46 protein-coding genes are annotated in these 47760 nt (G+C 59.4%); 29 read left to right on the top strand and 17 right to left on the bottom strand.

Annotated elements, in window-relative coordinates:
• Positions 1-226: 226 nt before the first annotated feature.
• Positions 227-1957 carry a LysM peptidoglycan-binding domain-containing protein gene (locus G449_RS0113455; protein WP_051135457.1) on the bottom strand — a complete coding sequence of 577 codons (1731 nt, stop codon included), beginning with the start codon at positions 1955-1957 and terminating at the stop codon, positions 227-229.
• A gap of 238 nt (positions 1958-2195) precedes the next feature.
• Here G449_RS0113455 and G449_RS0113450 point away from each other — a divergent pair, with 238 nt between their 5' ends.
• Positions 2196-3008, top strand: coding sequence for a TrmH family RNA methyltransferase (locus G449_RS0113450; protein ID WP_022659841.1), 813 nt, complete (start codon positions 2196-2198; stop codon positions 3006-3008).
• A 407-nt stretch (positions 3009-3415) separates the two neighbouring features.
• On the opposite strand, the gene fliQ is transcribed toward G449_RS0113450, so the two are convergent.
• The 7 genes from fliQ to era form a co-directional block, all read right to left on the bottom strand.
• Positions 3416-3685 carry a flagellar biosynthesis protein FliQ gene (gene fliQ / locus G449_RS0113445; RefSeq protein WP_022659840.1) on the bottom strand — a complete coding sequence of 90 codons (270 nt, stop codon included), beginning with the start codon at positions 3683-3685 and terminating at the stop codon, positions 3416-3418.
• Between the two features lie 83 nt (positions 3686-3768).
• On the bottom strand, positions 3769-4482 hold the full coding sequence (gene fliP, locus G449_RS0113440) for a flagellar type III secretion system pore protein FliP (RefSeq protein WP_022659839.1): 714 nt from the start codon (positions 4480-4482) through the stop codon (positions 3769-3771).
• Between the two features lie 16 nt (positions 4483-4498).
• Entirely contained in the window at positions 4499-5092 is a 594-nt protein-coding gene (fliO, locus tag G449_RS17890) for a flagellar biosynthetic protein FliO (RefSeq protein WP_022659838.1), read from the bottom strand.
• Positions 5085-5726: a flagellar motor switch protein FliN gene (gene fliN, locus G449_RS0113430; RefSeq protein ID WP_022659837.1), complete on the bottom strand. Its 642-nt coding sequence runs from the start codon at positions 5724-5726 to the stop codon at positions 5085-5087. Before fliN ends, fliO begins: the two co-directional genes overlap by 8 nt.
• A 160-nt stretch (positions 5727-5886) precedes the next feature.
• A complete protein-coding gene (locus tag G449_RS0113425) occupies positions 5887-6546 on the bottom strand; it encodes a flagellar basal body-associated FliL family protein (RefSeq protein WP_022659836.1) in 660 nt (219 codons plus the stop codon).
• 92 nt (positions 6547-6638) lie between these two features.
• Positions 6639-7367 carry a YggS family pyridoxal phosphate-dependent enzyme gene (locus G449_RS0113420; RefSeq protein ID WP_022659835.1) on the bottom strand — a complete coding sequence of 243 codons (729 nt, stop codon included), beginning with the start codon at positions 7365-7367 and terminating at the stop codon, positions 6639-6641.
• Between the two features lie 2 nt (positions 7368-7369).
• Positions 7370-8293 (bottom strand): GTPase Era, encoded by a 924-nt coding sequence (era, locus tag G449_RS0113415; protein WP_022659834.1) that lies wholly within the window; start codon positions 8291-8293, stop codon positions 7370-7372.
• A 462-nt stretch (positions 8294-8755) separates the two neighbouring features.
• Between era and G449_RS0113410 the strand changes: the two genes are divergently transcribed.
• Both G449_RS0113410 and G449_RS0113405 read left to right on the top strand, forming a co-directional pair.
• On the top strand, positions 8756-9274 hold the full coding sequence (locus G449_RS0113410; protein ID WP_022659833.1) for a VUT family protein: 519 nt from the start codon (positions 8756-8758) through the stop codon (positions 9272-9274).
• Positions 9275-9389: 115 nt separating this feature from the next.
• Positions 9390-9668, top strand: a complete 279-nt coding sequence (locus G449_RS0113405) for a DUF5665 domain-containing protein (RefSeq protein WP_022659832.1) — start codon at positions 9390-9392, stop codon at positions 9666-9668.
• Between the two features lie 82 nt (positions 9669-9750).
• On the opposite strand, the gene tgt is transcribed toward G449_RS0113405, so the two are convergent.
• The gene (gene tgt, locus G449_RS0113400; RefSeq protein ID WP_027181006.1) at positions 9751-10890 is read right to left on the bottom strand and encodes a tRNA guanosine(34) transglycosylase Tgt; all 1140 of its coding nucleotides are present in this window, start codon (positions 10888-10890) and stop codon (positions 9751-9753) included.
• 316 nt (positions 10891-11206) lie between these two features.
• Between tgt and alr the strand changes: the two genes are divergently transcribed.
• From alr to G449_RS0113300, 19 genes are all read left to right on the top strand, one after another.
• Positions 11207-12343: an alanine racemase gene (alr, locus tag G449_RS0113395; RefSeq protein WP_051135460.1), complete on the top strand. Its 1137-nt coding sequence runs from the start codon at positions 11207-11209 to the stop codon at positions 12341-12343.
• 140 nt (positions 12344-12483) lie between these two features.
• Positions 12484-12792, top strand: a complete 309-nt coding sequence (rpsF, locus tag G449_RS0113390) for a 30S ribosomal protein S6 (RefSeq protein ID WP_022659829.1) — start codon at positions 12484-12486, stop codon at positions 12790-12792.
• A gap of 1 nt (position 12793) precedes the next feature.
• Positions 12794-13057 carry a 30S ribosomal protein S18 gene (rpsR, locus tag G449_RS0113385; RefSeq protein WP_022659828.1) on the top strand — a complete coding sequence of 88 codons (264 nt, stop codon included), beginning with the start codon at positions 12794-12796 and terminating at the stop codon, positions 13055-13057.
• Positions 13058-13067: 10 nt separating this feature from the next.
• Positions 13068-13574 carry a 50S ribosomal protein L9 gene (gene rplI / locus G449_RS0113380; protein WP_022659827.1) on the top strand — a complete coding sequence of 169 codons (507 nt, stop codon included), beginning with the start codon at positions 13068-13070 and terminating at the stop codon, positions 13572-13574.
• 8 nt (positions 13575-13582) lie between these two features.
• Entirely contained in the window at positions 13583-15076 is a 1494-nt protein-coding gene (dnaB, locus tag G449_RS0113375; protein WP_022659826.1) for a replicative DNA helicase, read from the top strand.
• Between the two features lie 467 nt (positions 15077-15543).
• Complete coding sequence (locus G449_RS0113370) at positions 15544-15810, top strand: RNA recognition motif domain-containing protein (protein ID WP_022659825.1); 267 nt, start codon at positions 15544-15546, stop codon at positions 15808-15810.
• 1037 nt (positions 15811-16847) lie between these two features.
• The gene (locus G449_RS0113365; protein WP_022659824.1) at positions 16848-18662 is read left to right on the top strand and encodes a putative nucleotidyltransferase substrate binding domain-containing protein; all 1815 of its coding nucleotides are present in this window, start codon (positions 16848-16850) and stop codon (positions 18660-18662) included.
• Position 18663: 1 nt separating this feature from the next.
• Complete coding sequence (locus G449_RS0113360; RefSeq protein ID WP_022659823.1) at positions 18664-19296, top strand: 3'-5' exonuclease; 633 nt, start codon at positions 18664-18666, stop codon at positions 19294-19296.
• Positions 19297-19350: 54 nt separating this feature from the next.
• Positions 19351-19665, top strand: coding sequence for a DUF485 domain-containing protein (locus tag G449_RS0113355; RefSeq protein WP_022659822.1), 315 nt, complete (start codon positions 19351-19353; stop codon positions 19663-19665).
• Complete coding sequence (locus tag G449_RS0113350; protein ID WP_022659821.1) at positions 19662-21386, top strand: cation acetate symporter; 1725 nt, start codon at positions 19662-19664, stop codon at positions 21384-21386. Before G449_RS0113355 ends, G449_RS0113350 begins: the two co-directional genes overlap by 4 nt.
• Positions 21387-21725: 339 nt before the next feature.
• Positions 21726-22280, top strand: a complete 555-nt coding sequence (locus tag G449_RS0113345; protein ID WP_022659820.1) for a hypothetical protein — start codon at positions 21726-21728, stop codon at positions 22278-22280.
• Positions 22281-22434: 154 nt separating this feature from the next.
• Positions 22435-22914, top strand: a complete 480-nt coding sequence (ahbB, locus tag G449_RS0113340) for a siroheme decarboxylase subunit beta (protein ID WP_022659819.1) — start codon at positions 22435-22437, stop codon at positions 22912-22914.
• 15 nt (positions 22915-22929) lie between these two features.
• The gene (gene hemL, locus G449_RS0113335; RefSeq protein WP_022659818.1) at positions 22930-24201 is read left to right on the top strand and encodes a glutamate-1-semialdehyde 2,1-aminomutase; all 1272 of its coding nucleotides are present in this window, start codon (positions 22930-22932) and stop codon (positions 24199-24201) included.
• Between the two features lie 27 nt (positions 24202-24228).
• The gene (locus G449_RS0113330) at positions 24229-25545 is read left to right on the top strand and encodes a cobalt-precorrin 5A hydrolase (protein WP_022659817.1); all 1317 of its coding nucleotides are present in this window, start codon (positions 24229-24231) and stop codon (positions 25543-25545) included.
• Positions 25542-26321: a precorrin-3B C(17)-methyltransferase gene (gene cobJ, locus G449_RS0113325; protein WP_022659816.1), complete on the top strand. Its 780-nt coding sequence runs from the start codon at positions 25542-25544 to the stop codon at positions 26319-26321. The genes G449_RS0113330 and cobJ overlap by 4 nt, the downstream gene beginning before the upstream one ends.
• Positions 26322-26418: 97 nt before the next feature.
• A complete protein-coding gene (locus G449_RS0113320; protein WP_022659815.1) occupies positions 26419-26805 on the top strand; it encodes a cytochrome c3 family protein in 387 nt (128 codons plus the stop codon).
• 291 nt (positions 26806-27096) lie between these two features.
• Positions 27097-29595 carry a hypothetical protein gene (locus tag G449_RS17885; RefSeq protein WP_022659814.1) on the top strand — a complete coding sequence of 833 codons (2499 nt, stop codon included), beginning with the start codon at positions 27097-27099 and terminating at the stop codon, positions 29593-29595.
• Positions 29596-30054: 459 nt separating this feature from the next.
• Complete coding sequence (locus G449_RS18555; protein WP_022659812.1) at positions 30055-30225, top strand: hypothetical protein; 171 nt, start codon at positions 30055-30057, stop codon at positions 30223-30225.
• 1 nt (position 30226) lies between these two features.
• On the top strand, positions 30227-30967 hold the full coding sequence (locus tag G449_RS0113300; RefSeq protein ID WP_022659811.1) for a ubiquinone/menaquinone biosynthesis methyltransferase: 741 nt from the start codon (positions 30227-30229) through the stop codon (positions 30965-30967).
• A gap of 108 nt (positions 30968-31075) precedes the next feature.
• On the opposite strand, the gene G449_RS0113295 is transcribed toward G449_RS0113300, so the two are convergent.
• Positions 31076-31273: a DUF2065 domain-containing protein gene (locus tag G449_RS0113295; protein WP_022659810.1), complete on the bottom strand. Its 198-nt coding sequence runs from the start codon at positions 31271-31273 to the stop codon at positions 31076-31078.
• Between the two features lie 160 nt (positions 31274-31433).
• Here G449_RS0113295 and mqnB point away from each other — a divergent pair, with 160 nt between their 5' ends.
• From mqnB to G449_RS0113260, 5 genes are all read left to right on the top strand, one after another.
• A complete protein-coding gene (gene mqnB / locus G449_RS0113285) occupies positions 31434-32195 on the top strand; it encodes a futalosine hydrolase (protein ID WP_022659808.1) in 762 nt (253 codons plus the stop codon).
• Between the two features lie 7 nt (positions 32196-32202).
• Entirely contained in the window at positions 32203-33168 is a 966-nt protein-coding gene (locus tag G449_RS0113280; RefSeq protein ID WP_022659807.1) for a polyprenyl synthetase family protein, read from the top strand.
• Positions 33169-33195: 27 nt separating this feature from the next.
• Complete coding sequence (locus G449_RS0113275) at positions 33196-36195, top strand: AIR synthase-related protein (protein WP_022659806.1); 3000 nt, start codon at positions 33196-33198, stop codon at positions 36193-36195.
• Positions 36196-36629: 434 nt separating this feature from the next.
• Positions 36630-37448 carry a septal ring lytic transglycosylase RlpA family protein gene (locus G449_RS0113265; RefSeq protein ID WP_022659804.1) on the top strand — a complete coding sequence of 273 codons (819 nt, stop codon included), beginning with the start codon at positions 36630-36632 and terminating at the stop codon, positions 37446-37448.
• Between the two features lie 144 nt (positions 37449-37592).
• The gene (locus G449_RS0113260) at positions 37593-38486 is read left to right on the top strand and encodes a DMT family transporter (protein ID WP_027181001.1); all 894 of its coding nucleotides are present in this window, start codon (positions 37593-37595) and stop codon (positions 38484-38486) included.
• A gap of 54 nt (positions 38487-38540) precedes the next feature.
• Here G449_RS0113260 and G449_RS0113255 read toward each other — a convergent pair whose 3' ends face one another.
• The 7 genes from G449_RS0113255 to G449_RS0113225 all read right to left on the bottom strand — a co-directional run bounded on the left by G449_RS0113255 (position 38541) and on the right by G449_RS0113225 (position 45923).
• Positions 38541-39398 (bottom strand): heterodisulfide reductase-related iron-sulfur binding cluster, encoded by an 858-nt coding sequence (locus G449_RS0113255; RefSeq protein WP_022659803.1) that lies wholly within the window; start codon positions 39396-39398, stop codon positions 38541-38543.
• Between the two features lie 101 nt (positions 39399-39499).
• Positions 39500-40573, bottom strand: coding sequence for a 3-isopropylmalate dehydrogenase (leuB, locus tag G449_RS0113250; protein WP_022659802.1), 1074 nt, complete (start codon positions 40571-40573; stop codon positions 39500-39502).
• Between the two features lie 194 nt (positions 40574-40767).
• The gene (locus tag G449_RS0113245; protein WP_022659801.1) at positions 40768-41259 is read right to left on the bottom strand and encodes a 3-isopropylmalate dehydratase small subunit; all 492 of its coding nucleotides are present in this window, start codon (positions 41257-41259) and stop codon (positions 40768-40770) included.
• A 69-nt stretch (positions 41260-41328) separates the two neighbouring features.
• Positions 41329-42591 carry a 3-isopropylmalate dehydratase large subunit gene (locus G449_RS0113240; RefSeq protein WP_022659800.1) on the bottom strand — a complete coding sequence of 421 codons (1263 nt, stop codon included), beginning with the start codon at positions 42589-42591 and terminating at the stop codon, positions 41329-41331.
• A gap of 201 nt (positions 42592-42792) precedes the next feature.
• Entirely contained in the window at positions 42793-44340 is a 1548-nt protein-coding gene (locus G449_RS0113235) for a 2-isopropylmalate synthase (RefSeq protein ID WP_022659799.1), read from the bottom strand.
• A 115-nt stretch (positions 44341-44455) separates the two neighbouring features.
• Positions 44456-45220, bottom strand: a complete 765-nt coding sequence (gene pssA / locus G449_RS0113230) for a CDP-diacylglycerol--serine O-phosphatidyltransferase (RefSeq protein WP_022659798.1) — start codon at positions 45218-45220, stop codon at positions 44456-44458.
• A gap of 61 nt (positions 45221-45281) precedes the next feature.
• Entirely contained in the window at positions 45282-45923 is a 642-nt protein-coding gene (locus tag G449_RS0113225; protein ID WP_022659797.1) for a phosphatidylserine decarboxylase family protein, read from the bottom strand.
• Positions 45924-46208: 285 nt separating this feature from the next.
• Here G449_RS0113225 and G449_RS0113220 point away from each other — a divergent pair, with 285 nt between their 5' ends.
• Together G449_RS0113220 and G449_RS0113215 are read left to right on the top strand one after the other, a co-directional pair.
• The gene (locus G449_RS0113220) at positions 46209-46547 is read left to right on the top strand and encodes a chemotaxis protein (protein ID WP_081640573.1); all 339 of its coding nucleotides are present in this window, start codon (positions 46209-46211) and stop codon (positions 46545-46547) included.
• Positions 46548-46550: 3 nt separating this feature from the next.
• Positions 46551-47759, top strand: coding sequence for a metal-dependent hydrolase (locus G449_RS0113215; protein WP_022659795.1), 1209 nt, complete (start codon positions 46551-46553; stop codon positions 47757-47759).
• Position 47760 lies beyond the last annotated feature (1 nt).

Here is a 47760-nt window from a genome sequence, read left to right as displayed (position 1 = left end):
TTTTCTTCAATCGCGAGGAGCGTTTATGCTCCCCTTCGCTTCAGGAGTCAACCGTTTTTTTCGTTTCCGCGAAAGTTCTTTTCGCTTGCGTTTCCGTGAACCGTTTCCCCTTGTCGCGAAGGGGGAAATTGCCTTAAAGGCCCCCGCAAGTCAAGCAACAAATGCAAATTCTTACAAAACAATTCATCCATATCTGCGCAAACGGGCCAGCAGCAAGGATTTCAGCTTATTGCTCCACGACCAGCCGCACTCCTGTGCGAAGGTTCTTTTCGTCCACGCTGTTCCAGCGCTTCAGATCATCCACGCTCACATTGTAGGTGCGGGCGATCTTCCACAAGGTATCATTGGCCTGCACAGTATAGGTGGTTTTGCTGGTTTTGGCTGCTTTGGCTGGCTTGTCCTTGTCTCGATCCTTGCCGAGACGCCCATCAGGCCCGGCAGCCACAGGCCGCCCAACCGCGGCCACAGCCTGACCACGACTCTGCCCCCCACTGCTTTGGCTTCCGCCCTGCGCAGGGATGCGCAGCACAGCGCCAGCATGCACCTTGTGCGGATCAGAAATACCGTTGCACTGCTGGATATCCTGCACGCTCACACCATATTTGCGGGCCACAGAACTGAGAGTTTCGTCCGCCCGCAGGGTGTGCTTTGGCCCATCATTGGCGGCAACCACCCGTGCAGAGGATTCCTGCGGTTCCCGGCTGGCAGCCGCGTTGCCGGGCTTGCCCGCCTTGACCTGTCCCTTGGCCGGTTTAGCATCCAGAGCCGCCACGGCCTGGGCAGACATGTTCACCGAGCGCGGAACCAGCACCGTTTCGCCAGCTTTCAAATAGGGATTGCCCGGATTTGCCGCCCGCAGCGAAGCCACGGGCACACCGCAACGCCGGCTGATTTTGTCCCATGAATCAGCGCTGGAGGCCACCGTGCTTGGGGCCCAGCCCGCATAGGGAGCGCACTGGGATGAAGACAGAAAGGCCTGCGCCGCACGTTCGCGGCTTGCCGGTACATATATATATGTAGTGCGGCTGGTGTCGGTCATGGGACGCTTGTGGTGCCTGTTGAATGCCGAAAATTCGTCCATATCCATGCGGCAGGCACGGGCCACGCCCGCCAGATCCGTACCGGGCTTTGCGGTAAGGCGCAGCACGCCTGGTGCGTTGTCGGGATGGATGGGATCAAAGCCAAGCTGGGGAAGATTGCGCATGATCTTGGTCACAGCCAGATAGCGCGGCACATACTGCTTGGTTTCATCGCGCAGCTGCGCCTTGTCATCCAGCATATGGTTGCGCGACTTGATTTCAAAAAAGTCACGCCCGCCCGTGCCCTGCTTGGCGCGGCCAATCTTGCCTTCTCCGGCGTTATAGGCCGCGATGGCCGTGGGCCAGTCGCCAAAGTCGCCATAGAGTTTTTGCAGATAGTCTGCCGCAGCCTCGGTGGATTTGAAAGGATCAAGCCTCTCGTCCGTCCACCAATCCTGATTCAGGCCATACTTTTGCCCGGTATAGGGCATAAACTGCCATGCTCCGGCGGCTCCGGCAGGCGAGCGCACCTCACAGCGGTAACCGCTTTCCACAATGGCAAGGTAGGCCAGGTCTTCCGGCATGCCCCGCGAGCGGAACACGCGCTTGGCATAGGCAAGGAACTGCTCCGCCCTTTTTGATGATGCACTCATGGTGGGGCGGCCCTTGCGCAAAAAGTATTTGTACTGGCGCGTTACGTCCGCCATAGCGCTTTCGGGGATGTTTTTGTCCACCTGCCCTGTAGTATTGAGGGCGGCGGTTTCACTGGCAGTCAGCGGCGGGGAAGTGTCTTCTTCCGGCACAGACATCGACAGTCCACCTCCGGAATCGCTACCTTGCCGTGAGGCGCAGCCCCCGGCAAGCAGCAGACAGCAGACAACAGCCAGAAAACACAGCCTTGCCATTGCCGATCCGTTCCTGTTCGATGCTGCAACCATTGTTCCCTCCCCTTTTGCCGCCCCGGCTTGCCATCTGCCGGGAAGATGCGTACACAGCCGCCAAGGGCTGTCTGTTCCTTCCCCGTGCGCGATGCCACGGCATGGACAGTCAAAAGCCCACGCACGTGCGCAACCGCGCAGCATACCGCATAAATATTTCTAGCGGGTTCTTGCCCGCGCAATCATCTCCAATCACTCAGGCCGCACGGCGGCCAATGCACCCAGCCCGGAGGCGCATATGCATAATGAAACTGAACAAGCCCCGCTGCTGCCGGGCCTCAAGCCAGTGCTGGAACTGCTTGCCAGCGAGCCCCAGCGCATCGACTGCGTCTTCTGCAAAAAAGGCCTGCGTGGGCCCGATGCGCAAGAAGTGCTGAACCTCTGCCGTCAGCACAACGTGCGCTTCAGCCTGGTAGACCAGGTGGCCCTTGACCGTCTGTGCCGTGGCGCTGGCGGTCAAACTGCCCAGGGGCGTCAAGGCCGTGACGGTGTTTCCCATCAGGGCGTTGTGGCCCGTCTGGCCGCCACCGGCTTTACCGAACTTGCCGACCTGCTGGCTGCTGCTGCCGATGCCCCCCTGCCCCTCATTGTTGCCCTTGACCAGGTGCAAGACCCCGGCAACGTGGGCACAATCTGCCGCACCCTGTATGCTCTGGGCGGCGCGGGCATCATTTTGCCCCAGCACAACAGCGCCTACCTTGGCCCCGCAGCCCGCAGGGCCGCTGCAGGCGCACTGGAAAAACTGCCCGTGACCCGCGTCACCAATCTGGGGCACGCCCTCGACAGCGCCGAAGAAGCGGGCCTGACCATTTACGGCGCAGGCGGTGATGGCCCATCAAGCCTCAATGCCTTTGATGAACCCATGCAGTTGCCTGCCGTGCTGGTTCTGGGCAATGAGGACAAAGGCCTGCGGCCCGGCGTTGCCAAACGATGCGCGCACATGCTGCGTATTCCGCTTGCCCGCACCTTTGACTCGCTCAATGTGGCGCAAGCCGGTGCCGTACTGCTGGGCCTTGCCGCAGCACACAGGGCGAAAGATTCTGCATCGTAGGGCAATTTCTGCTCAGCAAATCCCAAAGCAAAAAGCACGCCAACACAACTGGCTCTTTTTGCGCAGTTCAGACAAGCTCTTGACAGCAATAAAAAAGGAAGTGCGGCGGCACTTCCTTTTTTATTGCAAACAAAACAACCCTAAACTTTCTCTAGATTTTTATTAGATAGATTTTATACATCATAGCAAGTGCATTATATACGCGAAGTACAGTTATACTGCTACCCGCATCAGGCTCAGAACATCTGCAACAACATAATATCAGCCTTTGCTGCACTCGCACCTGTGCCAGACAGACAAGCAAAGCCCCGCTGAACGCAAAAAACCGCCCCTAACCAGCGGGCGCGCTGTTGCGCGGCTGGCGGAGCGGGTTGTACGCGCCGATAAGGGCGACCCGTGAGGCAGTTTTACCGGATATATGTGGGGATATTGATGAACACGTCACGAGTAAAGGTAATCATGCGCTCCATGAGCCAGGGCAGGGCCAGCAGCAGGGCCAGAAACATGCACACTATCTTGGGGATGAAAGTCAGGGTCATTTCCTGAATCTGGGTTGCCGCCTGAATAACGCTGACAACCACACCCACGCCAAGACCCACCCCAAGCATGGGCAAGGACATCATCAAGCAAAGTTCAATGGCCTGCCGACCGAAGCCGATGACGAAATCTGGGGACATGGGTGACTCCTGAAAATTGACGGTGTACGAATCTTTCCAACCCTTAGGCAAAAACCGGGCCAACGTTGTGCACAACGCACCGGTCAGAGCAGAAAGCTGTTCACCAACGAGCCGACCAGCAGATTCCAGCCGTCCACCATAACAAAGAGTAGCAGCTTGAAGGGCATGGACACCATCATGGGCGGCAGCATCATCATGCCCATGGCCAGCAGCACACTAGAGATGACCATATCCAGCACCAGAAAAGGAATGTAGATGAGAAAGCCGATGGTAAAGGCGGTTTTAAGCTCGCTGATGACATAGGCGGCGGCCAGCAGCATGGTGGGCACTTCCTCCTTGCTGCGCGGCGCTTCCATCTTGCTGATGGAGTAAAAGACAGAGAGATCTTTTTCGCGCGTATGCTTGAACATAAAGGTGCGCAAAGGGGCCTGCGCCCGGTCGAGCGCCACCTTGTAATCGATCTGCTCGGCCAGATAGGGCTGCAGGGCGTTGTCATTGATCTGCTTGCCCACGGGGTACATGATGACCACCGTCATAAAAATGGCAAGGCTGGCAAGAATCTGGGTGGGGGGCAACTGCTGCACGCCCATGGCCTGCCGCAGAAAGCTGAAAACAATGATAATGCGGGTAAAGCTGGTGACCGTGAGCATGATGGCCGGGGCAACGGAAAGCACGGTGAGCAGGAAGAGAATTTCCAGCAGCACCGAGACTTTTTCCGGCGATTGCGCCCCGCCCGCCAGGGTGAGTTGCATTGTGGGCATGGCCAGATCCTGAGCCGCAAGGGCCAGAACCGGCATAAGGAGGATGAAGAGGCTAGCTGCCGCCAGCGCCGCGACGGGCTTCTTCCATGATCTGTTTGAAATCGGCGTTCTCTGGCTCATGCTGTGCCTGCTCCTCGGTCAGAAGGGTAATCTGCTGGTCGGTAACGCCCAGCAGCAACCTTCTATTCAAGAAGCGTACCACCATCAAGCCTTTGCGCGGCCCAAGCGGAAGCTGGGCCTCCATGACCAGGGCATCGCGCGGAAGCGCCCCCGGACGCGGCAGAAAATTGAACTTGCCGAAACGCCGCGCCAGCCATACGGCCAGCCACAGCACGGCCACCAGCAAAAACAGAATGCCCACGGCCTGTATGTAGCTGCCCCACGAAAAGGACGACTGCCCAAGCGTTGAAGCCGGTTCCGCCAGCGAGGCAGCGGCCTGCTCCGTAGCAATGCCCACGCTTTGCGCGGCCTGCGCGGCCATGTCCAGCCCGTGCAGCATCTGCTCGGCTGCGGCAGCCACTGTCTGTTCCAGCCCCGGCGGCACCGCTGCCGCAGACCCTTGCGAGCCAGAAGTGACTACGCCGCGCACGGCGCTGCCCGAAAGGCCGCTATCTGCGGCAGCTAGCAGCACAGGCAGGCTAGCCAAGCTGCTTCACCCTTTCAATGGGGCTGATGATGTCGGTGAGACGCACGCCGAATTTTTCGTTGATGACAACGGCTTCGCCGCGCGCCACCAGCTTGCCGTTCACAAATACTTCCAGCGGTTCGCCAGCCAGCTTGTTCAGTTCCACCACGGAACCCTGACCAAGCTGCAGCAGTTCGTTGATAAGCAGACGGGTGCGCCCAAGTTCGGCAGACACATCCAGCGGAATATCCAGAATAAAGTCCAGTTCCCGCTTGAGCTTGTTGTCCTTGGGCTGACGGGCCATTTCAGTCATGTCCTGAAAATGCGCGTCTACCGGATGACCGCCAAGCCCTGCCCCTGTGCCGCCAAACGAGGTCGGTCCCTTGTCTTCTTCATCCTGCGCCAGGGATTCTGCCCACTGGGCTGCCAGAGCTTCTTCATCCAAACCGCTGCCAGCCGCACCACCAGGCGCAGCATCAGCAGCAGCGGGTGCAGCAGGCGCAGCGGGTGCAGCAGGCGCAGCAGGCGCAGCGGGTGCAGCAGGCGCAGCAGGCGCAGCGGGTGCAGCAGGCGCAGCAGGTTCTGCCGCATTGGCTTCATCTTCCAGTTGCGCGGCCCACTGGGCCGCCAAGGCTTCCTGATCTTCCTGCGACATACGTCACCTCATTCTCTATTCCAACATGCTCACCCGAACATTCGGGCGGCATCGCGGCAACGGCTCGCCCCGCAACGGGCATGGCTGCCAAAAGCCTCTATCAGAAACCGCGTCCGCACAAAATCAGCTGCCAGGGGCCGCCAGAGGCTGAGTTCCCGCGCTATTCCACGACAAAATCGGTAAAATATACGCGTATGACCCTTTGCGCGCCCAGAATCTGGTTCAGCCGCGCGGCCACCTCCGCCTTCAAGAGAACCTTGCCGTCAGGCGTGGAGATATCGTTAAACGTCTTGCCCGCCAGCAACATGATGATGGCATCGCGGATACGCGGATTGTTGGCCTGCAATGCAGCGGCAACGTCCGCATTGACCTCGACCTCCATCCCCAGCTTGAGATACCGCCGCCCCGAGGGGTCGGAAATGTTCACGGTTATGGGCGGCAATGGCAAAACCTGACCACTGCTGCGCGGCAGATCGCCCTGCCGTTCAATACGTCCATCGCCCGCGCCGCCTGCGCCGCCAGAACCGCCTGCCCCGGCCTGACCGGATGCGCCGCCGCCTGCGCCGCCAGAACCGCCTGCGCCTGTCTGGCCCGCCGCGCCCTTGCCTGCGGCATCCGCAGATGCAGCTTCAGCAGGCGCAGAACCTGCCGAGGACGGCGTGCGGATGAAAAACCACCAATAGCCGCCAATGCCAGCACCACTCAGAGTGATAAGCAAGATCGCCAAAATAATGACGATGCGCTTGGCCTTGGAGCCCTTTTTGGGGTTTTCAGCCTGCCCTTCCGGCAGGGCCTTTGATTCTTTTTCTTTGGCCGCCATACGTACTCCACCGCTATTGTGGGGTCATGAATGCGAACCGCTCAAGTCATTCCGGTCTGTACGGCATGTAGCAGACTTTGTGCCAAAGCTGTTCACACCTTGGCAGGACGCGGCCCGAAAATATCCGTACCTATGCGCACCATGGTGGCCCCTTCGGCCACCGCGCCTTCAAAATCGCCGCTCATGCCCATGGAAAGCTCGGGTAGGGGCAGGCCAAGGCGGGTGCTCAAGGTGTCGCGCAATTCACGCAGCCTTGCAAAATAGGGCCGCGCTGCCTCGCCCGCGTCAAAAACCGGGGGCAGACACATGAGGCCCTGCACCTCAAGGTGCGGGCAATGCTCAAGAACATAATCGGCCAATTCCGGCAAATCTGCAGACATCACACCGGATTTTTGCGATTCGCCCCCAACATTCACCTCAAACAGCACGGGCTGACGCGCACCGCCCTCCGCCAGACGCCGTTCAAAGGCGTCCGCAAGCTTGCGGGAATCAAGCGTATGCACAAGATTGAAAGCCCCCGCCACCTGCGGAGCCTTGCGGCTTTGTACATGACCGATCATGTGCCAGCGTATCCCGGCGCACTGCGCTGCTGTGGCCGGGTCTGCGCTCAGGTCCTGCCTTTTTTGCAGGGCTTCCTGAACGTAATTTTCGCCAAAATCAATCTGCCCGGCGGCGGCCACCTGGGCCAGGGATTCCGCCGGATGCAGTTTTGAAACGGCAATAAGCCTCACGCTTTCGCGGGGACGGCCAGCCGATGCGCAGGCCGCGTCAATGCGGTCGAGCACCCGCGCATAGCGTTCGAGCAACAAGGTATCGCCCATGACTACTCCGCCATCAGGCCCATCTCGCGCAGGAAGGCGGCGTCTTCAGTCCAGTGTTCGCGCACCTTGACCCAAAGCTCCAGATGCACCTTGCCACCCACCAGATCCTGAATTTCCTTGCGGGCCTCAATGCCTATCTGCTTGATGGAAGCGCCCGCACGGCCAATAACCATGGCCTTGTGCATGGGCCGCCCCACGTAGATGACCGCGTGGATCACAGTCTGGCCGCGTTCTTCGTCTTCCTCCCAGCTTTCCACATCCACGGCCACGGAATAGGGCACTTCCTGACGCAGATGCAGGAACAGCTTTTCGCGCACGATTTCCGCAGTCATAAAGCGCATGGGGGCCGTGGAAATCTGGTCTTCGGGGAACTGGGCCGGAGCAACGGGCAGCTTGGAACGGATAAGTTTTGCCAGATCCGGCAGGCCGTCCCGGTTCAGGGCCGAGGTGGGGAAAATTTCCGCCTTGGGCCACATTTCGCTCAGACGGGTCAAAAGCGGCAACATACGGCTTTTGTCCGAGAACAGATCCACCTTGTTGACCACCACAACCATGGGCCGGTCATCGTTGGAAAGCGCCCTGGACAGCGGCTCAAGGTCGCGTTCCAGAAATTCCGGATGGCGGATGTACAGGTGGGCGTCAAGCACGGGCATGATGACTTCGGCCTGGGCAAGGCTCTGCCACACGGCCTGGAGCATGGTCTTGCTCAGCCGACCGCGCACCTGGGCAAGGCCCGGCGTATCCATAAAAATAACCTGGGCTTTCTCGTCCGTAAGGATGCCCACAATCTGATTGCGCGTGGTCTGCGGCTTGGGGGTGACGATGGTCACCTTCTGGCCGAGCAAGGCGTTCAGCAGGGTGGATTTGCCCGCGTTGGGCGGCCCCATAAGCGCGACCCAGCCGCAACGATAGTTCTGATCCGACATTCTTTCTCCCGGCTGGAAACATCCAGCCTCTACCGCCGTAAACTTCGACGGAAATTTTCTGGCAATTTTGCAGGGCGCGGGCGCACTGGCACGACAAAGGCCGCCCTATACGGGCTAACATCTCAAAGAAATTGCGCTTCCGCGTTCGGGCGGGCATGGATTTGCGCACCTGCCCGGCACACTCAGAGTAAACTTTACTCTAGAAACATACTATAACTGGCTTTCTGTCCCACATCCGCGCTTCGGGGTCAAGACGCAGGGCATTGCCCCACCCCCGGTACTGGCCCCAAACCGGACAGAGACGGGCACAGGAGTTGGTGCAAAAACCGGACGAAAAAAATCGATCAAATGACAGCACCTGTGCATTGTCCCTGACGCCGAACAGCCCATCATTATTAAATTTCTGTCGCTTGGCAGCCAGCGGGGCATTCCACAGCCCGCCGCTTGACTACAGGCGCGCCAATGCCTACTCTCCCGCCCATGTTCAGCCTATTTACCTATATTGCACTTATTGTGGGCGTTAACTTCGCCTTTTCAGTCACACCGCTCATCCAGTTGCCCAATGGCGATATGTGGGCTCCCCTTTCGCTCATCGTCGGCTTTATTTTTGTGGTGCGCGATTACGCGCAGCGCCGCGTTGGGCATCATGTGCTCTGGGGCATGCTGGTGGGTTGCGTGGTCAGCTGGTTCATGGCCAGCCCGCAGCTTGCTCTGGCCAGCGCCGCGGCCTTTGCCGTGGGCGAACTGGGCGACTGGGTGGTATACACCTTTACCCGCCGCCCCTTTTCGCAGCGCATTCTCATTTCAAGCCTTGTGGGCGCGCCGCTGGACAGCATCGTGTTTCTGGGCATGATCGGCATTGCCACGCCCTGGTCTGTCATTACCATGAGCCTGAGCAAGCTGGCAGGATCGCTGCTTGTTTTCTGGCTGGTACGCCGCCGCGAACAGCGCGAATGCGGGCTGGAGCACATTCAGGCATAGAGGCTGCCGCTCAACGCATAGTTTAAACCCGTGATCGCTGGATCACGGGTTTTTGTTATTTGGAGGCTTACCGTATAAACTCTGCCTCAAGCGGCACTCCGCGCAAGGGGGATCAATGGACAACAGACCTGAAGCCAGACAGACCGATGCCGAACTCCTGCTGCAACGCCTCGACAACGCAGGCCTGACGGAATACGTCCGGCTGTCGCAAAAAACCGGCAAAATACTCTGGCTCAACTTTCTGTCAGGTATTGCCAGAGGGCTGGGGTTCAGCATTGGCGCATCGTTGGTGCTGGCCGTTCTCTACAAAATAGTGGCCCGCATCATCAGCATGAATATCCCTTACCTTACAGAACTGCTGCAACAGATCATGAACATGGCCAAGGGGGGCTGACTGGCTCTCACGCCTTCTTGCCACAAAAAAAGGGAAGGAACCGTAACGCCCCTCCCCTTTGTATGACTGGCAGTCGCCCGGCCTACGAACCTGCGGCGGCGCGGGCGGCTTCATCGGGATACAGGGCGGTGATTTTCGCCAGAAAATCCATATAGCGCCCTTCCACGATGGCCTGACGCGCGTTGCGCGCCAGATCGAGAAAATAGGTGAGGTTGTGCAGGGAATTGAGCCGGAATGACAGCAATTCCTGACTGGCATACAGATGTCGCAGATAGGCCCGCGAAAAATTGCGGCAGGCGTAGCAACGGCAGTTGGGATCAAGGGGGCCGTCATCCTCGGCAAATTCACGCCGCTTGATGTTGATCTTGCCAAGCGACGTGTAGAGCGTGCCGTTACGCGCATTGCGGGTGGGCAGCACGCAGTCGAACATGTCCACCCCGGCATGAATGCCCGTGGCAATGTCCAGCGGCGTCCCCACGCCCATAAGGTAGCGCGGCTTTTCACCGGGTAGCAGGGGCGCAGTGTGGTAGAGCAGATCGTACATCTTGTCTTTCGGCTCGCCCACCGAAAGCCCGCCAATGGCAAAGCCGTCAAAATCCATGGCGCACAGTTCGTTTACCGAGCGTTCGCGCAGGTCTTTGTAAAAACCGCCCTGCGTGATGCCAAACATCAGATTATGCGCCGAACCGGGCGGATAGGCGTCCATGGCGCGCTTGGCCCAGCGCGTGGTCAGGGCCAGGGATTTTTCCGTATAGGCGTAATCCGCGCCAAAGGGCACGCATTCATCAAGCACCATCATGATGTCTGAATTCAGGTTACGCTGGATTTCCAGCACCTTTTCAGGCGTAAACAGATGCTTTGAGCCATCAAGATGCGAGCGGAACTCCACGCCTTCCTCGCGGATCTTGCGCAGCGAACTCAGGCTGAATACCTGAAAACCGCCGCTGTCCGTCAGGATGGAGCCAGGCCAGGAGGCGAACTTGTGCAGCCCCCCGCGCCTGTGCACAAGCTCGTCGCCGGGGCGCAGATAAAGGTGATAGGTATTGCCCAGAATGATAGGCGCGCCAATGGCGGCCAGATCATCCGGGGCAAGAGCCTTGACGGATCCCACGGTTCCCACGGGCATAAAGATAGGCGTGGGGATGGTGCCGTGAGCCGTGCGCAGCACCCCGGCGCGGGCCGCGCCGTCGGTGTGTTCGATGGTAAATACGGATTGGGACATGCCGCGCAGAGTAGCCGCAAGCGCCGCCCTGCGCAAGAGGGGAGCACGCCGCACCGAGAGCAGATATTCGCGGATTCCGGCTCAAAAAGCTATGGTTTGCTGCAAAAGCCGCGCGGATGCAGCACGGCTAATTGTTGTGCCTTGGGGGCAATATTGTTAAGGTTGTTGCCTTTCATTAAAGGGTGTTGCGCGCAAGGGCCGGGGCCGTTGCGCCGGGGGGCCGCAAAGGACGGCGACCCTTCGCTGCCGCCATGCGCGGTGCGCGGACAAACCGCGCAGAATGTCCTTCAGCAAAGTTCAAATGAGGGAATTCCCTGTGAGCGATTGCACGTTTTCACCATCGCTGTGCCACATTGATCTGGCCGCCATCCGCCGCAATTTTTGTCGCATGGGCAAGGCTGAAAAGCTTATGCCGGTCATCAAGTCTGACGCTTACGGCCACGGGCTTGTGCCTGTGGCGCGGGTTTTGTCTGATGCAGGCGCGCGGCGCTTTGCCGTGGGAACCGTATCAGAAGGCATGGCCCTGCGCGAGGCTGGCCTGCGGCAAACCATTGTGCCGCTTCTGGGCGCGCTCACCGATGTGGAATGGCAGGGAGCGGCCATGCAGGGCCTGACCCCGGTGGTGGGCAACTTTGACCAGCTTGAACGCGCCGCCGCCCATTGCCACGCCGGGCGCATTCTGCGCGTTGCCATAAAGTGCGAAACCGGCATGGGCCGCCTTGGCTTTTCGCAGGAAGAACTGCCCCAGGCTATCGACCGGCTGCGCAACATCCCGGGCATCTCTCCGGCTATGGTCATATCGCATTTTTCCTGCGCCGATGTGCCGGAGCAGGAAGCCTATTCACAGGACCAGATCAAGCGCTTCACCGCCATGTCTGACGCGCTGCGTACGGCATTCCCCGACATTGAGCGCTCGCTCTGCAATACGGCTGGCACCATAGGCCGGCCCGAAGCGCATTTCGAGGTATGCCGGCCCGGCATTTCGCTCTACGGCGGCAATCCCTTTACGGGGACCTCGTGGGAAGGCAAGGGCGCCGCGCTCGGCCTGGAATGGGCCATGAGCGTCAGCGCGCCCGTTATCGAGGTACGGCAGGTGGCCGACGGCCGCAGCGTATCGTATGGCCGGCTGTTCACGGCGCAGAAGCCCGCCACGGTGGCGGTTGTTGCCATTGGCTACGCCACGGCTTTCAACCGCTCGCTTTCCACGCGTGCCGCCATGCTCATCAACGGACGGCGCGCCCCCCAGGTGGGCCGGGTGTGCATGGGCATGATCATGGCCGATGTCAGCGATCTGCCGCCCGTGCGCGTGGGCGACACAGCATGGCTTGTGGGCGGCCCCGCCGAGGCGGGACAAAAAGCGGTCACACCGCAGGACATAGCGGATGTGCTGGGCACTATTTCTTACGAAGTGCTGTGCCTTTTTGGCGGCATGAACCCGCGCGTCTACGCATAGCCCGTTGCATCCCTCTGACAGCGCAGGCTTTCAGCCTTCTGAAAATTTCGGCTTGACAGGCCCATTTGCCGGAAGTATAAGACTCGTTCCTTGCTCGCGCCCCGTGTGGCGTGGGCTGCCAATCCAAAAGGAGAATACCAATGCGGAAATTTGAAACCCTGCTGCTCCTTTCCCCGGAGCTTTCCGCCGACAATCGCGAGGGCATCATCAACGCCCTTACCGCGATCATCGAGCGTGAGAAGGGCGTCATGGTGGAAGTGGACAATTGGGGCATGCGCGACCTCGCCTACCCGGTTCGCAAACTGATGCGCGGCTTTTATGTGCGTCTGGTGTACCAGGCTCCTGCTGAGCTTATCGCTGAGCTGGAACGCAACATTCGCATCACCGACGGCATCTTCAAGTTTGTGACCGTCAAGCTGGCCGATGAAGTGGCCGGGGAGGTTGCCTAACATGGCTTTTAAAAAGAAATTTGCCCCGCGCCGCAAATTCTGCCGCTTCTGCGCAGATAAAGATCTGCCCCTGGATTACAAGCGCGCCGACATCCTGCGCGACTTTATCACAGAGCGCGGCAAGATCATTGCCCGCCGCATCACCGGCACCTGCGCACATCACCAGCGCCTGCTGACCCGCGAAATCAAGCGCGCCCGCCAGATGGCCCTGCTCATCTACACCGCGACGCACGATTCCGGCGTCAAGAAAAAGAGCACCATTTAAGGAGGCGCACATGAAACTGATACTTCGCGCCGACGTTGAAAATCTCGGCAGCCTTGGCGATGTGGTTGAAGTGAAAGCTGGTTATGGCCGTAATTTCCTGCTCCCGCAGGGTCTGGCCATGGTCGCTTCACCTTCCAACCTCAAAAGCTTTGAACAGGAACGCAAAAAGCTTCAGGCCCGCATGGATGCCGTGCGCGCTGACGCCCAGTCCCTCCAGGCCCGCCTGGAAGCCCTGGAAGTCGTTATCCCCATGCACGTGGGCGACAACGACAAGCTTTACGGCTCCGTCACCACCACCATCATCGGCGATGCTCTTACCGCCCTTGGTGTGGAAGTTGACCGCCGCCGCATTCTTATGGATGCCCCCATCCGTACCCTTGGTGAACATCCCGTTCGCGTGCGCCTGCACGCCAGCGTGATCGCCCTGGTGCCGGTGAAGGTCATTTCCGACCATCAGCCCATCGAAGAAGAACCCGCACCTGCTGCGCCCGCTGAAGAAGCCGAGGCAGCCCAGTAGGGGTTTGCGTGGTTTCCCGCAACGATAGCAATTCCGCCCCCGGCCACGCGGCCGGGGGCTCGCCTTTTGGGCAGGGCCGCAACAAGGATGGCCAGTCTCGCTCTTCAGCGCACAGCGCGGAAAAAGCCGAGGCCGACATTCTGCGGCGTGTGCCCCCCCACAGTGTTGAAGCCGAACAGGCTGTGCTCGGCGGCGTTTTCATGCGCCCCCAGCTCATGCACTCCATCGCAGACCAGCTCACTGACGAAGATTTTTACCTGCCCGCACACGCCACCATCTACAAGGCGTTTCTAGAACTTTACCGCAAATCGGCCCCCCTCGACCTTATTGCCACTGCCGAGCAGCTCAAGAGCATGAACGCCCTTGAAGAAGCCGGCGGTGCGGTCTATCTGGGCGAGCTGGCGCAGGCCGTTGTTTCCGGCGCCAATGCGGAATACTACGCCACCATAGTTCGCGACAAATCCTTGCAGCGCAGCCTGATCAACGCCTGCTCTGGCATCATAGTCAACTGCTACGATGCCACGCGCGAAGTCGGCGAACTGCTGGATGAATCCGAACAGGCGGTTTTTTCCATTTCACAACGCACCTCGGGCAAGGACTTTACCCCCACGCGCGAACTGCTGGAACGGGTATTCGACAAGCTTTCCAAGCTGGCCGATGCCAAGGACGTCATTACAGGCGTCACCACCGGCTATACCCGCCTGGACAAACTGACCGCCGGTCTGCAGCCCTCTGACCTCATTATTGTGGCGGCCCGCCCCAGTATGGGCAAGACGGCTTTTTCCATGTGCATGGCCATCAACGCTGCCGTGCGCCAGAACGTGCCCGTGGCTGTTTTTTCGCTCGAAATGAGCAAGGAGCAGCTCATGCAGCGCATGCTGGCCGTGTGGGGCAAGGTGGATCTTTCCAAGCTGCGCCGTCCCTCGCTGCTGACAGACGAAGACTGGCAGCGCCTCTATGACGCGGCGGACGTTGTGGCCCGTGCGCCCATATTTATTGACGACACCCCTGCCCTCACCACGCTGGAACTGCGCGCCCGCGCCCGCCGCCTCAAGGCGGACAAAGGCCTTGGCATGGTGGTGGTGGACTACCTGCAGCTCATGCGCACCAGCCGCCGCACAGATTCGCGCGAACTGGAAATTTCGGATATTTCGCGCTCGCTCAAAGGCCTTGCCAAGGAAATGAACGTGCCCGTGGTTGCGCTTTCACAGCTTAACCGCAAGGTGGAAGAACGCAGCGACAAGCGCCCCATGCTTTCTGACCTTCGTGAATCTGGCGCTATCGAGCAGGACGCGGACGTTATCATGTTTGTGTACCGCGATGACGTGTACAAATTCCAGAAACCTGCCGACCGACCGCCCCAGGGCATTGCCGAAATCATCATCGGCAAGCAGCGCAACGGCCCCGTGGGCGTTGCCGAGCTTATGTACATGTCGCCCTACACTTCGTTTGAGGATATTGCGCCAGACTGGATGCCCCCGCCATCCGAGGGCGGATCCTAGCCAATTTCAGAGCCGTACAACTGACGCAAGAGCTGTCGTTGTACGGCTTTTTAGCATGCTAATTAGTGCAACACTAATAATTACAGCCTGAACGTATTTTACACGCAATAGCTTTCTATTTTAATGTTGGTTGAACAACCAATCCGATTGTTAGCAATGCATCTTGCCACTCTTTATCTTTTCAACGCCCGTTGTGTCCCTGCCATGTATTGAACATACGATGCCCACCGTGTTTTGAGATTCTTTGCACAATCTCCAGAAACTCATTCGTTTATTTCCACTTCCTCCTGTCCCACTGCGGGTTTGCGCCTTTTTTACTCGCGGGGATACGCAATACCAACTTTTTTTTGGCGATTCGTTGACAAGGCCGACAAAGCGTGTTTCCATGTTTTTCATGGGCCGCGTACCGGTAATACGTTTTACTGGGCGTAAGCGCGGGAAGATTGTTTTTTTTGAGAGGGTGTTTCATGTCTAAGTCCATCTATGTCGGGAACCTTCCTTGGTCTGCCACTGAAGAACAGGTCCAGGACCTTTTTGCCGAATACGGCAGCGTTCTGTCTGTGAAACTTGTTAGCGACAGGGATACCGGCCGTGCCCGCGGCTTTGGCTTTGTGGAAATGGAAGACGGCGAAGCCGACTCCGCCATTGAAGCTTTGGACAACTTCAGCTTTGGCGGTCGCACGCTGCGCGTGAACGAAGCCAAACCCAGAGCCCCGCGCCAGCCCCGCTACTAGGGCGCTGTAACGGACAAATATACGCCCCAACCGGGGCGTTTTTTGTTGCGCGCACCTCTTAGGGGTCGCCCAAGGGCGCTCCTGCACATTCTACGCGGCGGGGCTTTTCCGGTAGTCTCTGGCTGCCGAAAGCCCCGCCGCAGCATTTTTGCCTCCGACCGAAGCATCCGACAGATGTGCCTGCCCCATACCCCACAGGGGAGATGCTGGCCCTCCCTCGCGCCGCTGAACTCCCAGCCGCACTATCCGCTTGCCCCGCTCCTGATGCCGTAAAGCTCATTGTTTGAAGCAACACGCTCCGACACAGCCTGCTGTCCACTTTCCACGCATGCGCCCCCCCCGCTCCTGCACATCACCCCTGCGCCCTGCTTCCTCATGCGGCCAAGAGTTCGCACTACGCAACGCTGAGAAACGACTGCACGCTCCCGCACCAGTCCTTGATTGCCTTCTCATAAAAAAACAGACTGCATTGCTATGCAATAAGACAAGGGCATTGCAGCCCTGTCTGAATCTCTTGCCTGCAAAACTGCTGCTCAACACGCCCTCCAATTGCTTGCCGAGACGGAAGAAAGCCCACAGGGCTCAAAAGCCGCTACTATTGCATACCTCTTTTTTCCTACTGAACCTGCATGCTCCAGCTACATATATTGCACACAATCCTGATTACTGGATTGTTTATGTGTATAAAAATGATCATTTCAACAAAAAATTTTATTTATAATTTATTTTTATGAATATTAACGACTATAAAAAATAATTATTGCATGACTTAGGCTATTAATTGTAGTGTATTGATAATTTTAATAGCCAGTTTTATGTTAAATTTTGCTTTTTTAAATTGTATAAACAATCAATGAAATATTTCACATACATTGTTTACACATAATAATTTTGCTTTATTCATAAAGCACAATACGCTCATTGATTGAACAGTTTCTATCAATTGCAAACATAATTCGCACAACAGGTAAACGACGCAGGCACGGCACGGTCGGTAAAAATACAATCATACCGCAGAGACGCATTCGGGACTGACTATGCCAAACACCCGCTTTGACCTCACGCATCCCCCTTTTGATCTGCTGACTCTGGCAGAGGCATCTGCCCTGTCGGCCTCCGCCGATATCCTGTTTTTCAGCAATGATCAGGAGATTCTTGCCTCGGGAAGTGAAGTTGATGTGCTCTATCTGGTCATGAAGGGGCTTGTTCGTGAAATGTCGGGCGAGGAAATTGTGGGGGCATACCGAGAGCACGAGGCCTTTGACTGCCGCGCCCTGGCCACAGGCAGAACGCGGCACAGGTTTGTGGCGCATGAAGAAGTGCTGCTTTGCGTGTTCCCTGGGCGGGAGGTGCTGGCCCTGACGGAAAAGAACTCGCTTTTCGGCGCTTACTTTTTTGCAACCGTGTCCGACAAGCTGGGTCAGCTTGCCCAAAGCCGCGACCGCCGCGAATGGCAGAGCCTTTTTGCGGTCAAGATCAGCGATGCCGGATTTCGCCCCCCCATATTTGCCGAGGCAACGGATACCATTGCCCACGCCGCGCAGCGCATGAAGGAAAGCCGGAGGCGATCCATCTTTGTGCGCGATGGTTCCAGCACCGGAATTTTCACCACGGGCGATTTTTGCGACATCGTGGCCAACGCGGTTTCCAACCAGACTCCGCTCAAGGTCTGCGCCCAGTTTTCCCTGCTGAGCTGCGAAAAGGACGACTACCTTTTCAATGCCCTGCTCCTCATGACCCGCCACAACATCCACAGAATTGTGGTGACGGACAAGGGGCGGCCTGTGGGCGTTCTGGCCATGATCGACCTGCTTTCCTATTTCTCCAACCATTCCCTGTCGATCGCGCGGCAGCTCGAGGCGGCCACCACACTGGCCGACCTGCACAGCGCCATGCGGGACATGGAAGCCCTGATAACAACCCTCGTTACCCAGGGCATAAAAACGCCCCAGCTTGCGCGCCTTGTGCAGGTGCTCAACGCGCAGCTCATGGCCCGCCTCTGGCAGTTGACGGCCACGCCAGCCGTATTTTCCGGAAGCGCCCTGCTTACCCTTGGCTCCGAAGGCCGGGGCGAGCAGATACTGAAAACCGACCAGGACAACGCTCTGATCCTTGCGGAAGGCCTGGACGAAAAGGAGGTGGAACTCTCTGCAAACAGCTTCACGGAGCGCATGCTCAGCCTTGGCTATCCGCCCTGCCCCGGCGACATGATGGTGAACCAGCCGCTCTGGCGACACACGGTGCGAGGATGGGAACAGACCTTGCGCCAGTGGGCGGATTCCGCGCAGGGTGAGGGGCTTATGCATCTGGCAATTTTTCTGGATGCGGAAACAGTCTCCGGCCCGGCCTCATGGCTTGAGGCCTGCCGCAAGGCCTTGCGCTCGGCCCTGCACGATGATGCGGCATGGTTTGCGCGCATGGCCCTGCCCATTGAACAGTTCCCCACCCGAACAGGCGAAAGCGGCTTTTGGAGGCAGCTGCTGAACCGCGAAAAAAACGCACTGCTCGACATCAAGAAAGCGGGGATTTTCCCCATTGTGCACGGTGCCCGTATTATGGCGCTGGAGGCGGACATTGATGCCACCAACACCTTTGACCGACTGGAGGCCCTGACATCCCGGAGTATTATTGAAAAATCACAGACAGATGATCTGGCCGAATCTCTGGCCTTTCTGATGCGCCTGCGGCTGGACGCGGGCCTTGAAATGCTGCGCAAGGGGCACCCCCTGAGCAACGAGATTGATACGGCCTCCCTGTCCACCCTGGACAAAGACCTGTTGCAGGACGCCCTCCAGGTGGTCAAGCGCTTCAAGCGCATGATCAACCAGCGCTACGGGCTGGACAGGTTCTGAAATGCAAAACTCATGGATACAGGCCGTGGCGCGAAGCTGGCGCATGCGCGGCCTGCGGGAACCCCACCGTTCCCTGCTTGATCAGGATGACGGACTGCTTGTGAGCATTGATTGCGAAACAACCTCGCTCAAAGTTAAGGATGCTGAGCTGTTATCCCTTGCCGCTGTCTGCATAGACGGCCAGCGTCTTTGCACCAGAGACGCCTTTTACGCGCTGATAACGCCGCAGCATGCCCCTGACGGGCAGAATGTGCGCGTGCACGGGCTGCGCCCGTGTGATTTCAGCACGGGGCTGCCGCTTCAGGATGTGTTGTCGGCTTTTCTTCAGTTTGTCAGAGGCAGAACACTGGTGGGTTATTATCTGCAATACGACCTTGCAGTGTTGAACAAAAACTTGAGGCCACTGATGGGGGCAGCATTGCCAAACAGTCGCATAGAGGTTTCAGGCCGCTATTACGACTGGCGATTTGCGCAATATCCTGGCGCCTACATTGATCTGCGATGGGAAACGATGGTCAGAAACCTTCGCCTACCCACGCTGCCAAGGCACGATGCCATGAACGACGCCATAACAGCCGCCATGATGTATCTGGCGCTGCAATCGCGCGGATACGGCGCACACAGGCTCCCATAACGTCCAATGTCTGCGCAAAAGACATTGCGGACAAAAGTATGCGAGGAGGGAACAATGGCCTCAGAACTGACGCAACGAATCGAAAATAATGCGCAATACCAGCACCTGATCAAGACGCGCAACGCCCTTGGCTGGCGACTCACGCTTGTGGTTTTTGCCGCGTATTACGGTTTTATTCTGGTTGTCGCCTTTGACAAACAGCTCTTTGCCACGCCTCTTGCAGCCGGAATGACAACGACCTGGGGCATTCCCCTTGGCATCGGCATCATCCTGCTGACCGTTGTGCTTACGGCGGTCTACGTTCGCAAGGCCAACAGCGAATTTGACCCTGCGCTCAAGCAGATTCTTGAAAAAGAGGTGCAGTCATGAGGGGAATAAGCACTTGCACATCCTCCCATAGGCTCAGGCAACAAAAATCTGCCCCAACCATCAGCGCTGCAACATTCTGCACGGCGCTTTTTATCGCTTTGCTGCCCGGTCAGCCTCTGGCGGCGGGCGTCATAGAAGAAACGCAAAAGCAGAACACCGACTGGACAGCCATCATCATGTTCACCATTTTTGTCGGTGCATCGCTGTGGATAACCAAGTGGGCCGCCAAGCGCACCCGCTCCGCTGCGGATTTTTACACGGCAGGCGGCGGCATCACGGGCTTTCAGAACGGTCTTGCCATCGCGGGCGACTTTATGTCGGCGGCCTCCTTTCTGGGCATTTCAGCCGCCGTCATGGCAACGGGTTTTGACGGCCTGATCTACGCCATCGGCTTTCAGGTGGGCTGGCCGCTCATAACCTTCATGCTGGCGGAGCGCCTGCGCAATCTTGGGCGCTTCACCTTTGCCGATGTGGTGGCCTACAGGCTCCAGCAGGTGCCTGTGCGCATATTTGCCGCATCGGGCACCCTGGTTGTGGTACTGTTCTATCTTATTGCGCAGATGGTGGGCGCGGGGCAGCTCATCAAGCTGCTCTTCGGGCTTGATTACCACTATGCGGTGGTTATCGTGGGTCTGCTCATGATGGCCTATGTGCTTTTTGGCGGAATGACGGCAACCACTTGGGTGCAGATCATCAAGGCCTGCCTGCTGCTCGGCGGGGCCTCGTTCATGGCCTTTATGGTTATGGCCCAGTATGGTTTCAGCCCCGAAAAGCTTTTCACCGCCGCTGTGGACATCAAAAAAAACACGGCCATCATGGGGCCGGGCGGCTTTGTGAAAGACCCTGTTTCGGCCATTTCGCTCGGCATTGCCCTCATGTTCGGCACTGCCGGGCTGCCGCATATCCTGATGCGCTTTTTTACTGTGCCGGACGCCAGGGAAGCCAGAAAAAGCGTGTTCTGGGCAACCACATGGATCGGCTATTTCTACATTCTGACCTTCATCATCGGCTTCGGGGCCATAGTGTTTGTGAGCACCAATCCCGAATTCCTTGATGCAAACGGAGTGTTGCGCGGGGGCAGCAACATGGCTGCCGTGCATCTGGCCAACGCCATTGGCGGCAATATCTTTCTTGGCTTTATGTCGGCAGTGGCCTTTGCCACCATTCTGGCAGTGGTGGCGGGGCTGACGCTCTCGGGCGCGTCTGCCGTTGCGCACGACCTGTACGCCTCTGCCCTCAAAAAGGGCACGGCCAGCTCCAGCGAGGAGCTTAAAATTTCCAAGCTGACAACCGTGGCCCTCGGCATCATCGCCATGTTTCTTGGCATCGTGTTTGAAAAGCAGAACGTGGCCTTCATGGTGTCTCTGGCCTTTGCCATTGCGGCCTCGGCCAACTTTCCGGCCCTGATCCTCTCGGTGCTGTGGAAGGGCTGCACCACCAAAGGGGCTGTAGCCGGGGGGTTTACGGGCCTGCTGGCCGCGCTGGTCATGACCATGCTCTCGGATGCAGTGTGGGTGGCGACCTTGGGCAATCCGCCAGGCTCCGCGCCCTTTCCGTATTCCTCCCCGGCCATTTTTTCCATGCCCCTGGCCTTTTTGTGCATCTGGGTAGTGTCCATATGCGATCAGTCCCCGCAGGCGCAGAAGGAACGGGAGGCTTTTGCCGACCAGAAAATCCGGTCTGAAACCGGCCTTGGAGCTTTCAAGCCCACGGCGCATTAATCATCGGAACGCACCCAGCCCTTGCGCAAGGTCTGGCATGGGACAGCGTTGACTTGCAGCGGCCATCAAACAACCTGCCCGCCCGGAAACAGATATTTTTCGGGCGGGCAGGCTCAACGAATTTGTAAACCATTCCCGCAAAAGCAACACGGCATTGCAGGGCATCTTATTTTGCGGTGCGCGACTGCGTATGCCAACGCATTCCGGTTGCGGCGCTTTTCCTTGCGGGCTTGCCTTGCCGACTGCTGCAAATTTTGCCATGATGTTCATGACGCTTCTGCCGGTTTTTTTGGCCCTTATACCCTTGTCCGGCGCAACAATCCTTTGAGGAGGGCATCCATGCTTACCCCCAACCAGTGTGTGCTTTACAGCGGCGGCGCCGCAGGAACAGAGCAGTTCTTCGGCGCTTTGGCCGAAAGCTGGGGTATGGAAGAAGTAAACTACAGCTTTGAAGGTCACCAGATCGAACGGACGCGCGGCGTGCGGGTGCTCACCTCTGAAGAACTGGCCCTCAAGGATGTCAGCCTGACCTACGTTTCGCGCCTCATGAGCCGCGAATACACGCGCGCACCCCTTTTCCGCAAAGTCTTGCAGTCCATCTGCTGGCAGGTCAGCAGCGGCGAGCAGATCATCGTTATCGGCGCAGTCCAGCCTGACGGTACCGTCAAGGGCGGCACCGGGTGGGGGGCAGAATTTGCCAAGATATGCAACAAGCCCCTGTTTGTTTTTGATCAGCCCAAGAATGCCTGGTTTTTCTGGAACAAAGACAACTGGACCCAGACAGACGAACCCATGATCACCCATGCCCATTTTGCCGCCACAGGCACACGTTTTCTTGAAGACAATGGCCGCATCGCCATTCAGAACCTGTTTGCGCGCTCTTTTTCGCGCTAAAGCAGAATACTATTGTCAATGCGCTAGAAAGATAATCCGCTTCTGCTGCAACGGCCCCTGGTCCGCGAACGGCCCGGGGGCCGTGCTTGCGGCATGTACCCCACCTGCCGCAGGCTGCGCAGGCAGCGCCTCAGCCCATAGTACCGGAGAATTCATGAGCCGTCAGTTTACCCCCGCAGAACAGGCCGTGCTGCGCATCGTGCAGGACAACCTGCCAGATTCGCTCACGCCCTACGCAGATATTGCCGAAAAGGCAGGAATGACAGAATCCCAGGTGCTTGAGCTGCTTGGTTCGCTCAAGGAATCCGGGGCAATCCGCCGTTTTGGAGCCAGCATCAAACACCAGAAAACCGGCTGGACGCACAACGCCATGGTGGCCTGGAAGATCGCCCCCGATCAGGTGGAACAGTGCGGCACGCAGGCCTCCCTGCACGACCATATCTCCCATGTCTACTACCGCCCGAGTTCCGCGCCCGACTGGCCGTATGAACTCTACACCATGATTCATGGCCGCAGCGAGGCCGAGTGCCTTGGCGTGGTGGAAGACCTCAAGCGCGATACCCTGCTGCGCGAGCATGCCGTGCTGCGCAGCCTCAAGGAACTGAAAAAAATTTCCATGACCTATTTTGCCTGATACAAGGAGCCATTGATGGATACCACTTCTCGGCAGCTTTTTGAAAAGGCCTGCGCGGTTATTCCCGGCGGCGTCAACAGCCCTGTGCGCGCCTGCCACAATGTGGACAGCCAGCCCCTGTTCATAGCCGAAGCTCACGGCTGCCGGATTACCGATGTGGACGGCCACGAGTATATCGACTTTGTACTCTCCTGGGGTCCCATGATCCTTGGGCATGACGAGCCTTCCGTCACCCAGGCCGTGTGCGAGGCCGCCAAACGCGGCACCAGCTACGGCGCTCCCTGCCCGGCGGAAGTAATCCTGGCCGAAGAAGTGGTCGCCGCCATGCCCAGCCTTGAAATGGTGCGCATGGTCAACTCCGGCACAGAGGCCACCATGAGCGCCCTGCGCCTGGCCCGCGCTGCCACCAAGAGGGACAAGGTCCTCAAGTTTGTGGGCTGCTACCACGGCCACGCCGATCCATTCCTCGCCGCCGCAGGTTCCGGCCTCGCCACGTTCTCCATTCCCGGCACTCCCGGCGTGCCCGCAGCCGTTGTGGCAGACACCCTGCTTGCGCCCTACAACGACCTTGATGCCGTCAAGGCCATCTTTGAGCAGCACGGCGCGAGTATTGCCGCCATCATTGTGGAGCCTGTGGCCGCCAACATGGGCCTTGTGCTGCCCAAGCCCGGCTTTCTTGAAGGCCTGCGCGCCGTCTGCGACCAGTACGGCAGCCTGCTCATTTTTGACGAAGTCATCACCGGCTTTCGCGCAGCCTTTGGCGGCGCGCAGGCCCGCTTCAGCATAGACCCCGACCTCACCACCTTTGGCAAGATTATTGGCGGCGGTCTGCCCGTGGGTGCCTTTGGCGGCAAGCGCCGCTACATGGAACTCATCGCGCCCAGAGGCGGCGTGTATCAGGCGGGCACGCTTTCGGGCAATCCGCTGGCAATGGCTGCCGGCATAGCCACCCTGCGCTACCTCAAAACCGCCGATTACGCGGCGCTTGAAAAACGTACCCACGCCTTTGCCATGGAACTGCGCGACATTCTGGCATCCAAGGGCGTGCCGATTCAGATGCCCACCCTTGCTTCCATGTTCTGCCCCTATTTCAGCGAGCAGGAAGTCACGGATTTTGCCGCCGCCACGCTGTGTGATCAGGCGCTTTTCACCACGTTCTACAAGCAGATGCGCGCTCACGGCATCTACCTTGCGCCTTCCGGCTACGAGACGGGCATGGTTTCCTTTGTCCACAGGGACGAGGATTTCAACAAGGCTCTGGACGCTGCCCGCAAGGTCATTTTTTAAGTCGAAACAGCAAGAAGGGGACCTCGCATGCGGGGTTCCCTTCTTGCTATTTTCTCCACGCAGCGGCATCCGCCCGTATCCCTGTCGCCGCGCGTCACCAGACAGGCAGCCGAGGGAGGCCCCTTGCACAGTCCCCGCCGAATCACAGCGCTTGCCTGCTATGCGCTCAGCCAGTCTGCCCTGCCTCTGGCGCAGCGTCTGGCGGACTGCCTTGCGGTCAAACCGTGGGGCCTGCCCGGTCAACTCCAGCATCCCGCACGTCCGGCCCAGCCATCAGAGCACCCAGCCCACGGCAAGCCCTCCGGTCTGGCCCGTGTGGAAATTTTCGCCCCATCGCGGTTTTGCCCTGCGGGGGTTACGCCCTTTGAAAAAATCGGCACCCTACTGGCGGCAACCTATAAAAATTTTGCGGCGCATGCCTTCATCGGCGCAACGGGCATAGCCGTGCGCGCGCTTGCGCCCCTGCTGGCGCACAAGAGCACCGATGCCCCTGTGATCGTACTTGATCCTGCGGGGCAGCACGTCATAAGCCTGCTCTCCGGCCACTGGGGCGGAGCCAACGAACTGGCCAGCCATGTGGCCCATCTGCTCGGGGCAACGGCAGTTATCACCACTGCATCGGACACAGCCTCCAATGCGCCCGGAGCAGGGACAAATCAGCCCCGCAAGGCCGCTCCTGCGCTTGATATGCTCCTGCGCAACGCGGGGCTGCTACCCGTGGACTGGAACCGCCTGCCTGCAGCGCAGGCCGCCATGATTGAAGGGGAAAGCCTGAATCTTTGGGATCCCTGCCATGCCGTGCCGGATCATCCCCAGTTGCAGCGCCTGCCCGCAGGCGAGGCCGATGCCACGCCGCCAGAACACCGCGGCCCGCTGGTTGCGGCGCACTGGCGCGAGCTTGCACCGAGCCCCGCAATCTTGCGTGTGGCCGTTCCCCGGCTGGTGATAGGCCTGGGCTGCCGCAAAAACGCGCCCGGCGATATGGTGGAAACCGCCACGCGCAAGCTGCTGGCGGCCCAAAAGTTTGAACCTCTGGCTGTGGCTGCGTTGGCGACCGTGAAAGAAAAATTACAGGAACCCGCCCTGCTGGCTCTTGCCGAGCGGATGGGCGTTCCTTTGCATGGCTTTGAAGCCGCCGACCTCGCGCGCTGCCCTACACCCAATCCGTCTGCAGCGGCGGGCCGGCGCTTTAGCCAGCCGCCTTTCAGCGTGTGTGAAGCAGCGGCCCTGCTGGCGGCAGCGCAGATTTTTCCGACGGGCGTGCCCCGTCTGCTCCTCCCTAAAACTATCGAGCAAGGCCAGTTGACTCTGGCCTTAGCCATCTCGGACAGGATTGAACGATGAACCCAGCCAGTCTGCATGTTGTCGGCCTCGGCCCCGGTGATGCCGCATGCCTTACCCCTCAGGCCCGCACGGCCATAGCGAATGCATCCTGCGTGGCTGGTTACAGCCTCTACATGGAACTGGTGCCGCCGGAACTGCTGGCAGGCAAACAGTGCATCAGCACCGGCATGCGGCACGAGGAAGAACGCTGCGCTGCGGCGGTGGATGCTGCCCTGTCAGGCCAGCCCACGGCCCTTGTCTGCTCTGGCGACCCCGGCATCTATGCGCTGGCGGGTCTGGCCCTCGAGATTCTGGAAAACCGGAATCTTGTGGGCAGCGTGCCCTTCAGCGTTGTGCCGGGCGTTCCAGCGGTGTGCGCGGCGGCAGCCCTGCTGGGCGCTCCCCTGATGCACGATTTTGCCTGCATCAGCCTGAGCGACCTGCTCACGCCGTGGGAAACCATTGAACGCAGGCTCCACGCGGCCCTGGAGGCCGATTTTGTCTGCGCCATCTATAATCCCCGCTCCAAGGGGCGGCCCCACCATCTGGAGCAGACACTTGAAATTGCGCGGCAATCCCGCGCGCCGCATTGCCCTGTAGGGCTTGTGCGCAAGGCCTTTCGCCCCGGCGAGGAAGCCCGAGTGTTCCGCCTTGACCAGTTTGACCCGGAACAGGTCGACATGCTCTCCATACTCATCATCGGCAATGCAGAAAGCCGGGCGTTGGGGAACTTCATGCTCACCCCCAGAGGTTACGCGCGCAAAAAGACTTCCAATCTCGGCAACTTATCAAAATAGTTGGAATGTCATTTTTCCATAGTCATTGACTTACCGTAATGAGGGCCGTAAAATCACACCAATTTGTTCTCATCTGCCGCACAAAAGGAGGCCTGTCGTGAAGAAAGTTCTGGTTCTTACCTGTATCATGGTGTTTGCCCTGGCCCTGCCCGCGCTTGCAGCGCCCGCCGCCCCGGACAAACCGCTGGAATTCAAGGGTTCCCAAAAGACCGTCATGTTCCCGCACGCAGTGCATGCCAAGGTTGAATGCGTTACCTGTCACCATCAGGTTGACGGCAAGGAAAGCTTTGCCAAGTGCGGCAGCTCCGGTTGCCACGATGACCTCGCAGGCAAGCAGGGCGAAAAGAGCCTGTACTATGTTGTGCACACCAAGAAAGAACTCAAGCACACCAACTGCATCGGCTGCCACTCCAAGGTTGTGGAAGGAAAGCCCGAACTCAAGAAAGACCTGACCGCCTGCGCCAAGTCCAAGTGCCATCCGTAGGTCTGCTTGGCTGCCTTGTTCCAAAAGCCGCCTCTGCGCGGCTTTTTTATTTTGGCATAACAGCCTTGTAGCCTTTGCATCGCGGCTGGCATGATCAGTAAATCACGCGTTCCCTGCGCATTGACTTTTTGCTTATGCGCGGCAGAAGGCAATTCTGGCGCAAAGAGTTTTGTCCTATTTGCGTCTTTTGCCATAAACTGATACGAAAAACTGTCGTTTTTGCAGTATGAAACGATGTATTTTGCATGACTCCGGCCGTTGGCCGCTGCACATAACCCCATGAGGTGGCGCATGGTTGCCAAGAACACCGCTGAAACCGATGACCAGATCATCGATCTCACAGAACTGATCGAAAAAGGCGAAGTTCCGGCAAACGATCCGTCCGAGCAGCCCCAGGCCGCTGCCGCCCCCGAGGTGGAAGCGGATCAGGAGGCGCTGAACGAGCACCTGCGCGGCCTCAACGATGGTTCAAGTGCTGCGGATGCAGAAATTGACGATCTGCTCGCACAGATGGATATCAAGGACGAAGGCCAGAGCGACCCCAATGACGTGGCGCTGGACTTCTCCGCTCCGTCAACGCAGACCGATCATCCCATCGACCCCAATGAACAGTTGCTCATGCCTGGCATGGGCGATGTGGACAACCTGCTGAACGCCCTTGATATCCCCCCGCAGCCAGCGGAAAGGGAACCGGAAGTGGCCGCACCTGCCAGCGCAAAACAGGCCGCAAGTCAGGCTACGAATCAGGCTGCTGACGATGCCGTGGACGCCCTGCTGAACGATTTTCACGCCGCAGCGCCTGCGCCGCAAGCGCCTGCTGAGCCGCAGAATAACATTCCTGATCTGGACGAACTGCTGGCATCTGTGAATACCGCCCCAGCCACCGGAAACTCCAGCGATATTGATGACCTGCTCAACGCTGCCAACCTCGCACCGGCACAGCCGGAACCTGCGGCGGCACCTTCCGCTGCGCAAAACCCGGCCTTTTCCAACGATGATCTTGACAGCCTGCTGGCTGCAGTGGCAGGCGGTGGGGCCCCGAGCTCTTCGCAGGCCGCCTCCCCGACGCCCCAGGCTGCCGCTCCGGCTCCTGCTCCGGCAGCAGCACCCGCTGCCAGCCCAGACATGGGGGTGGATATCGACAGCCTGCTGGCTGCCGCCGCGGATGATTTGCAGAGCAAGCTTGACGCGGCCCAGCCAGAAGCGGCTCCCGCGCCACAATCGGCTCCTGCACCGCAGCCTGCTCCCATTCCTGCTCCAGCCCCTGCGGCAAGCCCAGATATGCCTGCCGACCTCGGCGTGGATATCGACAGCCTGCTGGCTGCCGCCGCAGACGATTTGCAGAGCAAGCTTGACGCGGCCCAGCCAGAAGCGGCTCCCGTACAAGCGCCCGCGCCCATTCCTGCGCCAGCCCCTGCGGCAAGCCCTGATATGCCTGCCGACCTCGGCGTGGATATCGACAGCCTGCTGGCTGCCGCCGCTGACGATTTGCAGGGCAAGCTTGACGCAGCCCAGCCCGAAGCGGCTCCCGTACAAGCGCCCGCGCCAGCCCCGGAACCCCAGCCCGATCTGAATGCAGACCTCGACAGTCTGCTGGCTGCCGTAACCGGCGGTGCGGCCCCTGCCGCTGAACCGCAGGAAGATGTTTCCGGTGTTCTGCTCCACCCCGAGCTGGAACTCATGACCGATATCCAGCCAGAGCCTGTTGCTGAAGCATTGCACGGCTCTTTGCCCGAACTGGAACCAGTGTTGGAGCCTGTTCAGGCCACCCAGCCGGAACAGGCTGTGGAACTGCCTACAGATTTTGACGCGCTTCTGGCCGCCGCTGCGGACCAAGCCGCCACCGACCATGCGGATGTGGCCCCGGCAGACGTGCAGGACATTATTGCAGACGCCTCCGCTCAGGCAGAATCCGATGTATTTGAGGCTGTTGCCGCAGCTGAACCAGCGCAGGCCGATGACCTTCGCCTGCTTGAACCCGATGGAATCCTGCCGCCGGATGCCAACTTGCTGACAGGGCCTTCTGTGGATGAACCTGCCGGAGCCGACCTTTTCACGCCCGAGCCTGCCGCAGTGGAAGCTGTCGAAGTGGAGCCTGCTGCGGCAGATATGCCGGAAAGCGCCGGGCAGTTCGCTTATGAACCTGCATTCAGGCCTCAGGCGGCCCATGTTACGGATTCGACAGATATTGCAACTGACGTTGCCGCAGTAGCTGTGTCCGGCGCAGCCCTTGAGGCTGTCATGGAACAGGCCAAAGAGGCCTCATCCCACGCCATTGACGCCTTTGCCCAGGCATTTGACGCCTCCACGCGCGCGGCAGACGCAGCCGAAACAGCCAGCAAGCTCACGGCACGCGTTGAGCAGTGCGAGGCCGCGCTTCAGGAAGCCGGGGACCGCATCATCGCGCTGGAAACCGCGCTGGAAGAGCAGATTCACGCGTCGCAGGAACTGGCCGCCAACAGCCTGCCCCGTCAGGAACTGGAAGACATGTTTGTCGAGGGCCATCCCCTGTACCAGAACCTCATGGATTGCATCAGTAAGGCGGTTGCCACGGCCCTGGCGTCTGCCCCGGCCCCGCAAACCGAACATGACGACGCCCAATCGCTTGTGGAAGAGCACCTGCAACCTGTTGTCACTGCCGCCCGCAGCGCCACGGCGCGCATGGATGCCCTTGAAACCCGGCTGGATGCCCTTGAGCCGCGCTTTAACGACAGGGTGGAACGGGCCGCTGCTGCGGCTGCGGCGCGCATACTGCGCGAAGAAATAGGCAGACTGCTCGAAGATCAGTAGGGGGCTTTTTGCCCTGTGCAGCGGCCCGCATTCAGGCCGCAAGCAGCCGCCCGAACTATTCGGGGTGTTAACCGCTGGTTGGCAGCATAACTGCCCGTCTGAGCTGCGCGATTTTTGGAGAAATCCCCTTGGCAACGTGTCTGCAAGCCGAACCCGCTTCGCCCCTTGCCTAAGGCCCTGCTTCAATCACTGCTCCGCTGGCAACAGGTATTTCAAGGTAAAAAGGCACCAGGCGCACAGGCATGTCGACCTTGCCAATGGCAGGCGGAACGCATATGCTGTTGCGCGGTTTCGCGGGCGCTGCCCCGTGATTCTCAATCAATAAAACAAAGGGGCGGGGGCTGTTGCTTCCGTTTCTTAACCCGTCCAGGCAATACCCGCTGTGGGTCACGGCCGTTCCCCAAAGGGGCGGGTTTTTCATATTTGCCGCGCCCGTCAGGGCCGGAAGCTGAGGCCAGCATGGATAAGGATCGCAAGGAAGCCCTTCAGGTTGCCAAGGAACTGACCGCCAAATTCATAGAAACGCGCACGGTTTCCCCCAGCAATTTTGCTGAGGTATTTCCTTCGGTCTATCGTGTTGTCTGCGCCGCTATCGGTGTGGACACCGACCAGGACAAGGCCGGGAAATAACGTGGAATCTCCCCGCAACACCGCTACGGAAACTGTTGTCAAACCTGCGCACGATGCGGCGGTGGCAGGCATGTTTGGCCGTATTGTACCTTTTTATGACCTGCTGAACCGCGTGCTCAGCCTCGGGCTTGACCAGTACTGGCGCAAGGTGCTGGCGCAAAACGTGCGCATTGGCGATACCGGCAGGGTGCTGGATCTGGCGGCTGGTACGCTGGATGTTTCCCTTGCCATTCGCCGCCGCCACCCCTCGGCCATTGTCCCGGCCATGGATTTTTGCCCGCCCATGCTGGTGCGCGGCAGCCGCAAACTCAAGGACGCCAACGCCCGCAGCATCCTGCCTGTTGCCGCAGACGCCAAGCGCCTGCCCCTGCCCGATGCTTCAGTTGACTGTATCACCATTGCCTTTGGCATCCGCAACATTCTGCCCCGCGAAGCGGCCTTTGCCGAAATGCTGCGCGTTCTGCGCCCCGGCGGCAGGGCCTGCATCCTTGAATTCGGTTCCGGGCAGGAGCGTATCTGGGGCGGCCTGTACAACGTATATCTCAACCACCTGCTGCCCAGGGTTGGCAAAGTATTTTCAAAAGATCCGGGCGCGTACGAGTACCTTGCCGATACCATCCGCAAGTTTCCCTCGGCCCTCAGCCTTGAAAAAGAAATGCGCGCTGCGGGCTTTGAACGTGCCTGGCACGAAAAGCTCACTTCCGGCATTGTCTGCCTGCATGTGGGTGAAAAGGCGCGCTAGACCAGATTGGCGTGAAAAAAGCCTGCCGCCATGCCGCGCATGACACACTGCGGCATCTGAAGGCGCACCGGGCGGCAAGCCAGACACGATGGTGCGGGTAATCAGGCTTTAGTGCGAGGCCAGCGCCACCAGACCAAGTCCTACGGCCAGGGCGATCAGCCCAAGGACGCGGAGGCGGCTTTCCGGCTGGGGCAGCAATTGCAGCAGGGCGCGCCGCATGCCGCCGGGAAAGAGTGTCCAGCAAAGGCCCTCAATAACGATGGCCAGACCAAGAGCGCGGAGAAAAAGGGCGTAATCGAATTTCATGGTTTTCTGGTGACGGAAAACCCGCCTTTTGTAAAGGAACGAATCATGGCTGCTCACACGGCGCTGCAAAACGGCACAGACATGACCTGCGGGGAAAATCCCGCAGGCGCGTTATTCCCAGCCCTGCGCCCGACAAACAGCAGCCAAAGGCCGTGACCCTGTGAGCCTGCTGCTTTGCGCCGCCACCGGCCCGGAACTGGCGGGCCTTGTGCCCGGATTTTCGCCTGTGGAGCTTGCTGCGCCAACCGGGGGTGCAAGCGAAAGCCCGGCAAAATCCTGGCCTGAAATGCACCTCTGGCCAGTGCGCCTCAGATGTGGCGCCGCGCTGTGCTGCATCACCGGGGTTGGCCCCATTAACGCAGCGCTGGCCATGGGCCTGGCCCTTTGCAGGGCAAAAAACGAAGGCACGCCCATTACGGCCGTGCTCAACGCTGGCCTTGCCGGGGCCTTTGATCTGGCAGAGCGCCCACTTTTGGGGCTGTGCATGGTGAGCGAAGAAATCTGGCCGGAATACGGCCTGCACGATGGGCGCTCCGTCACCGCCGAGGCTTTTGGCTTTCCGCAGTGGCAGCCCGCGACCGGGCCTGCGGTGCGCAACCGCCTGCCCCTGGCAGGGGCGGAAGCGCTTGAGCGCTTTGGCGCGCGGCAACAACCGGATGTTTTTTTGCCTTGCGTATCGCTCACCGTTGCCGGGGTCAGCGCGAGTTTTGCCAGAGCGGCAGACCTGCGCGCCCGCTACCGGGCGGATCTGGAAAATATGGAAGGCTTTGCCGTGGCGTATGCATGCGCCCGCGAGGGCATCCCCTGTGTGGAGACGCGCAGCGTCTCCAACAAGGTCGGCCCCCGCGCCAATGACGAAAAGGATTTTCCCGGCGCGCTGCGCGCGCTCACGCGGGTTTTGCCCGCGCTTAACCTTATCTGAGTAGCATATGATCCAACTGAAAGCACGTCTGGCCCTTGAGCTGCCGGGCATCAACCGCGCTCTGAACAAGGCAGTGGACACCCTGCCGGAACCAGTGCGGCCTGTGGCCCGACACATTTTTGATGCGGGCGGCAAACGCCTGCGTCCCCTGCTCACCGTGCTCACGGCCCGCCTTCTGGGCCATGAGGCCAAGAGCATACAGGATCTGGCGATCACGCTGGAGATGCTCCACGCCGCGACCCTGCTGCACGACGATGTGCTGGACAATGCCGTAAGCCGCCGTGGCAAGCCCGCTGCGCATACGCTGTTTGATGTTTCGAGCGTCATTCTTGCGGGCGATGCCCTGCTGGCCGGGGCCAACGCCCTGGTGGCCAAATATGGCGACACGCGGCTGACACGCTGTTTCTCGGAGGCCACCAGCCGCACGGCGGCGGGAGAAATCCTTGAAATCGCGGCCCAGCGCCGTGTTGATTCGAGCAGCGCCGACTATGAAGACATGGTGCGCGGCAAAACGGCATGGCTTATCCGCGCTGCCTGTGAAATGGGCGCGCTTGCCGCCGGGGCCGATGATGCCGCCGTAACCGCTGCCGCCGCCTATGGCGAAAACCTTGGCATGGCCTTTCAGATGGTGGACGACGCCCTTGATTTCGCGCCAGAAAGCGTGACCGGCAAGCCCACTGGCGGCGATGTGCGCGAGGGCAAGCTCACGCCGCCCCTGCGCCTCTACCGCGACAGCCTGAGCACCGCAGAACGCAGCGCCTTTGACGCCGCCTTTTGCGCAGGGCTGATGACGGAAGCGGATGCCGCAAGCATTGCCGAGAGCATCCGGCAGGCCGGACATGACGATGCCGTGCGCCGTCAGGCCGATGAATTTCTTGACGCGGCCAGGCAGGCATTAGAAACTCTGCCTGACAGGCCCGAGCGCGAGCTTATGCGCCAGATGGCCGACTACGTGCGCGACAGAAAAAAGTAAGCAGCCAAACCAAGAGGAATGCAAATCATGCTCTATAGGGTGGAAACCGGCCCCCGCGCCGGACTTGACGATACCCAGGGCCGCAAGACGGCCCAGCACCTGCGCAAGGCGCTGAACATTTCTGTTTCTGGCGTTCGCCAGATCAAGGTCTTTACGGCTGACGGGCTTGATGCCGCTCAGGTGGCCCGTCTGCTGGGCGAAAGCATCTGGCACGACCCCATCCTTCAGGAAGCCTCCCTTGAGCCGCTGCCCCTGCTTGACCCTGCGGCAGACTGGTTTGTGGAAGTGGGCTTCCGCCCCGGCGTGACGGATAACGAGGCCCGCACCGCGCGCGACACTGCCGCCATGGTGCTGGACATTCCGCGCGACAGCCTGCGCGTGTATACCGCCGTGCAGTACCGCATCAGCAGCGACAAGGCCGTGCCCCTCACCCGCGAGCAGGTGGACATGCTGGCCCGCGACCTTTTGTGCAACACGCTCATCCAGCGCTACCGCATCAAGAGCCGTCAGGAATGGGACGCCCAGCCCGGCTTTGAAGCTCAGGCCGCCAGGGTTACGGGCGAAATCAACGAAACCGTTGACACCATTGCCCTTTCAGCCATGGATGACGAAGCCCTGACCAAGGCCAGCCGCGAAAATACATGGGCGCTCAACCTCAAGGAAATGCACAGCATCCGCGTGCAATTCACCGCGCAGGAAGAAGCCGACCGCCGCAAGGCCCTTGGCCTGCCCGCCGACCCCACCGATGTGGAAATGGAAGTGCTGGCCCAGACGTGGTCCGAGCACTGCAAGCACAAGATTTTTGCCTCGCGCATCAATTATACCGATGCCGCCACCGGACGTAGCGAAGTGGTGGACAACCTCTACAAGACCTGCATCCGCGACGCCACAGCCATGCTGCGCGAGCGCATGGGCGAAGACGACTACTGCAAGTCCGTTTTCAAGGACAACGCGGGCGTTATCGCCTTTATCAACGGCTACGATGCCTGCATCAAGGTTGAAACCCACAACAGCCCCTCGGCGCTCGACCCGTACGGCGGCGCGCTCACCGGCATTGTGGGCGTGAACCGCGACCCCATGGGCACAGGCATGGGCGCGGAACTGGTGTGCAATACGGACGTGTTCTGCTTTGCCTCGCCCTTTCACGATAAAAGCCTGCCCCCGCGCCTGCTGCACCCCCGCCGCGTGCTGGAAGGCGTGCGCGAAGGCGTGGAGCACGGCGGCAACAAGTCGGGCATTCCCACGGTCAACGGTTCGCTGGTTTTTGACGAGCGCTACCTTGGCAAGCCGCTGGTTTACTGCGGCACCGTGGGCATCATCCCCGCGGAGATTCATGGCCGCCCCGGCTGGTTCAAGCAGGCCGAGGAAGGCGACTACATTGTCATGACCGGCGGCCGCATCGGCAAGGACGGCATCCACGGCGCAACCTTCTCTTCTGAAGAGCTGCACGAAGGCTCGCCCGCCACTGCGGTGCAGATCGGCGACCCCATCACCCAGCGCAAGATGTACGACTTCATCATGCGCGCCCGCGATTTGGGCCTGTACCACGCCATCACCGACAACGGCGCTGGCGGCCTTTCCTCCTCAGTGGGTGAAATGGCCGAGGATACTGGCGGCTGCGTGCTGGATATCGCCAAGGCTCCGCTGAAATACGATGGCCTGCGCCCCTGGGAGATTCTGCTTTCTGAAGCGCAGGAGCGCATGACCCTGGCCGTTTCGCCGGAAAAGCTCGACGAATTCATGGCCCTTGCCGCACGCATGGATGTGGAAGCCACAGCCCTGGGCCGCTTCACCACCTCCGGCTTCTTTGAAGTGCGCTACCACGACCGCATCATTGCCTCCATGCCCATGGAATTCATGCACGACGGTGTGCCGCAGCTTGAACTTGAAGCCGAATGGAAGGCCCCCGAAGTCACCGATGTCACCGTGGACGTGGCCGAAGTTGAGCAGACCGCTTTTTTGCAGCGCATGCTCGGCACGCTCAATATCTGCTCCAAGGAATACATCATCCGCCAGTATGACCACGAAGTGCGCGGCGGCAGCGTGGTGAAGCCCCTCGTGGGCGTCAAGCGCGACGGCCCGGCAGACGCTGGCGTTATCCGCCCCCTGCTGGAATCGGACGCGGGCCTTGTGATCTCCCACGGCATCTGCCCCAAGTTCAGCGATTACGACACCTACTGGATGATGGCCAACGCCATGGACGAAGCCATCCGCAATGCCGTTGCCGTGGGTGCAGACCCTGACGCTCTGGCGGGTGTGGACAACTTCTGCTGGTGCGACCCGGTGGTCAGCCCCTCCAACCCCGATGGACGCTACAAGCTGGCTCAGCTTGTGCGCGCCTGCCGCGCCCTGCGCCAGTTCTCGCTGGCCTACGGCGTGCCGTGCATCTCGGGCAAGGACTCCATGAAGAACGACTACACCGGCGGCGGCGAACGCATTTCCATTCCGCCCACGGTGCTGTTCTCCATTCTTGGCGTCATCCGCAACGTCACTGCTGCCCAGACCTCTGACTTCAAGCAGGCTGGCCATGCCATCTACGTGCTCGGCGGCACCTGGCGCGAAATGGCAGGCAGTGAAGCCGCCACGGAACTGGGCCTCAAGGGTGGCCGCGTTCCCCATGTGGACGCCTCCAATGCCCTGCTGCGCTACCGCGCGGTCAACGCCCTCATGGGCCAGCGCGCCATTTCCGCCTGCCACGACTGCTCTGACGGCGGCCTTGCCGTAGCCATTGCAGAAATGTGCATCGGCGGCCGCCTGGGTGCAGAAATCAACCTTGATGCCGTGCCCGCCCTTGAAACCATGAACGTGACCGAACTGCTCTACAGCGAAAGCGCCAGCCGCCTGGTTGTGAGCGTCAAGCCCGATCTGGCCATGATTCTCGATGCACTGGGAATGTGGCAGCCCTGCACCCGTATTGGTACTGTCACCGGTAACGGTCAGCTGACCATGAAATCCGGCGACAGCGTCATCGTCAACGCTTCGGTGGAAGATCTGGCCCGCGCCTTCAAGCGTACACTGGACTGGTAACACCCCAGCGACTGACTCTCAGGGCAGGTAGCTTTGCGGCTGCCTGCCCTTTTTTGTTTTGCGAAATCCGGCTCGTTCTCTGCATTTTTGCACAAATATTTCTGCCGCGCGCAGGGCTTTTTCCCCGGCTTTATGCGAGTTCGCCACGCCGCTCAAGCATGCCGATTTCATACTCCCACACTGTATTTTTGACATTTTCTAGACTATCTTTTTCAATAACTAATTGAATTAAAAGATTTTATCAGTTTGACACGGAGCATTTTTTTACTGTATAGTGCCTCCACAAAGAACAGGCATTCCCCTGGGGAACCGATGGACGTTGAGCGCAAGGCGCGCTTGCTGCCATCATTGGAAGGTTCCTGGGGTCAGAACCGCGGGCGCGGTTCGTCCGGCAATTTCGCTGGCCAGCCTCGAACACTAACAAAGGAACGATCATGAAGTATTCACGCTGGCCTTTAGTGCTGGCGGCCATAGCCTTATGCATGCTTTTGGCCTCCCCCATGAACGCCGACGCGGCTTCACAAAGCGCTCCCTCCGATCAAAAGCATTCGAACGCTACCCCCCACGCCGCCAAAAAGTCCTCCGGCGACACTGAAACTCGCAAATCAAAACGCGAAAAGACCAGTGACAAAACCGCCTCTTCGCACAGCTCGCGCTCCAAGCGCGATAAAGCTGAATCGCGCTCCAAATCCAAGCAACGCAAATCCTCATCCACTGCGTCCTTATCCGAAAAAGAACGCCGGGATAGCACCGACAGCCGTGATATCTGGCTGAAACGCGCTCAGGAGAGCGAAATCATGTCCGGCAAGGCCTCCTGGTACGGACGGGATTTCCACGGCGGCTCTACCGCCAGCGGGCTTGATTACGACATGTATACCTTTACCGCCGCGCACCGCACCCTGCCCATGGGCACGGTCGTTCGCGTCACCGACCAGAATAACGGCAAGAGCGTTATGGTCTGTGTGACAGACAGAGGCCCCTTTGTGCGCGGGCGCATCATTGATCTTTCTTTTGCCGCTGCGCAACAGATTGATATTGACGACAAAGGTATCAGCAAGGTCAAGCTGGAAGTCATCAGCGATGAAAGCGGCACTCCCCTCAAACCCGATGAAGCATATTTTGTGCGCTACAACGCCGCTCAGGGTGATGAAAAAATCGGCCCCTTCCGCGCATTCGCGGATGCAGCCGCCATGCATGAAGCACTGCGCCAGGTTCACCCCGAGGCTGAAGTGGTCATGGATCAATCCAAGTAACAGCGCAATACCTTCCGCGCTGCACACGCGCGACAACGTCCCCGGTTTGTACCGGGGACGTTTTTTTATGCCGTGCACAAGCTTGCCACACTGCGGCTTCCCCGGTATGGAAACTGTTTGTTATTCCCCACCAAGAAGGATGCCATGGGCTTTTTTTACAGTATTATTTCTTCTGCGGCCTTTGGCCTTATCCCTCTGTTTACACTACCGCTGATGCATGGCGGCGTTTCAGGGCCTTCCGCCCTGTTCTACCGCTTTGCCATTGCCACAGTGGTACTGGGTATAGTGCTTGCCGTACGCGGCGAACGATTCAGCGCGCGCGGCATTGACCTGTGCAAGCTTGCTGGCATGAGCACCATGTACACAATGGCGGCCCTGCTCTTTTTTTGGGGATTCAAGCACATGCCGAGCGGGGTTGTGGCAACGCTGCAATTTACCTATCCCGTCATGGTCATGCTGATCATGATTGTGTTTTATCACGAGCGCTTCTCGTGGATCACGGCCCTGTCCATCCTGCTGGCAATCGCTGGCGTTTACCTGCTCTGCGGCGGCAATGATGGCGACATGGGGGGGGCAAGCCTGCTGGCTGTGGCCCTGCTTCTGCTTTCCGCACTGTGCAACGCCGTATACATCACAACCATTTATGCCGCGCGCATTCCCAACATGAGCGGGCTTGTAATGACTTTTTACGTGCTGGCCTTTGGGTCGGTTATTTCCGGGGCCAACGCCCTGCTATCCGACTCGTTCCACCCCCTGCATTCATGGTGGGAACTGCTGCTCGCAACTTTGCTGGCCGTGGTGACAGCCGTTATTTCAAACCTCACTCTCATTCTTGCCGTACAGCGCATCGGCTCCACGCTGACATCCATCCTTGGCGTTATGGAGCCTGTAACCGCTGTAGTGGTGGGGATTCTGGTGTTCAGCGAACCGTTCAGCATGTCGCTGGTTGCAGGGGTGGCCTTTATTGCCGCTTCGGTTGTGATGGTCATGCTGGGCAAACAGATAACGGCCTTTTTTCAGCGACACAAACACGCATAAAAAAGCGCGGCAAATTATGTTTGCCGCGCTTTTTTATTTTCTGCTGCCAGAACTCTACAGCTCTGTGGGTTCATACCCCAAGGCCCGAGCCAATAATTCGGTATAGCTCATAACCCTGAGCTTCCCCTGACCAGCACCGCGCAGGGCCACCGTGCAGCCGGAACAGGCGCATACAAGAGCGTCAATTCCGCCATCCAGCGCCGCCGCCACTATCCGGTCAGACTGATTTTTGCAGCACAGGCCGCCCGCAACATCCTGTACAGCAAGCCCTTCCACCCCTTCAAGAAACTGCCTGTAAGCGGGCCAGTCTAGCGATGTCTGCGGAAAGGGCCTGCGGTACGAGGTGTGGCATCCTTCAAAATAGGCCACTTTCAAGGGATTGACCCGCAAGCTCTGCCCTTTCAGGGCGTCCAGCAGCACGTCAAGAATATAGCTGTGGGAAACATCCCCCCCGGCATCAACCGACTTGGCCACGTGCGCACAGCCAGCACAGCAGTATGCGAGGCGGGATGCGCCCTTTTGCGCTGCCGCCGTGCTGTTGCCCCGCACAAAGCCCTGGGCGGCTTCTACCATCTGCGGCCTGTCCTCTGACGCGACCTGATGCAGCAGGGGCAAACCGCAGCAGTTTTCTTTCTCCAGCCAGGTGTGGGCCATGCCAAGGCGGCCCAAAATCCACGCCACCTCGCGCAGAATATTGGGCGTGCTGAATGGCCTGTAGCAGCCGAAAACCAACGCCAAATCCGCCTGTTGCGGCACCCCTGCAAAGCCGTTCGCCCCCAGAGCCATGGCCCGCAGAACCTGCGGCGCGCCATGCTGGCCAGTAGCTGCAACATCCTGAAGCTGCGTTTCAAAATCTCTGCCGCACGCGATTTTGACTACCCAATCGCTCAGCTTGTCTGTGGTAGCTTTCATTATTTCGCCTCTATACCCTTGTGCAGAAGTCTGCATGGTAAAAACCACAAAAGGCCGCCCGATGGTGCGGACGGCCTTTTTGAAATGGTTCGGAGCAGCGGTTACAGCCGCTCCACAACCTTGTCGCCCATTTCTTTGCAACCCAGCAGGGTTTTGCCGGGTTCCATAATGTCGCCAGTGCGGAAACCATCGGCCAGAGCCTTGCGCACTGCCGCCTCGATGGCATCGGCTTCCTTGCCCATATCAAAGCCAAGGCGCAGCATCATGGCCCCGGAAAGAATGGTGGCAAGAGGATTGGCCTTGTTCTGCCCCGCGATGTCGGGGGCGGAGCCGTGGATGGGTTCAAACAGGCCGGGGCCGGAAGCGCCCATGGAGGCCGAGGGCAGCATGCCCAGCGAGCCGGTGATGACCGAGGCTTCGTCAGACAGGATATCGCCAAAAATATTGCCCGTGAGGATCACGTCAAACTGCGAAGGATCACGCACAAGCTGCATGGCGGCATTGTCCACGTACATGTGGGTCAGCTCCACATCGGCATACTGGCGGTGCGTTTCAATGACCACTTCCTTCCACAGGCGCGAGGTTTCCAGCACGTTGCTCTTTTCCACAGAGCAGACCTTGTTGCGGCGTTTGCGCGCCGTTTCAAAAGCCACTGTGGCAATGCGGCGGATTTCTTCCTCGTTGTACACCATTGTGTTGTAGCCGGTGCGCAGGCCATCGCGCATTTCCTGCCCGCGCGGCTCGCCAAAATAGATGTCGCCGGTCAGTTCGCGCACAACCACGAGGTCAAGGCCCTTGGCGGCGATGTCGGCACGCAGCAGGCACGCGCCTGCCAGTTCGGGCAGCAGCATGGCCGGGCGCAGGTTGGCAAAAAGCTCAAGCTCCTTGCGGATGCGCAACAGGCCTTTTTCCGGGCGTTTTTCGGGCGCGAGGGCGTCCCACTTGGGGCCGCCCACAGCCGCCAGAAAAACGGCGTCGGCATTGCGGCACTTGTGCACGGTTTCTTCCGGCAGGGGGTCGCCAGCCGCATCAATGGCGGAACCGCCAATGTGGGCGGTGTCAAAAACAAATTCGTGGCCGAACTTTTCAGCGGCGGCCTTGAGAACCTTAACACCTTCGGCCAGAATCTCCGGGCCGATGCCGTCACCCGGCAAGAGGCAGATGGTCTTTTTCATAAAATATCCTTGAACTCAATGCTTTCTGTTGATGCCTATTTTCTCGTAAGGATCCGCTAACCAGCTTTTTTACTAAATTGGATTTTTGTTTTCTGGCAAGGCAGATAATCCTTTTTGCGCAGGGAGTGTACTCTCATGGTACTCGACCGGAGTAAAAAGGATTATCTAAAGCCGCCAGAGAGCAAAAGGGCAATTTAGGCCAAGCGCTCCTTGACATAGCCGACCAACCCACCCTTATCCAGAATGGCGGCCATGGACTTGGGCAGCGGGGGGCAGGTTATCTGCGCGCCGTTGGTCAGGTCGCGGATAATGCCGGTAGCGGCGTCGATTTCCAGCTCGTCGCCGTCATTGATCTTGTCCACGTCGTCGCCCACTTCCATGAGCAGCAGGCCCATATTGAAGGAGTTGCGGTAAAAAATACGCGCAAAGCTGTGGCCGATCACCACGTGCATGCCCGCACCAAGAATGGCGATGGGCGCGTGTTCACGGGAGGAACCGCAGCCAAAATTGCGGCCCGCGACCATGATGTCGCCGGGGGTCACGCGCTTGACCCAGTCTGGCTCAAGGCCGGACATGCAGTTTTCGCCCAGCTTTTTGGAATCGGTGGTGACCAGAAAACGCGCGGGAATAATGGCGTCCGTATCAATGTGCTCGCCCACTTTGTGGGCCTTACCTTTGTAATTCATGAGGCTGTCCTTCTTTCTCTGCGCCGGGCGCGGTGAGCCAGGGCACAGACAGGTACTGATGTGTGCTGCCTAGAGCTGATCAGGCCCGGCCACGCAACCCGCAATGGCCGAAGCGGCTGCCACGATGGGGCTTGCCAGATAAACCTCGGAACTCAGGCTGCCCATGCGGCCCTTGAAATTGCGGTTGGTGGTGGCCACAGCGCGTTCGCCATCGCCCAGGATGCCCATGTGACCGCCAAGGCAGGGGCCGCATGTGCAGGGGCCGACCACGCAGCCGGATTCCATGAAGGTTTCAATGAGGCCTTCCTTGAGGCACTGCTTCCACACCGTGGGCGTGGAGGGCAGCACAATGCAGCGCAGGTGCCTGGCAACCTTGCGGCCCCGCAGCACTTCGGCGGCATCGCGCATGTCGCTGATGCGGCCATTGGTGCAGGAACCGATAACCACCTGCTGGATGGGCGTATCACGCACCTCGGAAACAGGTTTGACGTTGGAGGGCAGGTGCGGGCAGGCCACTACTGGCTCCTTGCCGGTCACGTCAATATTGACCACGCGCTCGTAAACAGCGCCTGGGTCTGCGGCCAGATCCTGCGTCAGGCCAGGGCGCTTGTGCTCCGCGCAGTAGGCGCGCGTCTTGGCGTCCACCGCAAACAGGCCCACCTTGCCGCCCGCTTCAATGGCCATGTTTGCCATGCACAGGCGGCCTTCAACAGAAAGGTCGTCCACCACAGAGCCGCCGAATTCCAGGGCCTTGTAGAGAGCGCCGTCCACGCCGATAGCGCCGATGAGCATGAGCATCAGATCCTTGCCGCGCAGCCACTTGGGCATCTGACCGTCAATATTGACGCGGATGGTGGACGGCACCTTGAACCAGGTTTCGCCCAGCGCCATTGCGGCGGCAATATCGGTAGAGCCCATGCCCGTGGCAAAAGCGCCGATGCCGCCGTAGGTGCAGGTATGGCTGTCTGCGCCAATGACCACATCGCCGGGGCCCACAAGACCCTGCTCGGGCAGCAGGGTGTGTTCCACGCCGCAGTCGCCGCCTTCATAATAGTGGGTGATGTTCTGTTCTTCGGCGAATTTGCGCGTCACCATGACCTGATTGGCGGAATCAATATCTTTTTGCGGCGTAAAGTGATCCATGACCAGAGCGATCTTGTCTTTGTCAAAAACCTTTTCCGCGCCCATTCCCTTGAAAGATTTGATGGCCAGCGGCCCGGTGATGTCGTTGGCGAGCACCAGCGACACGCGGCACTGAACAATCTGGCCGTCCCGTTCCACAACTTCGTCTGTGTGGGCTTGCAAAATTTTTTGCGCAAGCGTCTGTGGCATGATCTACTCCTTTCATCCTGGCTCCACCGAGGGGGGGCGCGGCGAATACGGTGTTTCGTAAGGCGCGGCAAAAACCGAGCGCCTGTTTTTTTATTTCGCCCGCACAGGCTTTACCTGCGCGGCGCGGGTGCGTCTTGGCTCCACAGGCCAGCCGCCCCAGGGGAGGGGCGGTCAGACCCGTTCAGACCAGAGGAACAGCCCTTAATCGTGCTGGCAGTGCAGCCTCGGTCCTTCCTGTTCCTTCTTGAACAGGTGGTTAAGGGCGTTGACGTAAGCGCGTGCGCTGGCAACAAAAATATCCGGATGGGTACCGCGCCCCACGGCGCTCACTTCACCCTCGCGCAGACGCACGGTCACTTCACCCTGGGCATCGGTGCCGCCAGTGATGGCGTTGATGGCGTACTGCTCAAGTTCGGGCTGGCGGCCCACCATGTCGGCGATCACGTTGAACAGGGCGTCCACAGGGCCAACGCCAAAGCCAGCGCCGCTGCTTTCAATCCCCTTGATGTCCATAATGACGGCAGCCGTGGGCGGCACGCCGCCCGTATCGGAACTCTGCACGCTCACATGGCGCAGGCGGAAAAGATCGGGCATGCGGTAGACTTCTTCCTGCACAAGGGCCATGAGGTCATCGTCATGCAGGGTTTTCTTGCGGTCAGCCAGCTGCTTCACAGCTTCAAACACGAGGTTGAGCTGCTCGTCGTCCAGCTTGTAGCCCATGCTCTCAAACTTGTTGCGCACGGCGTTGCGGCCAGAGTGCTTGCCGATCACAAGATTGCTCTCGGTGCGGCCCACAGACTGCGGGGTCATGATCTCGTAAGTTTCGCGGTTCTTGAGCATGCCGTCCTGATGGATGCCCGACTCGTGCGCAAAGGCATTGGCGCCCACAATGGCCTTGTTGTTGGCAATGGGCTGACCAATGGTCATGGAAAGCAGGCGGCACGAGGGGTAAAGCTGCTCGGTGACGATGTTGTGCTCAAGCTGGTAATAATCGTGGCGCACACGCAGGTTCATGACCACTTCTTCAAGGGCGGCATTACCGGCGCGCTCGCCTATGCCGCACAGCGTAACCTCTGCCTGGCGCACGCCCACGCGGAAGGCGGCCAAGGTGTTGGCCACGGCAAGGCCGAGGTCGTTGTGGCAGTGTACGCTGAAGATGGCCTTGTCGCTGTTGGGCGTGTTCTTGATGACGTGGTCAAGCAGCGCGGCGTATTCCTGCGGTTCGGCATAGCCCACGGTATCGGGCAGATTGATGGTGCTGGCTCCGGCATTGATGGCGGCCTCGACCACACGGCAGGCAAAATCGCCCTCGGTGCGCGAAAAATCCTCAAGGGAAAATTCCACGTTGCTGGTATATGTGGCGCAGCGCTTGACGCCCTCGACGATCATCTTAAGTACGTCTTCGGGATCTTTGCGCAGCTTGTGCTTCATGTGCAGGGGAGATGTGGACAAAAAGACATGGATGCGGGGATTTTTAGCCACTTTCACGGCTTCCCAGCAGCGGTCGATATCATTGGGAACGCAACGGGCAAGGCCCGCCACCTGAATATCGCCAGCCTGTGAGGCAATGCGCTGCACAGACTCGAAATCGCCGGGGCTGGAGGCGGGAAAGCCCGCTTCCATAATGTCCACGCCGAGTACTTCAAGCTGATGGGCTACACGCAGCTTTTCCTGCAAGTTCATGGTGGCGCCGGGCGACTGCTCGCCATCGCGCAAGGTGGTGTCGAAAAAATAGACGCGGTTGTTCATGACAAACTCCTCTGGTTCTGACAAAGATGGCTATATCTTGCATAACGGCCACCGTAAAGGGCGGCTGTCCAGGGGAGCGTTTCCGCCCTAAGGGGGCGGCAACCGTTACGCAACCTCAATCGCTCTGGGGCGATAGGGCGCGTAGTAGCTGACGATTGCGGCGGGGAAGGATGACGAAGGTGTAGACAATGCCGCCAATGATGTAGACGGCGCAAAGCACAAAACCCATGACGCGCGGAAAGGAAATGACCGTTCCGAGCACAAGCAGGAAGAAAAGCATGGTGCGGATGGGATGGGCGCGCAGGAAATCATATTCCTTGAAGGAAAAATAGCGCACCTTGCTGACCATCAAAACCCCTACGCCAATGGCGAGAACAAGGGTCATGTAGGGCAGGGCCGAAGCCATAATAGCAGGGAAATGCGCGGCGCAAAAAACAAAGGTGACCACGGTGCAGCCGCCCGCAGGAATGGGCAGACCGATAAAAAAGCGCTTGCCCACAGCCGCAGTGCTCACGTTAAAACGCGCAAGGCGCAAAGCGCCGCAGGCAGCGTAAATGAAGGCGGCGGCAAGCCCCATGCGTCCAAGGGCCGAAAGCTCCCACTGCCACATAAGCATGGCCGGGGCAATGCCAAAAGCCACAAGATCGGAAAGCGAATCGTACTGAACGCCGAACTCGCTGGCCGTATTGGTGAGGCGGGCAACCTTGCCGTCCAGACCGTCCATGACGGCGGAGAGCAGGATGGCGAGGCAGGCCGATTCAAAACGCCCCTGCACGGCCCAGACCATGGACAAAAAGCCGAGAAACATGCTCAACGTCGTGATCATGTTCGGCAGGAGGTATACTCCCTTGCGCGGCTTTTTAACTTCCGGGGCCATCATTCACCATCTTTACTAAACTAAGTGCCGGTCTGTCGGCTTTGGGGCGCGTTTTTCGGCTGTGCTACTTCGCTCTAGCCACCACGCTCTGCCCGGCGAAGACCTGTTCGCCGATGCGCGTGGCCGCAACATATCCCTGAGGAAGGTAAAGGTCAACTCGCGAGCCAAAGCGGATCATGCCGTAGCGTTCCCCCCGGGCAAGGGCATCGCCTTCGTCAACGCGGCAGACAATGCGGCGGGCGATAAGCCCGGCAATCTGCACCATGGTCCAGGGGTTGCCGTCCGCATCGCGCATGCTGTAGGCGCAGCGCTCATTGTGCGTGGAGGCCTTGTCAAAAGCGGCATTGACAAACGCGCCGGGGAAATAGCGGATGTCTTCAACGGTTCCCGCCACGGGGGCGCGGTTCACGTGTACGCTGAACACGTTCATAAAAATGCTAATGCACAGCTTGGGCTCATCGGTGAATGGGTCGGGGCGTTCCTCAATGCGGACAACCTTGCCGTCCGCAGGGCTTACGGCAAGCCCCTCGCCCTGCGGCACAACCCGCTCGGGATCGCGGAAAAAGTGCATGCTGAACCAGCAGAGGGCCAGAAAAATCACGGCCAGAAGCCACCAGCCCATACAGGCAAAAACCAACGCGCTGAACGCGGTAAGGCCGATGCAAGGCCAACCTTCGGGGGTGATGCCGCAATTGGGTGCACGCATGGCGACTCCTGTATAAATTGTCGTAGCCGGACAAATCCGGACAACGCTTGAATAAAAAAGGGCAAGTGTTGAATATGCTACATACCCTGCGTTTTTCTGCAAGGCAAGCCCGCATGTGGATGCCGTGCCCCAAGGGTGCGGGCAGACGAAAGGGGCAACATTGTCACGATGCAGCGGAGAATATGCCTGCGGGGCCAGGTTCGCCCGCAGAATCCCGGATTTGCCCGCAGGAAGCGCGCCTCAGCCCCTGTTGCAGAGTTTTTGCGACACAGCTATACTGTGCCTATGAACAGAAAATCCGTTGCCTGCCTTTTTGTACTACTGCTGGCCGCCGTTGGCGGACTGGGTGGTTGCGGTCCCAAGGACATCGGCGCGGGTTCCTCCAGCGAGAGCGATTCGCAGCCTCAGGGCGTGAGCGTGGAAGATCAGTTGCGCTACCCTGTGTACGGATCAAACAACACCCAGCGCATGCTCTATTATCAAAACCGCCCCGATGTCATGGCCAACATGCAGCAATGGCGCATGCAGCAGTTTCGCCGCATGAACGGCCTTGATACGGACGTAAACCCCGAAGACCCGCAATACAGGTCTGTGCCCAAGCAGCGCAGCCCGTTCAGGCAGTAATACATGGATCCAATAACTCACGCCGCAAGCGGCGCGGTGGCCATGCTTGCTATGCCCAACCGCCCTGCGAGCCGCTGGGCTGTGCCCCTGGCCGCCCTGGCCGCCGCCTCTCCCGATGTTGATGTGCTGATGGCGAACACCCCCCTGCAATTTTTGCTATTGCACCGGGGCATTACGCATTCCCTGTTTTTTGCCCCGCTGCTGGGGCTGGTGCTGGCGCTCGTGGGCTGCTCGCTGTGGCGGGCGCAAACGCCCGGTCACTGGCGGTTTGCCAAAACATGGCTGTTCATGACGGCTATGGTCTTGCTGCATATCTGGCTGGACTGCATCACCACCTACGGCACCATGATCTTTGTGCCATTCTCGCACATGCGGGTGCGGCTGAACGCGGTGTTTATCATTGATCTGCTGGTCACCCTGCCCCTGCTATGGGCCATCTGGCGCTGGCGCGCACAGCGCGGCCTCCTGCTGATGGCGATGGCGTGGCTCTTTGTCTATCCCGGCATTTCCATAGGCCTCAACGCCTGGCATACGGCGCAGACCCGCGAACGCCTCACGGCGGAAGGCCGCGCACCTCAGGAAATTGTGGTGCTGCCGGATGCCTTTTCGCCCTTTTTCTGGCGCGCCCTGTATTCGGAAGCCACACCCAACGGGGACATGGTGTACACTCAAGGGATGAACGCCCTTGGCACCCCCCGAGGCCCGGAAACTGCCGCCACCGCCCTGCCCGACAGCCTGGCCCGTAACCTTGCGCGGCAGTCTGTTGTGGCCGATGCTTTTTTGAATTTCACCCTGCTGCCAGTGGTGGCCCCCCTGCCAGCCGACATGCTGCCCGCCGATACTCCGCAGGCAACGCAGCCAGCAAACGCCCCCGCCCTCACCTATGCGATGATCCACGACCAGCGGTTTGGCAGCAGCCTTGCCATTGTGCGCAAAATCATGAACATGCGCCCAAGCGCGGACATTCCTTTTAAATATATGGTGGAGCTGGCCCCTGCGCCGCTGCCTGCCGATTCGGACGCCCTTGCCGAAAATTCCGCTCAGGAAAATGCCGCAACCGCAGGGCCGCTCGTATCCACAAGCGCCGCTTTTCCGCAGAGACTGTTGCGGGAGCGGATACGCTTTTCTGACAGCGGACGCGATTCTTTCTGGCAAGCGCCCCGCCCGCCCACAACTCCCCCGCTGCTGCAATGGCTTGTGGGCTTGCGCTGAG

It is taken from the genome of Desulfovibrio desulfuricans DSM 642 (genome assembly GCF_000420465.1).
Taxonomy (GTDB): Bacteria; Desulfobacterota; Desulfovibrionia; order Desulfovibrionales; family Desulfovibrionaceae; genus Desulfovibrio; species Desulfovibrio desulfuricans.
Note: the sequence above shows the minus strand (reverse complement) of the source record. Positions and strands in the feature narration are given on the sequence as shown.

Bases quoted from the DNA above. Each gene is read 5' to 3' on its own strand.
- G449_RS0113455 (WP_051135457.1), bottom strand. From the start codon at position 1,957: ATGGTTGCAGCATCGAACAGGAACGGATCGGCAATGGCAAGGCTGTGT.
- G449_RS0113450 (WP_022659841.1), top strand. From the start codon at position 2,196: ATGCATAATGAAACTGAACAAGCCCCGCTGCTGCCGGGCCTCAAGCCA.
- fliQ (WP_022659840.1), bottom strand. From the start codon at position 3,685: ATGTCCCCAGATTTCGTCATCGGCTTCGGTCGGCAGGCCATTGAACTT.
- fliP (WP_022659839.1), bottom strand. From the start codon at position 4,482: ATGCCGGTTCTGGCCCTTGCGGCTCAGGATCTGGCCATGCCCACAATG.
- fliN (WP_022659837.1), bottom strand. From the start codon at position 5,726: ATGTCGCAGGAAGATCAGGAAGCCTTGGCGGCCCAGTGGGCCGCGCAA.
- G449_RS0113425 (WP_022659836.1), bottom strand. From the start codon at position 6,546: ATGGCGGCCAAAGAAAAAGAATCAAAGGCCCTGCCGGAAGGGCAGGCT.
- G449_RS0113420 (WP_022659835.1), bottom strand. From the start codon at position 7,367: ATGGGCGATACCTTGTTGCTCGAACGCTATGCGCGGGTGCTCGACCGC.
- era (WP_022659834.1), bottom strand. From the start codon at position 8,293: ATGTCGGATCAGAACTATCGTTGCGGCTGGGTCGCGCTTATGGGGCCG.
- G449_RS0113410 (WP_022659833.1), top strand. From the start codon at position 8,756: ATGCCTACTCTCCCGCCCATGTTCAGCCTATTTACCTATATTGCACTT.
- G449_RS0113405 (WP_022659832.1), top strand. From the start codon at position 9,390: ATGGACAACAGACCTGAAGCCAGACAGACCGATGCCGAACTCCTGCTG.
- tgt (WP_027181006.1), bottom strand. From the start codon at position 10,890: ATGTCCCAATCCGTATTTACCATCGAACACACCGACGGCGCGGCCCGC.
- rpsF (WP_022659829.1), top strand. From the start codon at position 12,484: ATGCGGAAATTTGAAACCCTGCTGCTCCTTTCCCCGGAGCTTTCCGCC.
- rpsR (WP_022659828.1), top strand. From the start codon at position 12,794: ATGGCTTTTAAAAAGAAATTTGCCCCGCGCCGCAAATTCTGCCGCTTC.
- rplI (WP_022659827.1), top strand. From the start codon at position 13,068: ATGAAACTGATACTTCGCGCCGACGTTGAAAATCTCGGCAGCCTTGGC.
- G449_RS0113370 (WP_022659825.1), top strand. From the start codon at position 15,544: ATGTCTAAGTCCATCTATGTCGGGAACCTTCCTTGGTCTGCCACTGAA.
- G449_RS0113365 (WP_022659824.1), top strand. From the start codon at position 16,848: ATGCCAAACACCCGCTTTGACCTCACGCATCCCCCTTTTGATCTGCTG.
- G449_RS0113360 (WP_022659823.1), top strand. From the start codon at position 18,664: ATGCAAAACTCATGGATACAGGCCGTGGCGCGAAGCTGGCGCATGCGC.
- G449_RS0113355 (WP_022659822.1), top strand. From the start codon at position 19,351: ATGGCCTCAGAACTGACGCAACGAATCGAAAATAATGCGCAATACCAG.
- G449_RS0113350 (WP_022659821.1), top strand. From the start codon at position 19,662: ATGAGGGGAATAAGCACTTGCACATCCTCCCATAGGCTCAGGCAACAA.
- G449_RS0113345 (WP_022659820.1), top strand. From the start codon at position 21,726: ATGCTTACCCCCAACCAGTGTGTGCTTTACAGCGGCGGCGCCGCAGGA.
- ahbB (WP_022659819.1), top strand. From the start codon at position 22,435: ATGAGCCGTCAGTTTACCCCCGCAGAACAGGCCGTGCTGCGCATCGTG.
- hemL (WP_022659818.1), top strand. From the start codon at position 22,930: ATGGATACCACTTCTCGGCAGCTTTTTGAAAAGGCCTGCGCGGTTATT.
- G449_RS0113330 (WP_022659817.1), top strand. From the start codon at position 24,229: ATGCGGGGTTCCCTTCTTGCTATTTTCTCCACGCAGCGGCATCCGCCC.
- cobJ (WP_022659816.1), top strand. From the start codon at position 25,542: ATGAACCCAGCCAGTCTGCATGTTGTCGGCCTCGGCCCCGGTGATGCC.
- G449_RS17885 (WP_022659814.1), top strand. From the start codon at position 27,097: ATGGTTGCCAAGAACACCGCTGAAACCGATGACCAGATCATCGATCTC.
- G449_RS18555 (WP_022659812.1), top strand. From the start codon at position 30,055: ATGGATAAGGATCGCAAGGAAGCCCTTCAGGTTGCCAAGGAACTGACC.
- G449_RS0113295 (WP_022659810.1), bottom strand. From the start codon at position 31,273: ATGAAATTCGATTACGCCCTTTTTCTCCGCGCTCTTGGTCTGGCCATC.
- G449_RS0113280 (WP_022659807.1), top strand. From the start codon at position 32,203: ATGATCCAACTGAAAGCACGTCTGGCCCTTGAGCTGCCGGGCATCAAC.
- G449_RS0113275 (WP_022659806.1), top strand. From the start codon at position 33,196: ATGCTCTATAGGGTGGAAACCGGCCCCCGCGCCGGACTTGACGATACC.
- G449_RS0113265 (WP_022659804.1), top strand. From the start codon at position 36,630: ATGAAGTATTCACGCTGGCCTTTAGTGCTGGCGGCCATAGCCTTATGC.
- G449_RS0113260 (WP_027181001.1), top strand. From the start codon at position 37,593: ATGGGCTTTTTTTACAGTATTATTTCTTCTGCGGCCTTTGGCCTTATC.
- G449_RS0113255 (WP_022659803.1), bottom strand. From the start codon at position 39,398: ATGAAAGCTACCACAGACAAGCTGAGCGATTGGGTAGTCAAAATCGCG.
- leuB (WP_022659802.1), bottom strand. From the start codon at position 40,573: ATGAAAAAGACCATCTGCCTCTTGCCGGGTGACGGCATCGGCCCGGAG.
- G449_RS0113245 (WP_022659801.1), bottom strand. From the start codon at position 41,259: ATGAATTACAAAGGTAAGGCCCACAAAGTGGGCGAGCACATTGATACG.
- G449_RS0113240 (WP_022659800.1), bottom strand. From the start codon at position 42,591: ATGCCACAGACGCTTGCGCAAAAAATTTTGCAAGCCCACACAGACGAA.
- G449_RS0113235 (WP_022659799.1), bottom strand. From the start codon at position 44,340: ATGAACAACCGCGTCTATTTTTTCGACACCACCTTGCGCGATGGCGAG.
- pssA (WP_022659798.1), bottom strand. From the start codon at position 45,220: ATGATGGCCCCGGAAGTTAAAAAGCCGCGCAAGGGAGTATACCTCCTG.
- G449_RS0113225 (WP_022659797.1), bottom strand. From the start codon at position 45,923: ATGCGTGCACCCAATTGCGGCATCACCCCCGAAGGTTGGCCTTGCATC.
- G449_RS0113220 (WP_081640573.1), top strand. From the start codon at position 46,209: ATGAACAGAAAATCCGTTGCCTGCCTTTTTGTACTACTGCTGGCCGCC.
- G449_RS0113215 (WP_022659795.1), top strand. From the start codon at position 46,551: ATGGATCCAATAACTCACGCCGCAAGCGGCGCGGTGGCCATGCTTGCT.